Here is a 57,671-nt window from a genome sequence, read left to right as displayed (position 1 = left end):
CATACTGCGTGCTGTTCCAGCAACCATACTCATTGCAGATTCGATTGTAAATGCATTTAAATCAGGCATTTTATCTTCAGCAATAACTTTAATCTGGTCCCAGGTCACCGACCCAACTTTCTTACGGTTAGGCTCAGCAGAACCACTCTGTAATTTAGTAGCATCTTTTAACTGGATAGCTACCGGAGGGGTTTTGATGATGAAATCGAATGACTTATCAGCATAAACAGTAATTACAACTGGCAATACTTTACCTGCTTTATCTTGGGTACGAGCGTTGTACTGTTTGCAAAACTCCATAATGTTCACCCCTTTAGCACCTAATGCAGGTCCTACTGGTGGCGATGGATTTGCCGCTCCGCCTTTGATCTGTAATTTGATCATTGCACTGACTTCTTTTGCCATTTTGTGTTTTTTGTTTATTTAAAACTCAATGTTAAATATTGGAAGCATGTAACATTTAATTCCTTTATGTTCCTATAAAACTAAAAGGACTGCAAAGATATGGATAATCTTGCAGTCCTACAATATATTTTAAAAATAAATTCTTACTCTTTTTCTACCTGCATGTAGTTAAGCTCAAGCGGTGTTTTACGACCAAAGATTTTAACCATTACTTTCAGTTTCTTTTTCTCTTCGTTAACTTCTTCGATAATACCAGAGAATCCGTTGAAAGGACCGTCCATTACTTTAATGTTTTCACCTACGTAGTAAGGAACATTCATAGTTTCGCCTTGTTCACTCATTTCGTCGACCACGCCTAGGATGCGGTTTACTTCAGCCTGACGCATAGGGATCGGGTTACCGGCTTTATCACCTAAGAAACCAATAACACTATTGATGCCTTTGATAATATGCTCCAACTCCCCATCTAAGGTAGCTTCAATTAAAACATATCCAGGATAAAAGTTACGTTCTTTGGCGATTTTCTTACCATCTTTCATCTGGTAATATTTTTCCATAGGTATTAAAACCTGAGGAACCAGGTGAGAGAAACCTAAACGGCTGATTTCAGCATCAATGTACTGTTTTACTTTCTTTTCTTTACCGCTAACAGCTCTTACAACATACCACTTTAGATCGCTCATTAGTATATATTAATTAGAAAGTGATTTATAAAAAGTATCTAATACAAATGTAGAACCTTTGTCCATTGCAAAAATAACCAATGCAATAATCAAAGAAGCTACCAACACAAGAATTGCTGAACTTTGTAGTTCGCCCCAGGTTGGCCATGTAACCTTCTGGGTCATTTCATCGTACGATTCTTTTATAAACTCAACTACTTTAGCCATATCAAATTATTGAATGTGTGAATGAGTAAATGAGTGAATGATATTACTTGAAAGCGAGGTTTCAAATTCAATCATTCACTCATTCTGGAACTCAATCATTATGTTAAGCACGGGAACAAGGATTCGAACCCTGATCAAAGGTTTTGGAGACCTCTATTCTACCGTTGAACTATTCCCGTGTGTATAAAAAAGAGCTAGCCTAAACTAGCTCTTTTTATGTTATTGTTAGCTTAAATTAAGCTAAGATTTCAGTTACCTGACCAGCACCTACTGTTCTACCACCTTCACGGATAGCGAAACGTAGACCTTTTTCCATTGCAATCGCGTTAATTAATTTAACTGTGATTGTAACGTTATCACCTGGCATTACCATTTCAGTTCCTTCAGCTAGTGAGATCTCACCAGTTACGTCTGTGGTACGGAAATAGAATTGAGGACGATATTTGTTGAAGAATGGAGTGTGACGACCACCTTCAGCTTTTGATAATACATAGATCTCAGCTTTGAAATCAGTGTGAGGAGTTACTGAACCTGGTTTACAGATTACCATACCACGACGGATATCAGTTTTCTCAATACCACGTAATAATAAACCTACGTTATCACCAGCTTCACCGTAATCTAGAATTTTACGGAACATCTCAACACCAGTTACTGTAGATTTTAAGTTCTCAGCACCCATACCTAAGATCTCAACCGGATCTCCAGAGTTGATTACACCACGCTCGATACGGCCAGTTGCTACTGTACCACGACCAGTGATTGAGAATACGTCCTCAACTGGCATCAAGAATGGAAGATCAGTTAAACGTGGAGGAATTGGAATGTAGCTATCAACAGCATCCATTAATTCCATGATTTTACCAACCCATTTAGCATCACCATTTAATCCACCTAAAGCAGAACCCTGGATTACTGGAATATCATCACCTGGGAATTCGTAGAAAGATAATAATTCACGAACTTCCATTTCTACTAGTTCTAATAATTCTGGATCATCAACCATATCCACTTTGTTCATGAATACAACCAATGAAGGCACACCAACCTGACGAGCCAATAAGATGTGCTCACGTGTTTGTGGCATTGGACCATCAGTAGCAGCAACAACGATAATTGCACCGTCCATTTGAGCAGCACCAGTAACCATGTTTTTCACGTAATCCGCGTGACCTGGACAGTCAACGTGTGCATAGTGACGGTTAGCTGTTGAATACTCAACGTGAGCTGTATTGATAGTAATACCTCTTTCTTTTTCCTCTGGAGCAGAGTCAATTGAATCGAATGAACGTGCCTCAGTTAAACCAGCATCAGCTAAAACTTTTGTAATAGCCGCTGTTAAAGTTGTTTTACCGTGATCCACGTGACCAATTGTACCGATGTTTAAGTGCGGTTTACTGCGGTCAAATTTTTCTTTTGCCATTTTATTTATAACTAATTAGTAGGTTAACTTTTTATTATTTTATTTTTTGTTATTTCAACACAAAAAACTTTGTTTCTTCTGTATATCTAACAGATTTAACAAAGCTTTATTATACCTGAGCCAAAGATGGGACTTGAACCCACGACCTCTTCCTTACCAAGGAAGTGCTCTACCGCTGAGCTACTTCGGCTTTTGTTAAAGCTCATTAGTTCAGTTGTAATGAGTTCATCAGCTAAAAACCAATGAACAAATTCACTAATGAACCCACAATGAGCGGAAGACGAGGTTCGAACTCGCGACCTATAGCTTGGAAGGCTATCGCTCTACCAACTGAGCTACTTCCGCTTTTACCGAATGAAGAAGATTGATTATTGAATGAAGAATGCTAACACTCACTCATTTTCCTGCTCACTCATTCATTAGATTTAGTGGGGAGAGAAGGATTCGAACCTTCGAAATCTTGCGATAACAGAGTTACAGTCTGTCCCATTTGGCCGCTCTGGAATCTCCCCAACTTTATCTTAAAATGTTAACACTTTAACATAAAAAGAGCCTCCTATCGGAATCGAACCAATGACCTACTGATTACAAGTCAGTTGCTCTACCAGCTGAGCTAAGGAGGCTTTTAATTTCCTGCAATGATACGAAAAATCTTCATTTTTCATACAATTAACGTGTTTTTTTTAAAAGTTTATCTTTTTAAAGAACTACCCTTTTTCTTCGTGGCTTAACGCCCTTTCCGAAAGGGAATGCAAATATACACACTTATATTTCACTTCAAAATTATTTTGAAAAAAAATAGCGAACTTTTTTAGTTCGCTATCTCTGTTTTTAACGATTATCTGAATACTCACTTAATAATCAGACGCTTCGCTTTCGCTTAAAATTGCTTTATGTTCACTTAATTTTGCGCGTGTTTTATCTTTATGTTTAGTAATCTGCTTTCTTAACGACTCGATTGCAAGATCGGTAGCCTCTTCGAATGACTTACATTGTTCTTTAGCAAACAGTGTTCCACCCGGCACAATGAGTTTGATCTCACTAATTTTATTGGCCTCATCTTCTACGTTCTCTAATTTTAAATACACTTCACCGCTAATGATCTGGTCGAAAAACTGATCAAGCTTGTTGGCTTTCTTCTGAATAAAGTCTAACAACTTACTGTCTGCACTGAAGTGGATTGATTGAACTCCGATTTTCATTTTTCCTCCTTTTTTTACGCCTTTGGATGGGCTTGTTTATAAATTGTTTTTAATCTTTCAATCGAGTTATGCGTGTATATCTGAGTAGCAGCCAGGCTTGCATGCCCCAAAAGTTCTTTTATTGCATTTAAATCTGCTCCTGCATTCAATAAGCTGGTAGCATAACTATGCCTTAATACATGAGGGCTTTTCTTGTCATGGGTAGATATATGGTTTAGGTATGAGGTAACGATGCGGTATATTAATTTCGGGTATGCCGCTGCACCTGTATTGCTAACGATTAAGTTAAGCAAATTGTTATTAAAATTCTGCAACTTTTTTAAATCGATATAGTTATTAAGCTGATTTATAAGCTGTTTATTTACCGGAATAATTCTTTCCTTATTTCTTTTACCCAGTACTTTAATTGTTGCTGAATAACTATCGATATCCTGATCTTTCAACTGGATCAGTTCTGACAACCGCATTCCGGTTCCGAAAAGCAGCTCTAATACCAGGTGATCCCGTTTGGATTCAAAACTATCATTGAAAAAAACTTCAGAATCCAGGAGGATATCCATCTTTTGTGCCTCCAGAAAAACGGGCAAACGTTTAGGTATTTTAGGGGCTTTGATTAATGCGGCAGGATTCTGCTCAAGCTTCCCTTCCCTTAATAAAAATTTATAAAAGCTTCGAAGGGCAGAAATTTTTCTGTTGATGGTGCTTTCGGAAGAATCTTTTTCCATCAAATGCACCATATAGCTTCGCAAGTGAGTGTATTTGACTGCGAGAAACTCTAATTCAAATTCTGACTGAATATATTCACCAAACTGACTCAAATCCGTTTGATAAGAGGCAACGGTATGGGCGGAGTATCGCTTTTCGTGAATTAAATAGGTAAAAAAGCTTTTTAATAACATTCAGTATCTCCTGCTAGGTGTAATATGAAGTTACAAATAGTTTTGACATAAAGAAATCATTAGTTTATTGTTTACTGCATTTTAAAAAACAGCATAAAACAAAAAAGTCCTTCCGGTTACCAGAAGGACTTTAATGTATATATCTTGAACAAACTATGAAGTTGTATCTTGATTCATGTTCTGAATGTAAACAGCATGTTTAATTTCAGTACGACGAGTAACGGATTTCTTCTCGTATGCCTGACGGCTACGTAGTTCTCTCAATACACCTGTTTTTTCAAATTTCTTTTTGAAACGTTTTAGGGCTTTATCTAATGATTCGCCGTCTTTAATGTTGATAATGATCATAACGCTGAAATACCTCCTCTCGTGTTTTTTAAATTTCTACCGTGTTAACGGGCTGCAAATGTAAGCAAATAATTGAAAATGAGAAACATTTTTAAAAGAAAAAATCCGGAGGTAGTTAAACCATCCGGATTACTCATAATATATTTGGTTTGTTGTTTCCTGTATATCATACTGACTGGCTTAGAAGCCCCAGGGCAGATATTAACCTAGTATTTCCCGGGCAATTACAATCTTCTGAATTTCAGATGTACCTTCCCCTATTGTACAAAGTTTACTGTCGCGGTAAAATTTCTCTACCGGAAAGTCTTTGGTATAGCCATAACCGCCAAATATCTGAACGGCCTCAGTTGCTACCTTAACCGATACCTCCGAGGCAAAATATTTCGCCATCGCCGATTCTTTAGTCATGGGCAGGTGTCTGTTTTTCAAATCTGCGGCCTGACGGATGAGGAGTTCAGCGGCTTCAATTTCTGTAGCCATATCCGCAAGTTTGAAGCTGATGGCCTGAAAACCTGATATTGGTTTTCCAAACTGGTGCCGTGTTTTCGAATAATCTACAGCGGCATCAAAAGCTCCTTTGGCAATGCCAAGTGCCAGGGCGGCTATCGAAATTCTCCCACCATCCAAAACTTTCATTGCCTGTTTAAAACCTTCACCCAAGTTGCCCAGGAGATTTGTTTTAGGAACCCGGCAATTATCGAAAATCATTTCGGTAGTTTCAGATGCCCGCATCCCGAGTTTGTTTTCCTTTTTACCTGCCGAAAAACCCGGAGTACCCCGCTCTACTACAATGGCTGAAATTCCTTTAGCACTTCCCTGCTCTCCCGTCCTCACCATTACTACCGCGATATCGCCACTTTTGCCATGGGTGATCCAGTTTTTAGCGCCGTTGATAATATACTCATCACCATCCTCTACTGCGGTGGTCATCATCCTTAAAGCATCGGAACCTGTATTTGCTTCGGTTAAGCCCCATGCGCCAATCCATTCTGCTGAGGCCAATTTTGGCAGCCATCGCTGTTTCTGCTCTTCGTTTGCAAAAGCCAGGATGTGGCCGGTGCAAAGTGAATTATGGGCAGCAAGCGATAAGCCGATTGACCCACAAACCCGGGCCACTTCCACGATTACATCAACGTATTCCTGATAGCCCAAACCAGAGCCACCATATTCTTCAGGCACCAAAACGCCCATTAAACCCAATTCTCCCAATTGCTTAAACAACTCTATGGGAAAATGCTGTGCTTCATCCCATTCCATTATATTTGGACGGATATTTTTCGCAGCAAAATCGCGGACCATAGCCCTTACATTTTGCTGAGTTTCTGTTACAGAAAAATTAAAGCTAAGGCTCATCAGATTTATATTTATAAGTTAGTGGCAGCAATTATAAACATTTATTTCATAGTTAATTACCATAAAATATTTGTGTATTCGCAGAATGAAATGGTATTTGGTTCAATAAAACAGAACCATCAACCTCCAGCGCATAAGTGAATAAAAATTTCGAATGATTTTTTTTGAGGTAAAGTGAAGTTTAAGCTGTGAATCCATTGAGACAGATAATGAAATTTAGGGTCGATGATTACCGGGGGTGTTGTATGCACTCACGGGCTATGTATACTGTGGTACACAGGCATAGGTGGAGAAAAGGTGGCAATAATGCGGGTAAAAGGCGGGTTGGACCCGGGATATCAGGTAATTTTAGAGAGGTTGTTCAGAACGAAAGGTAAGGCGATATCCGATCAATCAATTCCTGATTCAAAATTACAATTTTTTTCAAATCTGCTGCTGTAACGTAATTTCCGTGTTGCTTACGATACTGTATGATGGCATTCATTTGTTTAAGGGTAAGATACGGGATACGCTTCATATCTTCAAACTGTGCTGTATTCAGGTTAACCGTTTTATAAACTGCTGGTCCCAGTTTAACCTGGTCTTTGATTTCATTATAACGGTTAGAATCAAGTCCGTATACGTCCAGAAGCTGTTCTTTTCTATAAAAGCCGCCAAGGCGATCCCTGTATCTTGATATGCGGCGTGCTAGAGCAGGCCCTATTCCTTTTATCTCCTCCAATTCAGCTGAATCTGCGTGATTGACATCAATTATTACTGCCGGCTTTTTAGCAACTTCCTTTTTTACGTAAGTAAAGTCATTCCGTGGATTACTGCTATACCGTGGGTCTATCACAACAAAGGGTAACAATTTCTGGTACAGATCTGGCGATATGGTGTACATTTTCCGTAAATCTTCTGCCTTACGGAATTTACCACCCTTAGATACGTAATTGATAACGGCTTGTGCCTGCTTTGGGGATAAACCCAGCATTTGCCATCGATCAGCATTCAATTGGTTTGGATCAAACTTAAAAAGTTTACTTTTCTTATTAAAGGTAGGCGCAAATCGTTTTGCTTTATGCACACGGAGTTCATTGTCTGTGATTTCAATTTTGGCTAATTGAGATAATAATGCTTCACTATCATTTTCTTCAACTTTAATAAAGCCGTAAAAAAAAGGCACAGCTTTTAATGCGGCGATGATTAAAACCAGCAGCAATAAGCCATTAAATTCACTCTTACTAAATCCAAAATATTTGTTGAGCCAAACCCTCATATTCGATATGACATGTTTATTATAAATTTAAATCTTATTTTTGGGATTGCAAAACTCATTCGGTTCTGCAATATCAACTACTAAGAATTTTATATGAAGATCATCACGACGTCTGAGTTTGCCAAGGCAACTAAGATCGATAAGCTAGGGGTACCGGGTTTAGCAGGCTTATTAATGGAGATTATGAAGCTTAACGACATCAATGATGTTTTCGCTCAGAATCAACACTTTAAAGGATTGGAATTTGTAGATAAGATTCTAGAAACCATCGGGGTTTCTATAGAGTTTGATGAGGACGATCTGAATAGTATTCCTAAAACCGGCCCTTTTATCGCCATTGCCAATCACCCTTACGGAGGGGTTGAAGGCCTGGCTTTGGTGAAGCTCTTATGTACAGTGAGGCCCGACGCAAAAGTGATGGTTAACTTCATTTTGAAAAAAATCCCGAATCTTGATGAGTTTTTTGTTGCCGTTAACCCTTTTGAAAACGTTCAGCATTCGTCGAGCATCAGCGGACTAAAAACAACATTCGATTTACTCAGAAACGGTACACCTATTGGAATTTTTCCCGCGGGTGAAGTTTCTACTTTTAAGCTCGATGCCCAGCAGGTTACTGACAGGATGTGGCATCCTGTTGTAGGGAAACTGATTGCTAAGGCAAAGGTTCCTGTTGTACCTATATATTTCCACGGAAATAACGGCGTACTGTTTAATATATTAAGTTTTATTCACCCTACTTTACGCACAGCAAAACTTCCTTCAGAATTTTTGAATAAACAGGGTCTCGCTATTAAAGTGAGGGTTGGAAAACCGATTGCCCCTGCAGAGGTATCGCACATGAATAGCAGCAACAAGTTAATGGATTTTCTCCGTGCGCGAACTTATGCTTTAGGGGTAGGCCTGGATCAGGAAAAGAAATTATTCAATCCGCTAAAGCTTTTCAAAATCAAGAAAAAACCAGTTGAAGTAATTGAGGAAACTTCGAGGATTTTAATTAAAGACGAGGTAAGCACACTCGAAGATTTCAGGGTATGGTCTGAAAAAAACTATGAGGTTTACATTGTCCCTACCCTAAAAATACCCAATATTTTAAGGGAAATTGGTCGCTTGCGTGAAATTACTTTCCGTGAAGTTGGAGAAGGGACAAATAAAAAAATCGACCTTGATAACTACGACATTTATTATAATCATTTATTTATCTGGGATAAGGACCTGGAGAATATTGTAGGTGCTTATCGCATTGGTAAAGGCGACGAGATTTTGGAAAGCATGGGTCGCCGTGGTTTTTATCTTTCCGAGCTGTTTAAAATGAAGGATCAGTTTTATCCGATGCTCAGACAGGGAATTGAATTGGGCAGATCTTGGATCAGAAAAGAATATCAGGGAAAACCACTACCGCTTTTTTTGTTGTGGAAAGGGATTTTAAAATACCTGATCGATAATCCACAATACCGCTTCATGTTTGGCCCGGTGAGCATTAGCAATAATTTTTCAAAATTCAGCAAAGCACTTATTGTAGATTACATTACCAAAAACCACTTCGATTACGAAATGGCAAAATATGTGAAGCCCAGAAATAAATTCAAAGCAGACCTTCTACCAATCTCTACAGATACATTGGTAGATAGTAGTGAATCGTTTAAGGATCTGGATAGCATTATTGGAGATATCGAAAATTCTCATATTAAAATTCCTGTATTGCTCAGACAATACATGAACCTGAATGCCAAAATCATTTCGTTCAACATCGACCCGAAATTTTCTGATTGTCTGGATGGATTTCTCGTGGTTGACACACACAATATTCCACCTGAGATGCTGGAAAAACTTGGAAAGAACTTATAGGCCTAAAATAAAAATACCCGGACATCCATCCGGGTATTTTTGTTATCAACTAACCTAAACTTTATAAATACTAACCAAATATTTATGGCACAAATATGAAAGTATTGTATTAAGAACAGGTTAAGCCAGGATTATAAATACTATCTTTTTTGGATGTTGCTGAGCAATTGATTTTGCGCAAGTGACAAAATAAAAAAAGGTTACAACAATCGCTGTTGTAACCTTTATCTAAATTAACGCTCTCAATCTTTATGATTGTGATGCAAGGCTCTCACCCCTTGCAGTTACAAAATTAGCACTTTCTTTTTAAGAAACAACAATTAAATATTTAAATTTTCTCTTTTTATTAAAATACTGAACTTCTTATTAATTCAAGGTAAAGTATCTGGCTGGTTGTTAACATAAAAAAATTGTTGCTTTTACGTTAAGTATATGTAAATTTAATATAACCAAATATTAAAGACATTGAAAATTGGATTAAACATATTTTTTGTCAAACGGAGTTTATTCATCTGCTTAGTAACGATGTGTATGAACGTCTCCGCACAGAAATATTCGTTTGATTTCTATGGCGGGACTTTCAATTTTGATGTACCTGAGGGAGTGAGTATCGCTATAAGTAGCGATGCATCAGAAAGCGGGGTGTTAAACTTTTACCAGAAAATATCAGCCGGCGATTATCTACAGGTGATCAATCAACTCAAAGGCTATCAAAAAGAGCACAAACTAAACGACTGGATTTATTATCAGCTCATCAGAAAAACTGCAGAGCAGATTAGTCCGAAGGCAGAGAATTATTTTCGATACACGTTATATAAGTGGTTCCTGTTGAGCAAATGCGGTTACGATGCCAGGTTAGCCGTAGGAAATAATCAGGTGATTTTTTATGTCAGAAATAATGAGGATATACGTGATATACCCTATTTCATTATAGACGATCATAAATATACCTGCCTAAATTATCATGATTACGGCAAGTTATTTAAACAGGCTGATAGCTATAAACCTATTAATATCGCAATCCCTGAAGCAAAAGCAGCCTTTTCTTATAAGGTAACGCGCATGCCCGATTTTAAACCTGAAAGTTACGGAGAAAAAGATCTTGCGTTCAACTTTAAACATAATACCTACCATTTCAAACTGAAAGTAAGCGATGATGTGGAAACCATTTTCAAAAATTACCCTGGTGTAGATTTTGAAAGTTATTTCAATATCCCTTTAAGCAGAGAAACTTACAGTTCGCTTGTTCCAATCCTGAAAGAAAACATGAAGGGCATGGATCAAAAAAAGGGTGTAGATTATTTAATGCGATTTACCAGGTATGCCTTTTTATACGAAAATGATGATCAAAACTTTGGAAAAGAAAAACGTTTATCGCCAGAGCAAACTTTAGGAAATACTTACAGCGACTGCGATGATCGTGCTGCACTATTCTTTTTTCTGGTTAAAGAAATCTACAACCTGCCTATGGTTGCCCTGCTCTATCCAACACACCTTACAATGGCGGTACAGTTCGATAAGCCAATAGGTGATTTCATTGTATACAACGGAAAAAAGTATTCTTATTGCGAACCTACCCCTCAAAAACAGGATTTAAAGATCGGTCAGCTATCCTCAAAACTTAAAAACATCAAGTTTGAGGTGGTTTATGCCTATGAGCCCAAGGCCAAACCTTAATGTCGATAATGTTAAATAATCATTATCAATAGGTAACTATATCGTTAAGCAAAAAATCGCAGCCATTTTTATGGTACTTTAGATGGCAATTTAATGTCAATCCTATGTCGGCGATAATCTATTCTATATTAAAAGAGTTTTATGTTGAAATTCACGGCCATTCAGTTAAGGCCAGAATAATGTCTCCTATCAATCATCCGGATACATTTGTATTTCAAACCAGCTTATTCTATAAAAGTAATGCAGAAGCAGATGCGTATGAGCCCGCCTCAATGTTTAATTCTTATGCTAACGCTGAACGTCACCTCTTGCAATACCTCGAAACTTTCCAAAATGCATTGGATTTGGGAGGTGAAGTTTCAAGTGGAACTGCCTTCTAAAGGTTTTCCTTTTCATCGTTCGCTGTAGGCGTTTCAGATTCAAGCACCTCTTCTTCAAAATCCGTTTTATCCTTTTCGTTCCTTTTGATCAGATAAATGAGTAAGGCAGCTACCAGTATGAGCACGGCAATAATTACAGGATAGTTCATATTCCGGTATTTTAGTTAAAGCATGAGTAAGTAATTTACGATAAATATCTTAGATGTTAACACCGCTTCAGGCAGTTAACATAATCATAATATTAATTTAATCTTGCGATCATTTACCTTTGCGTAAATCCTAAAAAAGTTAAATGAAAAAGCACAAAACTAAGTCGAAGAATATTTCGGCGAATAAGAAAGCACGTAAAGAATTAGAATCAAAATTAGCAGTAGCATTTAACGAAGTTCTTGCCCCGTTTGGTAAAGCAAAAAAAACAGATAAAGTGATTGAGAAATTTGCGAAACAACTTTCTAAGAAAATTTCGTTAAAGCCAATAGATGATTCGATTACTCCCTTTGTAAAAGAAGACACTGTGGAGGAAATTGCAGTAGTAGAAAGCCCGTTAGTAGTTGAAGCCCCTAAGGCTTCCGGAAAGAAAATCAAAACTGCCAAGACAGTTTCATAAATATTCTATATAACACAAAACGCCAGAATTGCTTCTGGCGTTTTGTGTTATAAAGGTTTTTATAGGATTATTTTACAACTCCTGCAGTAGTATATGCTAAAGTCTGAGCATCAACGTCAGCCCAACCAGCAGCCCAGTTATCAGTACCGAAAGCACCTCTGTAAGCTACTTGAGTGAAGAATGAGTTACCTGCCACTTTTGTATTAGTGAAAGCTGCACCTGTTGCTGCTGCCGAACCTGCTAACAATGTAAAGTCTGCTTTACCTGCTGCACCGCTGGCTGCAAAATCAGTACCATAGATATACGGATTTACAAATAATGAACTCGCATATTTACTTCCATCAAAAGTGCTGGTTAATTTCAAAAGGTCAGTTACTGCAGTAACAGCTGTTGCTGTACTTACACTGATATCTGTTTTGCTTCCGTAAACCAGGTTATTTGCAAATACAGCGCTACCTGAAGTAAAGTTGGTAGAAGTTGAACCTGCAGTTACAACTTTTGTATCATCAACATATACACCTATAGGGAAGCCAGAAATAACTGAGTTTAAGATGCTGATTGACGAATTACGACGGATTTGCGCACCATGATAATAGTTGGCATTGTATGCGCCTCCAGAAGCTTTGATTGGGCCCAGAACCGTCACATTTGAAAAAACAGCAGATGTTTTAGGCGTTTGATCAGTACCCGTTCCATTGTTATCTGATTCAAAACCATTTGACTGAGATTGATCAGCAACAGTAGCTACGCGTTGAGCTAAAGCAAACTGAACATTACCCGCATAACCGAAGTCAGTATCAAAATCATCATCCCATGTACCAATAGCCAATAGATGCTTTGCATTTACTGTACCACCAAACCATTCGAATGCATCATCACCAGAACGATATACCTGAATATAATCTAAAGTAGTGCCACTACCTACCCCACCCAGGGTTAAACCGTTGATTTCGTTATCAACAGAATAAGCAATACCTGCAAACTCGATACGAACATATTTCATTGTACCTGAATTATCAGCTGCAGTTGTTCCGCCATAGTAGATATAAGCTTTTTCATCTTTACCAGTTGGTTGAACTAAACCACCTTCGATTTTAACATCAGTACCCTGGTTAACCGGCGCTTTTCCTAACAGAATTACACCACCCCAGTCGCCCTGACTACGTGCACCAGCCGCCAAAGCAGAAGTGAACACAATTGGTTTATCTGCAGTACCAGTTGCATTAATTTGAGATCCGCGGGTAATAATCAAAGTAGCTTTTGTAGCCTTATCACCTTTGATAATTGTACCTGGCTCGATAGTGAGTGTTGCGCCGTTACTAACAAACACAAAACCTTTAAGTAAATAAATTTTACTTGCAGACCATGTAGTATTTGTAGTAATCTCGCCCGTTACTTCTACAACGTTAGTATTACTAGTGGGAGTTTCTGTAGAGGTCCCTTCAACAATAACGTTTTTCTTACATGCAGTTGAAAATAGAACTACCGACAAAGCGAATAGTAAAAATCTGTTTTTCATTTTTTTAGTTTTATTTTTTTACAAAGAGATACTTTTAATTTTTATTCAGGATTAACTACCTGTTAACATATTGTAAAGTCTAGAAAGAGTAGCTGAATGATAACGAAATATTTCTTCCTGTTTTGTAAGATGTAAATGTTTCATCACCTCCGTTACCTATGCTTCCATTATATTTTTTATCACCGTTATAATCGAAATAGATAATATTTCTCTGATTCAGGATATCGCCAACATTTAACTTCACTTCACCTTTAGATTTGATTACCTTATAGCTGGCCTGAAAATCAATTACATCTCTTGGATTTTCCCAGGTACTAGGGAAACGAATACCGCCCGCCTGAACAATTCTTCTTCCGATTTTATTGTAAAGGAGGTTGAAGTTTAATTTATTATCTAGGGCACTATGTTGCAAACCAGCGTTGATCAGGTATGGTGATTGGCCAACCATTGGGCGGGTTTTATCAATGTAATCCTGATCTGTTGGATTGGTCACCTTAGATTTGATCAACGATAAATTGATGTAAGCAGTAGTATTTTTAAAGAATCCCTCGTCATTAATGAAGTTTAAATTTTTTCTACCTTCAAACTCAAGGCCATAAACATAGGCTTTTGGTGTATTAAAGAAGGCAACATCAACAGTTGATAAAACATCGTAGCGATAGGTTTCTATAGCATTGGTAAAGTGTTTATAGAATGCTGAGACTGAGAAAAGCTGTCCTGCTTCCGGGTAAATTTCATAACGTAAGTCGAAGTTATCAATGATTGAGCGTTTTAAAGCTGGATTACCGATAATGTTACTCAGCTGCTCATAATCATAATATGAATTTAATGACAGCTCTCTAAACTCTGGTCTGGCAAGTGTACGATAGTACGAGGCACGCAGATTCGCTTTTTTTGTCAGGCTATAGGTTAAGTTAACTGACGGAAGTACATCAAGTTGCGTATCGTCAACATAGGTACTTAATGTGTTCATTAACTTTACGTTATAATTTTCTATTCTGGTACCATATACTGCCCTGAAATTTTCACCAAACTTCTGATCAAGCATCAAATAGCCGTAATTTGTAAATGAACTCGCATTGTAGTCATCCAACGGGCCTCCAACCTCTGCAAGTTTATATACACCGGATTCAATCAGCGACTGAGAATATATTTCAGTAATAGGTAATGACCTTATTTTTGTTTGCAAGTCAATATCGTTGGTTTCCAACTGTGCGCCAATAAATCGTGCGTTGAAAGTTCTTTCCCTATACTGTGAACCTAAACCAACTTTCATCGTCGTAGATGCATCAAACAATTTAAACGGTGTACTGTAGTTAACCTCACCAGAATATAAATTCTCATTTAAATCAGAAAACAATCTGGTGTTTTCTTTACCTAATGATGTAATATTTGCCTGATATGGTACCGAAGGATTATTTTGTGCTGATAGGGCTTTCTGATAATTAATCTTTAGCTGGTTAGGCTGGTTGTTCGTGATGTTGCTATAGGATGCAGTCCACTTTAGTTTGTTGTTACCTTCTCCAATCTGATGATCACCTTCTAATGTTGCTTTGTATAGTGACTTCTGCATAATATCATATGCATAAAACTGATTTAGGGTGTTACCGTCCCTTATACCTGTACGAACAGTATAATTATCATCGTAATTTTTATTATAAATATTTTTAAAACTTATTTTATTCTTGCCAAAGCTGTAAGCAAAATTTGCCAGAGCACCTAAGTTGGTAGAGAATTTATATTGATTATCGTTATAATTATAGATATAGAAATTACGCTCTATATTTTCATTAATAGTTTGTGAGTTTCTATATGTAGCAGAAATCATTGCTCCAAACTTATTCCCGTTTTCATAGTTCTTAACCCTGCCCAGGTTGAATTGATAGTTTTGAGTAGGCAAAGCACTTGTACTCTTAATAGAGTTATCTACTGGAAAGGATTTTAAAGCGGCGATATTTTTAGCACTTGATAATGTTCCGGCGGCAACTGCCTCGCGGGTTGGAAAGTTTTCAGCAAGTTGCTTACCTCCATCTTCATAACCTAAGTAAGCCAAGGCATTTTTCTTTGTTCCCAAGAAATCCTGAAAAGTTGACTGGCTATTGTATCCATAACCAACACCCAACGAAAGAAAGTTTTGTTCAGGTATATCCTTGGTTACAATCTGTACCGCACCACCAGCAAAATCTGCAGGTAAATCTGGCGTTGCAGTTTTACTGATGGTAATTTTATCTACCAAATTTGAAGGAACGATATCAAATGAGAATGCTTTTCTGTTCGCCTCTGTGCTTGGCAACGTTGAGTTATCAAGTGTAGCGGTATTGTATCGGTCACTTAAACCACGAACAATCACAAATTTATTATCTTGAATAGTCGCACCGCTTACACGTTTTAAAACATCAGATGTATTTCTATCAGGGGACTTTTTGATTTGTTCACTTGAAATACCGTCAGAAATTAATGCGCTGTTTTTCTGTTGAGCATATAAAGTGTTAATTGACTCCTGTTTGAAACTCGCTTTAACTACAACCTCTTGCAGATTTTGACCACCTGCTTCAGCAAGAGTAACACTTAAATTGGTAACTGCGGGAGCCTTTACTTCCACATCTGAAACCTCTTTGGTTTGATAACCTACATAAGAAAATTCTAGAGTATGCTTACCTGTAGCCATTGCCTGAAGCGTGTAATGGCCATCAACATCTGTAGAAACACCTTTTGTTGTTCCTTTGATTTTAACGGTAACACCAATCAGGGTTTCGCCTGTTTTTTTATCTGATACTGTACCAGAGATTTTTCCGGTTTGAGCGTAAGCAGTGATGCTTAGAAATAAAACCAGCATTGTAAATGCCGATTTTTTTAAAATTGTGATTAAGTCCAATTTGCCTGTGTTTTATTTTAGGCAAAGCTATTACCACAATGTTAGCTGTATGTTAGATGTTAATTAAGCTTTGTTTAGCTAAATGTTAATTTAATGTTAGCTGCTGCCGGTTTAGTATTTAATACCAGTCTTTTTGCAAATGAAGTGCAAAAGCCATATCGGACCAATTAACAGGAATTTAACATCATCCAGAAACGAGGGTTTCTTCCCTTCAATTTTATGACCTATGAACTGACCAGCCCATGCAGCAACGAAAATGACAGCATAAATAGCATAGGCAGTGCCACTTCCTAAACCTACAGCCTGTTCTATTTTTACAATGATGTAGCTCATCAATCCTACGACCCAGATCATGAAGAAAAACAAGACCGGCGAAAGGGTATAGTAGTAATAGAGACTAAATGCCAAAAGAAACGAGGCCCAGTTAAAATAGCCGTTGTAGCTTCCCAGAAATCCCAAATGCGGGAATGGAATTTGCCAAACCAGACCAAGTAAACTGAAAACAATAAGCGGAACGCAAATCCAGTGAACCAATTTGTTTGTGGGATTCTGGTGGCTTTCGGCATACTTATCAAAAAGTACATCTACCGGACGCTTTGGTTCAATCTGTATGGTCGATTTGCTCATAAGGCAAAATTATGAAAAAGCAAGCGAATCTGAGGCAAAAACAGCCCGAATCTTATTCCATAAAAAAGGCGTTGAGCAATGCTCAACGCCTGATACCATTTTTACTAAAATCTTATTTCGCAAAAGCTACTGAACGGGTTTCCCTGATTACAGTCACTTTAATCTGACCTGGATAAGTCATTTCCGTTTGAATACGGGTTGAAATATCTGCAGCAAGTAATTCAGCCTGTGCATCTGTAATTCTTTCACTCTCTACAATCACACGTAGTTCTCTACCTGCCTGTATCGCAAATGTTTTTTCAACACCAGGGTAAGAAAGTGCCAGTTCTTCCAGATCTTTCAAACGCTTGATATAACTTTCCACTACCTCTCTACGTGCACCAGGACGGGCACCAGAGATGGCATCACAAGCTTGTACAATCGGAGAAATCATTGAAGTCATTTCGATTTCATCATGGTGAGCTCCAATAGCGTTGCAAATTTCAGGATGCTCTTTATATTTCTCTGCCAACTGCATTCCTAAGATTGCGTGAGGCAGTTCCGGGTTGTCATCAGGCACTTTACCTATATCGTGTAGTAAACCGGCACGTTTAGCCATTTTAGCATTTAAGCCTAATTCTGCTGCCATTGTAGCACAGAAGTTGGCCACCTCGCGGGAGTGATGTAAAAGGTTTTGTCCGTAAGATGAACGGTAACGCATCCGTCCTACCATACGGATAAGCTCAGGGTGCAAACCGTGGATACCTAAATCAATTACAGTACGCTCACCAATTTCCACAATCTCGTCTTCAATCTGCTTTTTGGTTTTCGCAACAATCTCCTCAATACGAGCCGGGTGGATACGGCCATCTGTTACCAAACGGTGTAAGGCCAAACGGGCAATTTCCCTTCTTACCGGATCAAAGCCCGATAAAATGATCGCTTCAGGTGTATCATCAACAATGATTTCAATTCCGGTAGCAGCTTCAAGTGCACGAATATTTCTACCCTCTCTACCAATTACACGTCCTTTAATCTCGTCGCTCTCAATGTGGAATATAGAAACTGAGTTTTCAATTGCAGCCTCAGTTGCTGTACGTTGAATAGTCTGGATAACCACTTTCTTAGCCTCTTTACTTGCTGTTAGTTTAGCCTCATCAACAATGTCCTTCACCTGCATCATGGCCTGCGTACGGGCTTCTTGTTTCAGGTTTTCTACCAGTTGATCTTTCGCCTCTTCAGCCGAGAGTCCGGCAATGGTTTCCAGCTGTTTTAAGTGCTGGTTTTTGAGTACTTCAACTTCTTCCTGTTTTTTCACAGCCAGTTCAGTCTGCTTTTCCAGGTTTCCTTTTTGCTTATCCAGCTCCTGCTCTTTTCTATTGAAGTTTTCCATGCGCTGATTTACCGACTGCTCTTTCTGCTTAATGGTATTTTCACGCTGATTAATGGTATTGTTTTTCGTATTTACTTCCTGCTCATGCTCAGCTTTCAATTGTAGAAACTTTTCTTTTGCTTCCAAAAGTTTGTTCTTTTTTAAGATTTCTGCATTGTTTTCTGCATCTTTTAAAATCTTCTTCACTTTGTTTTGAGCTGCAACTTCCTGCTGTTTAAGCAAGTTGCGCAATAAGTATCTACCTATTGCTATACCGATACCTAAGCCTGCTATAAGGGCAAATATGTATCCCAGAATTTCCGTTATCTCCATTTTGTTTTTTAAGTAAAAAAAAACCGCACCTAATTTTTTAAGTCCCAATAATTTTAAACCTCAACTAAGCATAATTGGGATTTAAGCCATTTTCAGGTGCCTAAGCAGATGAAATACGCCCTCTTAACCCCATAGATATTGAAGTGTTAAGTTTTATAAATTTTGAAACTCAAAAACTAGCTGCGGCTATATTTTTGTGCTAATATATATTAAAGAAGTCGCTGTGGCTAAGGCCCGAAAACGATTACTTTAAAAGAACGAACCTTTTATTTTGTAAAGAAACCATTGAGTAAAACATCCAATTCTTCGACTTTATCGGCAACAGCAGTATCCTGGCTTTGTACTTTGTTTTCAGTTCTTAATACCGCAGTGGCGTAATGCAACACTGCCATAGAAAGAAGATCCTGCTTATCCCTAACCGCATAATTATCCTGATAATCTTTTATGCGCTCATTGATCATTTTGGCTGCCCGCCTCACAATTTCTTCCTCTTCAGTATTCACCTTTAAGGGATAAATACGGTCGGAAATGGTTATTTTAATCGAGATTTCTCCCATTTGTTAGCTTAGTTTCTGATTTCCACGCATCATTTTATTTCTTTAATAATGCGATACTTTTATCAATCTCCCGCACAAAATCGTTAATTTTTTGTTTAATGTCAAGCGATTTCTCACTTGTTCCTTCAATACTTTTGGCCAGTTTGGTAACCCTTAACTTTTCTTCAAGGTCTACATTTTTAACTCTGGCCGTATCGAGCGCAACTTTTAACGATTGATTTTCAAGCCTTAATAAATCACTTTCTTCCTGCAAAGCACCACATAACTCAATTAACTGAGCTGTTTTTTGTAATACTTTATCTAATTGATCTGCAACAGAAGCCATGGATTTATTTTCTAAAAATACGAATTTATATTTTATTTCCTAATTTCTGCACCAGCTTGCTGCGTTAAATTCGCAATTAGCTTCTGCATGGTATTGTCAATCTGCTTATCTGTAAGGGTTTGCTCTTCATCCTGCAAAATGAAGTTTAATGCATATGATTTTTTACCTTCAGGTAATTTATCGCCCACGTACACATCAAATACACCAACTTCTTTAATCAGTTTTTTATCCGTTTTGAAAGCTATGCCTTTCAGCGTATCAAAGGTTACCGCCTGATCAATCAGCAACGATAAATCCCTGCGTACCTGAGGGTACTTAGAAACCTCTTTATTCACGATTTTATTCTTCTTAACGATGTCAAGAATGGAAGCCCAATCAAAATCAGCATAAAAAACCTCTGCATTTACATCGGCAACTTTACGATCGGCTTTAGTAGCAGCGCCAAAATTAACGATCGATTTATCTCCGCGGAAATACCTGATCCCATAAGCGAAGTTCTCATCGTTTAAAGTGTCGGTTTGAAAACCTGAGATACCCAAACGTGATACAATGGCATCAACAGCCGATTTTAAATTATAAAAGGTAACAGATTTAGAATTCTGATTCCATTGTTCCCCTTGCTTAGCTCCTGAAATTAAAAGCATTAAACGCGGACGCTCCACATACTTTTCATTAATTAAATGATAGGTTTTGCCAAACTCATAAAACTTAACATCTGCATTTTTACGGTTCTGGTTGTAAGCTACACTCTCCAGCACAGGCATTAGCAGGTTTTGACGCATTACATTTAAATCACTGCTTAAGGGATTTAAGATGAAAACAGCCTCGTCAAGATTTTTCGAGTAAGCTGACCTGGTTAAGGAATTACACATAATTTCCGCGTAGCCATTAGCTGTCAGCATATCCGCAATTACATTGTGTGTATTTTCTTTCTCTGGCTTCACACTGTACGAGAGTGATGCATTTACCTTAGATGGAATCTCGATATTGTTGTAGCCGTAAATGCGTAAAACCTCTTCGGTGATATCACATTCACGTGTAACATCAACCTTAAAAGATGGAACCCTTAAGGCTAAAGTATCTTCAGAAGTACTGGTTGCAGTGATACCAAGTGCAGTAATTATATGTTTGATTTCCGTAGCAGGTATGTTTGCTCCGATTAACTTGTTGATATTGGTGTAGCTTACCTCGAACTCAAACGGACGAATATGATCTGGATAAATATCAGATATTGATGATGAAATTTCACCACCCGCAATTTCTTTAATTAAAAGTGCTGCATATTTAAGTGCCGTAACGGTAATTTCAGGATCTGTTCCACGCTCAAAACGGAAAGAAGCATCAGTCTTTAAACCATGTCTTTTTGCAGTTTTACGAACAGAAACCGAATTGAAGTAAGCGCTTTCCAGGAAAACATTTTTAGTACCTGTATCAACGCCCGAAGTTTTACCACCGAAAACACCTGCAATGCACATGGGTGCCTCGGCATTGCAAATCATTAAATCATCTGCACTTAGCTTGCGTTCCACATCATCCAAAGTAACGAAAGGCGTCCCTTCTGCTACTTTTTTAACCATAACCTTTCCACCAGCAATTTTATCTGCATCGAAGGCATGTAAGGGCTGACCTAAACCATGTAGTACATAGTTAGTAATGTCAACAACATTATTAATCGGACGAAGTCCAATGATTTTTAGTTTATCTTTTAACCACTCTGGCGATTCGCTTACGGTTACTCCCGAAATCGTTACACTACTGTAACGTGGGCAGGCCGCTGAATCTTCTACTTCCACAGGGATAACCAGATTCTCGTTATCTGTTTTGAAAGCCGAAAGATCCGGCATTTCATACTCACTTCTGAAATAAGCTGCCAAATCCCTTGCCACACCAAGATGTGAAGCCGCATCAGCACGGTTTGGAGTTAATCCAATCTCAAATACATAGTCATCCTCCATTTGAAAATGATCTTTTGCCCTGATGCCAACTTCGGTATCTTCTGCCAGAATCATAATGCCATCGTGAGATTTGCCTAAACCAATTTCATCTTCAGCACAAATCATTCCCTGAGACAATTCACCCCTGATTTTGGATTCTTTGATTTTAAAAGGCTCTCCCTCTAAAGGATAAACGGTTGTGCCCACTGTTGCTACCACAACTTTTTGTCCGGCTCCAACATTGGGTGCGCCGCAAACAATTTGAAGATTTTCTTTTCCGCCAACATTTACCGTAGTGATGCGCAAACGATCTGCGTTAGGGTGTTGTACGCAGGTTAAAACTTCGCCAATAACCAGGCCTTCCAAACCACCCACTACAGGCTGAACCTGATCTACACTTTCAACCTCTAAACCTACGTTGGTTAAAATTAACGAAAGTTCCTGTGGCGTTTTATCTATTTGAACGAATTGCTTTAACCAGTTGTATGATATTTTCATCTATTTAGATTTGAGATTCCGGATATTAGATTGGAGACTAAAAAGCGCCGCTAGTCTGTTTCCGGAATTATAAAACGCAAAGATATTATTTAAAGGTCAAAGCAGAAAGCCAAACCTCAAAAGTTGATACAATAAGGAGATCAAAATTTAATATATCAAAGCTGATTTTAGCTAAATGAGCCAGGCTACCGCTATTTAGCTATTAGCAAGCAGTACCGCGCAAGCCCCTCCACCAATCACCACCAGTATCACAGAGGCGATCAGCATCTGAACACCCGGTTTTGTAGGTCGGTTGTTCGAGGATTTCACAATAATGGTAATAATACCGCCAATAAATAAACCGATTATAGCCAGGCCATATAAGAATAACAGTATAATGAGCATATCAATTCATATTTAATTTTTCCCTGATGGCATCTATTTTATGATCGCGATAAAAAATATTCATCGTTTCAAAAGGTACCATCTTATACTTATCACTCACGATGTGGACACATGATTTTTTAACTGCTCTCACATCGAAATCAAGCGCATCCATGAAATTCATGATGATGATGCGAAACAGGTTATCGTAGCTTAAGTGATCTGACTTAACCCTGGGTAAACAACACATCAGTTCGCCGAAAGTTCCTTCTGCGCAATCTACAGAAACGCCAGTACTAAACAAGTTTAACATGTGATCTTTTAGCTTTTCATCGTGCTCAAAAACAATCGTATTCTTAGAGTTGTTGAGTAAGTCTTCAGGGTTAATCAAATGGGTCATTGGAATTACCTCATCTCCAATTTTTAAGGCATAGGCCATACACAATGCATCAGGATTGCATGGAACCGGAATTAAGTCCTGAGGGGTAAAAACCGGATATTGTTCATAAATTTTTCTACGAACCTCAGTTAAAGTAATCCTCCCCTTCTGATCGTTGTAATCATCATTGCGGCCGGCAACCTGTGTAGGCTGAAAAGTTACCCCGCGAACACATCGTTGCTTAAGTGCAAAATCCAGAATATCACCAATTTCATGATCGTTCAATCCCTTTTGCAAAGTAACCACCAAAGTGGTAGATACGTTAAATTGATTTAAATGTTCGATGGCTTTTTTTCTGACATCTGTTAAATCCTCGCCCCGTAATCTGGTTAGCACCTCCGGACTAAAACTATCGAACTGGAGGTAAATTTCGAAGTCGGGCATATAAGAGGCCAGCTTCTCAACAAACGATATGTCTTTTGCAATCCGGATACCATTTGTATTTACCATTAAATGTTTGATAGGCTTTGTTTTGGCCAGGTCTAATATCTTGAAAAAATCCGGATGAACAGTTGGTTCGCCTCCCGAAAGCTGAACCACGTCAGGTTCACCTTCATTAGCAACCACTACATCCATCATGCGTTCAATTTCTTCCAGGGTACGGTGCCGGCCATAATGCGGCGAGGACATGGCATAGCAGGTTGGACAAGCCAGATTACAACGATCAGTAACTTCAAGAACCGTTAAACAAGAGTGCTGCTCATGGTCGGTACATAAACCACAATCGTACGGACAGCCGTAATGTACCCTGGTATTGAACTTCAAGGGCATTTCCGATTGCTTGTTATAGTTTCTGATCTGTTTGTAATACTCCACATCATCGGCAATCATTACCTTGCTATCCCCATGCGTTTTACAATTCTTCAGCATAAAAACCTTTGCATCCTGAAAAACGATTTTAGCATCGCAGAGCATTAAACATTCCGGACAAAGACTCTTGGTATAATCGTAATAAATATAATCTCTAGTATTAGCCATGCTGCCTGTTTTTGATAAAAATAGAATCCACCATCCTGAAGATGAATTTATAATAATAAATAAAAATCACTATTGCCGACCAGTGAATACTACTTAAATGTAAGCATAATGGTTGATAAGGTTTAATAAACTCAATCAGAAACCTAAAAAGGAAATACATTACCATGAACAATTTAAAACGATCGCCATTGATAAGGCTTGCGTTTTTGATTAACCTAAATAAGAAAAACAATAAAACCAGGTAGAACATTTCATACAGCATGATGGGATGCCGCTTCAGCCCATCGCCTAAATCCATGCCCAAAAATGATGAGGTTTCGGTTCCATAAGTGGGCTCATCAATCCCCATAGAAAAACACCCTATCCTGCCCACAAATAATGCCACTAAAATAGGAACAACATAGATATCGCCCGAAGCTATGTTTACTCCGATAATCTTTTTAATAATTTCGACACCAAACAATCCTCCCATTAATCCCCCGACTATGGTTTTGCTTTGATATAAAACGGATAAAGTTAAGTGTGCTAAAGCCTGAGGGGTTTCTAAAACCGCTACCAAACGGGAGCCAATTAATGCCCCTAACATTGCCCCGAGCATAATCCATAACCGATTTTCATCAGATATAGGGTCGGCAAGACCCTTTTTCAGATAATAATACACACGAACACCAATAATAAATGCCAGGGTCTCAAACAAGTAATGGTAATGGTATAAATTACCAAACAATTCGAACTGAAAAGGAAAAACAGAATTGGCTTTCAATAGCATGCAGTTAAAACCATAGTCGTGCAAAAACAGGCAAGTGATCTGAAGGATACCTTTTATCTTTACTGTCAGATAATACGGCGAACTTTTGCACTTTAAATCCTTTATTTACAAATATATAATCAATCCGGTTTTTTAAATCGCTATTAAAATCAAAAGCATTAAACGTTCCATCCGGCCCATAGGCAGGTTCTTTACTCACCTCTTTGGCGTCGGTTAAAAATGATTTTATTGTTGAAATGGCTTCAGTTTCCGGTGTTACGTTTAAATCGCCGGTAAATATAACTGGCAACGTTGGTGCAATCTGCTGTATTTTTTGTTTTAATAACTTTGCCGATTCAATCCTTGCTTTCACTCCAATGTGATCATAGTGTGTATTAAAAACCAGAAATTCTTTTTTGTTGGCGTTGTCGTACAGTCTTGCCCAGCTACAAACGCGATTCAAAGCAGCATCCCAACCCTTTGATGGCACATCAGGGGTTTCTGAAAGCCAGAAAGTACCACCCTCTTTTTTGGTAAACCTTTCTTTATCAAAATACACGGCAGAAAATTCTCCTTTGCGCTTGCCATCATCCCTTCCAACGCCTACTACATCAAACCCCGAATCTTCAAGCAAAGCATCAAATTGTTCGGGCAAAGCTTCCTGTACACACAGAATATCGGCATCGTGAAATTTAACCAGCGCCTTTACCTGGTCTTTTCGGTTTGGCCAGGCATTCACACCATCTGACGCTACATTTAAACGAATATTATAGGTGATGATATTAATTGGCCTGGCAATTTTCTGGGCAAATGCAAAATGACAAATCAGTAGTAATGATAAGATGATTTTTAAAGCTTTCATGTTTTTTTTATTTTCCAATAATACTCATTTAGTATTAACTGTATTTTAAGTAGTCAAATTGTTATAAAACACTATCTGGCTGCTCATCGATTTGTTTAAATCACATCCTCATCCTTATAGCTGTAATAATGCTGACTGGCAAAAATGAGGTGATCAATTACATAAAGACCCAGCATCAGGCCGGAGGCAACCAAATCACGGGTGAGTTTGTTGTCGCTGTCGCTGGGCTTTAAATTACCCGAGGGATGGTTATGTGCTAACACGATATTGGCAGCGTTATTTTCAAGCGCAACCTTAAAGATGATTTTCGGATCTGCAACGGTACCCGCCTGCCCCCCTTTGCTGATAAGGTGCTTACCAATGATGTGATTGGAACGATTGAGCAATAAAATCCAGAACTCTTCATGGTTAAGATCCCTGAAAGTTTGATAGAGAAATTTATGCACATCGCCTGATGAGGTAACCTGAATGCGTTGTTCATCCTGGCTTTCCCTTCTTCTCAAGCCAAGCTCCAGCGCTGCGACTATTGAAATTGCCTTGGCTTCACCAATCCCTTTAAATTTAGAAAGCTCCTGAACTGATGCCTTTCCTAACTTACTGAGGTTATTGTCATAGAAAGCCAGGATCCGTTTGCTGAGGTCGACAGCGGTTTCATTTTTATTGCCTGAACCAATTAATATAGCAATCAACTCCGCATCAGTTAAATGCCTCCGTCCGTTAACCAGCAGTTTTTCACGTGGGCGGTCTTCCTCAGCCCAAAGTTTTATTCCGAGTTTTTGATCGTAATCTTCCATAAATTTTCAGACAAAAAAAAAGCATCCCAACTTTTGGCTGGGATGCTTTCACTAATATCGTAAAAAATAAATTATTTACCATACAAAAAAACGGCACCAATAAAATTAGTGCCGTTCCTTATATTGTAAAAGTAGACTATGCTAAACCGTTAACGAATTTCGTTAATTTCGATTTGTTGTTAGCTGCTTTGTTTTTGTGAATGATGTTCTTTTTAGCTAAACGATCTAACATAGAGATCACTTTAGGCAATAAATCTGATGCAGATTTTTTATCTTCTGCAGCACGTAATCTTTTGATGAAAGTACGTGTAGTTTTTGCCTGATATCTGTTACGTAAACGTTTTGTTGCGTTTGCTCTAATTCTTTTTAATGAAGATTTATGATTTGCCATTTCTATTTAGCCTTTTATTTTTCTTATTCGTTTCCTTTAATTCGGGTTGCAAATATAGAGTTAATCTTTTTAAAACACAAAACAATTTTGTTTTTTTATTAAATAAAATAACCCCCTCATTGCGAGGCACAAAAATACATTAAATTTCGTCATTCATACCACTTTAGCCCGGTAATAAAAAAGAACGTGCTGACATCAAAATTAAAGCCGAACCTTTTCAAATGATTGCCTGCAAAATTTCATCCGAACCTAAAGGCAATAAAAATCGGTTTCAATAACAAAAACATACCTAAAAATACTATTTTTGGAGAAAACGATTATCGAGTGAAAAAACGAATAGCCATCTTCGCTTCTGGTTCAGGGTCGAACGCCCAAAAACTGATGGAGCATTTTAAAAGGAGCAATGAAATAGAAATCGTATTGGTACTCACCAATAATCCCGATGCCTATGTTCTTCAAAGAGCCGATAATTTTGAAATTCCCAGCCACATATTCGACAGGCACGAATTCACCAAAACTGATGATGTGATCGATCTGCTTAAAAACCTGGACATCGACTTTATCGTCCTGGCAGGCTTTTTATGGCTCATTCCTAAAAACCTGATTGCCGCATACCCGGGCAGAATTGTAAATATCCACCCGGCCATTTTACCAAAATTCGGGGGCAAAGGCATGTATGGCGACAACGTACACAACGCAGTGATTGAAGCAGGCGAAAGTGAAGGCGGCATTACCATCCATTATGTTGATGAAAACTACGATGAAGGAGAATACATTTATCAGGCAAAATATAAAATAGAAAAGGGTGATAACCTGGAGATGGTCAAATTTAAAGGCCAGCAACTGGAGCACCTTCACTACCCAAGGGTAATTGAAACGCTGGTAAAAAAGGTAAAAAAATAAATAGCCAACGGCCTAAAAAACACATCAGCGTAATACACTAAAACACACACTTTTTTTACCGGCAAACATTATAAAAAAACAATACTGTTTTACTACCTTTGCGGCTCAAAATTTACAGTAGAATGAGTCAAACCATTAAAATCAAAAACGCTTTAATTTCAGTATATTATAAAGATGGTTTAGCACCATTGGTAAAATTATTGGCCGCCCAAGGTGTGCGGTTATTCTCTACCGGCGGTACAGAACAATTTATCAAAGATTTAGATTTACCAGTTACGGCTGTTGAAGATTTAACAGGTTATCCCTCTATTTTAGGTGGCCGCGTTAAAACATTACACCCAAAAGTTTTTGGCGGCATTTTAAACCGCAGAGGTTTAGCGGGCGATCAGGAGCAAATTGCAACTTATGAAATTCCTGAGATTGACTTGGTAATTGTTGACCTATATCCTTTCGAGGAAACCGTTAAGGCTGGCGGAACACCTGAAGAAATCATTGAAAAAATCGATATTGGTGGCATCTCGTTAATTCGTGCTGCTGCAAAAAACTTCAATGACGTGGTCATCCTTGCTTCTAAAAACGACTACCCTACTTTACAGGCGCAGCTGGAAGAGCAAAATGGCGAAACTACTTTGGCTCAACGTAAAGCTTATGCCAAAAAAGCATTCCATACCTCATCTCATTACGATACAGCCATCTTCAATTATTTTAACGAGGAAGAACCACTTGATGTTTTTAAACAAAGCGTTGCCGAAGCGAAAACCTTACGTTATGGCGAAAACCCTCATCAGGGGGCCGTATTCTATGGCGATTTAGATGCCATGTTTACTAAACTAAACGGAAAAGAACTTTCATATAACAATCTGGTTGATGTTGATGCGGCTGTAGCTTTAATTGATGAATTTGAAGATCCAACCTTCGCCATCTTAAAACATACAAATGCCTGCGGTATTGCTTCCCGTCCAACGGTTAAACAAGCGTGGATTGATGCATTAGCATGCGATCCTGTTTCAGCTTTCGGCGGTGTACTGATTACCAATGTTGAAGTTGATCTGGCAACTGCAGAAGAAATCAACAACCTGTTTTTCGAAGTATTGATTGCTCCATCCTATCAGCCAGAAGCTGTTGAGTTGTTCAGCAAAAAGAAAAACCGCGTGATTTTGCAACGTAATGATGTTGAGCTGAGCAAAAAACAATTCAAAACCTTACTAAACGGAGTGATTGAGCAGGATAAAGATCTAATTATCGAAGGCCCTGAGCAAATGACTACTGTTACAGAAAAAGCACCGACAGCTCAGGAACTAAAAGATTTACACTTCGCTAATAAAATTGTAAAGCATACCAAATCAAACACCATTGTGTTGGTTAAAGATGATGTGCTGATTGCAAGCGGTGTGGGTCAAACCTCACGCGTTGATGCCTTGAGACAAGCCATCGAAAAAGCAGCTTCATTTGGCTTTAGCGTTAAAGGAAGTGCTATGGCGTCTGATGCCTTCTTCCCTTTCCCTGATTGTGTGGAGATTGCTGCAGATGCAGGTATCACGGCCGTATTACAGCCAGGTGGTTCTATTAAAGATGCTGATTCAGTAGCGAAAGCAAATGAAAAAGGCATAGCAATGGTAACAACCGGAGTACGACACTTTAAGCACTAGTTTTGAGCTGAAGCAGAAAGACTAAAGCATTGACGCGCATTGTTGTCATCTTTAGTCTTTCTGACTGATCTTTTAGCTTATTCGCTAAAGAAAATAATACTTAAAGCAATAAAAAGCCTATTTTTACATTTAAGAATAGGTAGATATTTAACTATTTAAGAAATCATAACTCATACATGGGATTATTCAACTGGTTTACGCAAGAAGTGGCCATCGACTTAGGCACTGCGAATACCCTGATTATACATAACGACAAAGTAGTGGTGGATGAACCATCAATCGTTGCTTTCGATCGTACTACAAACAAAGTTATTGCCATCGGCCGTCAGGCCATGCAAATGGAGGGTAAAACCCACGATAATATTAAAACTGTTCGCCCACTGAAGGATGGGGTAATTGCCGATTTCAACGCTGCAGAAGCGATGATTAAAGGCATGATCCGGATGCTCAATGGCGGTAAAGGCTGGATGTTTCCATCTTTACGTATGGTCATCTGTATTCCTTCGGGTATCACTGAAGTAGAGAAACGTGCTGTGCGCGACTCTGCTGAAATTGCAGGCGCTAAAGAAGTTTACCTGATCCATGAGCCAATGGCAGCCGCTGTAGGTATCGGTATCGACGTAGAAGAGCCTATGGGTAACATGATTATCGATATCGGCGGTGGTACAACTGAAATTGCGGTTATCGCATTATCAGGTATTGTGTGCGACCAGTCTATCCGCGTGGCGGGAGACAACTTTGACTCTGATATCGTAAATTATATCCGTCGTCAGCATAACATTATGATTGGTGACCGTACCGCAGAGAAAATTAAAATTGAAGTAGGTGCTGCTTTACCTGAATTACAGGATGCTCCAGCAGATTTTGCTGTTCAGGGCCGTGATTTGATGACTGGTGTTCCAAAACAGATTACCGTATCCTATACAGAAATTGCCCACTGTCTGGATAAATCAATTTCCAAAATTGAAGAAGCAATCTTAAAAGCATTAGAGATTACTCCTCCGGAACTTTCAGCAGATATTTACCAAACCGGTATTTATTTAACTGGTGGTGGTGCACTATTAAGAGGTTTGGATAAACGTGTTGCTGCTAAAACCAAATTACCCGTTCACGTAGCCGAAGATCCACTTCGTGCGGTAGTTCGTGGTACCGGTATCGCCCTTAAAAACATTGGCGGTTATAAATTCTTAATGCAGTAAAACAGATGTGAGAGGTCAGATATGAGATTTGAGAAAAAATCCCGAATCTCATATCTCAACTCTCCTGTCTCAAATCTTAATCGCAATGCGTAACCTTTGGATTTTCATCAGCAGATACAACGCATTTTTCTTGTTTATCATCTTTTTTGTGATCGGGGTTTATCTGACCATCAAAAATAATGCATACCAGCGAAGTGTAACCCTGAATTCATCGAATGAGGTAGTAGGCAACGCTTATGAACGTTTAAATGTTTTTAAAAGATATTTAAACCTTGGGATGGTGAATGATAGTCTGGCGGCCGAAAATGCCCGTTTAAAAACCCAGCTACTGCGCATTACCACTGCTGATACCTCGAAAGATGTTAAAGTAATTGATACGATAACACATCAGCAGTATACCTATCTCGCGGCTAAAGTGGTAAAGAATTCCATAACACTGCGAAACAACGTCATGACTATCAATAAAGGAAGCATTGATGGGATTAAGAACGGTATGGCGGTAATCGCTCCTCAAAGAGGTGTAGTGGGTTTCATACGCGATGTTTCAGAACACCTTGCCACAATACAATCTTTACTGCATAAAGATACCCGCATCAGTGTAACCTTAAAAAAGAACAATGCATTAGGATCACTCGTTTGGGGAGACGCCAATTTCGACATCAGAAAAGCCTTCATCAAAGAAGTACCCAACCACATCAAAATGAATGTTGGCGACAGCATTGTAACGTCGGGTTTTGGCTCCTTTCCCGCAGGCATTCTGGTAGGTAAAATTTTAAAACCAAATGTAGCAACCAACGATAATTTCTTGTCGGGAGAAGTAAATTTATTTACCGATTTTGCAACTTTACAGTATGTATATGTGGTGAAAGATAAACATGCAGACGAACAGAAAGCTTTAGAAAGTTTAGTTAAACCAAATGAATAGTAGAATTATCATTGTAAATGTAATCAGGTGGGTCATCCTTCTTTTTGTGCAGATTTTCCTGCTCAAGAACATGGGTTTCTATGACCTGTCTACACCATTCATTTATGTGTTGTTTATCATGCTGCTGCCTTTCGAAATACCGAATATTTTATTGTATCTACTGGCGTTCGGAACTGGTTTAACCCTTGATGCTTTTTACGACACCATGGGCGTGCACGCCACCGCTTGTGTAGCGCTTGCATTTGTACGCATATCTTTTATTTCCATCAGTTTAAACCGTGATGCAATTGACGACCCTGAACCATCGTTAAGTTATATGGGTTTTCAATGGTTTTCTCTTTACGCACTCCTTTGTGTAATTACGCATCATTTAGTGCTGTTCTTTTTAGAAACATTTAGGCTAACTGAAATTGGTTACACCTTAATGAGATGCGGCTTAAGTTGTATCTTTACATTGATTATTATTTATTTAGTAGAATCAATTTTCTATAAAAGATCATCCCGCTAATGGATCAACTATTCAACCGAAAATATATCGTTCAAGGATTATTCATCGTCATTGCACTTATTTTATTAGGTAAACTTTTCTACATACAGATTATCAGCGACAAAGCTTTCGTTTCTGCCGAAAGTAATGTGCTTAAAAAGAAATTTAAATATCCTGCCCGGGGTGCCATATTAGATCGTAACGGCAAGGTAATCGTACAAAATGAGCCAGTTTATGATCTAATGGTTATTCCTAACGAAGTCAAAGCTTTCGATACGCTGACCCTGGCCAATGCGCTGGAAATTACCATGGCCGATGCACGTAAGTTTATGCGCCGTGCCAAGGCAAAATCCAACTACCAGGCTACCCCTTTCGTAAAGCAGATCTCAGTACAAAGCTATGCCCGCTTGCAGGAAATTATGTACCGTTTCCCTGGATTCTCTACTCAGGATCGGACCATCAGGCATTATCCTGATAGTGTGGGAGGTCAGCTTTTCGGATATGTGAAAGAAGTAGACAGTGCAGATATTGCACGATCAGAAGGCTTTTACAAGCCCGGCGATTATAAAGGAAAAAGTGGTTTGGAGAGATCATACGAAGAAACCTTAAGAGGCGAAAAAGGGGTTGTTAATACCATTTACGATGTACATAACACGCCACAGGGCAGCTATGCCGATGGAAAATATGATATCAATGCCGTATCTGGAGAACGTTTAATTTCCGGTATCGATATCCGCATCCAAAAACTGGGTGAGCAGCTGATGAACAATAAAGTTGGAGCTATTGTTGCCATTGAACCGGCAACAGGTGAAGTACTTGCTTTTGTGAGCAGCCCCGGCTACGACCCGAATTTACTGGTTGGCCGCAGTCAGGGAAATAACTACATGGGCCTGATCAGTAATCCATATAAGCCGTCGATCGTTCGTCCGATACAGGGTAAATACCCTCCGGGTTCATCATTTAAGCCAATTGATGCCTTACTGGCCCTACAAGAGGGCGTGGTGGATGAAAACATGACTTTTAATTGTCCAGGCTACTATATGGCCGGCAACCATAAAGTGAAGTGCGAGCACGTAGACGGAAACATCAGCATGCGCCGGGGTATTGCCCGCTCCTGCAACACCTATTTCTGCCATGTCTTTCAGAAACTCATCACCAGAAACGGGATGAAAGCGCAACGCCAAACTTATCAGGACTGGCGTGATAAAATTGCCAAATTTGGATTCGGGCAAAAACTGGATATCGACCTTCCTTTTGAAAAAGAGGGTTATTTTTATAATGCCGACCATTATGATAAAATCTATGGTAAAAGATGGGGTTATACTACCGTGATTTCGCAGGCCATCGGACAGGGTGAAATTACCGCTACTCCGCTTCAAATTGCCAATGCCATGGCCATTATTGCCAATAGGGGTTACTATATCAAACCGCATTTAATTAAAGCCATGGGCGATAGAATTAAAAAGGAATACGTAGAGAAAAACTATGTGGGTGTTGACGCCAAATACTTTACGCCTGTAATTGATGGTATGCAGGATTGTGTAAACAGTGGATGGGGAACCGCTACATTATCGCGTATTCCAGACATTTTATTGTGTGGCAAAACTGGAACGGTACAAAATCCACACGGTAAAAACCACTCGGTATTTATTGGCTTTGCCCCCCGGGATAATCCAAAAATCGCAATTGCAGTAATTGTGGAAAATGCAGGTTATGGAAGTACATATGCTGCACCAATTGCCAGTTATATGATTGAAAAATACATTAAAGGAAATGTAACCGGCGCAAGGTCGGCACAAGTGGAATGGATGAAAAAACAAAATCTCCTACCTGCCCTCATCGATAAATCTAAAAAACCGAAACTAACTAAAACTGACAGCCTATCCATCAAAAAGGCTGACTCGGCAAAACGGACAAATGATAGCCTGAGAATTAAAGCGGCCACACAAAAACGTCCGCTAACAGTACAACTTACAGATAAACAAATACAAAACAGCGGTAAAAAATAATGCAACAGCAGCAACAGACCAACCGGTTTTTCTTTAACGTAGATTGGATTACGGTATTAATCTATATTGCACTCTGCGCGATTGGTTTTGTAAATATCTATGCATCTATCTACAACCCTGATAAAGTTGGTTTCGATTTCAGTAGCAGTTATGGAAAACAGCTGATTTACATTATTAGTGGGCTGGTATTAGGTTTATCAATATTACTGTTTGACGGAAGGTTGTTTAACGTTTTTTCGCCTTTCATATATGGCGGAACCCTGATTTTATTACTTGCGGTACTGGTGATCGGTAATAAGGTAGCGGGAAACCAGGCCTGGATTGCCATAGGTTCATTCAAATTACAACCTGCCGAGTTTGCCAAGTTTGGTACGGCCTTGCTGCTAGCAAGATATGTAGGTGCTTTTAATCCGAAATTCCGCGATTTTAAATCAATTGCCATCGCAGCACTGATTGTGGGGGCACCTTTATTATTAATCATGCTTCAGCCCGATACAGGTTCTGCATTGGTGTTCCTGGCCTTTATGTTCCCACTTTACCGTGAAGGATTATCAGGCTACTTCCTGTTAATATTTCTGGGGATGATTGTGCTGTTTGTTGCCGATTTCCTGGTTCCTACCTACATCCTCATTACCATCATTACAATTATTGCCGGGCTGTTTATCTACAATAACAGGCGAAAACAAAAAATCATCTTTTCAACCATCATTGTTGCAGCCTTTGCAATCGGATACCTGTTTCTGATTAAAGTAGCCTACGAGAAAGTGTTGGCACCACACCAAAGAAGCCGTATTGAATTGATGCTGGGCCTGAAAACAGATAACAAAGGGGCAGGATATAATGTGATTCAATCGCAGATAGCCATAGGCTCAGGCCAGGCAACCGGGCGCGGATTTCTGGAAGGCACACAAACCAAATATGGCTACGTTCCCGAACAAAGTACCGACTTCATCTTTTCTACTATTGGTGAAGAGTGGGGCTTTGCAGGTTGTTCAGTCGTGATTGGGTTATATATTTTTCTGCTGCTGAGATTAATCAATCTGGCAGAAAGGCAACGATCTACTTTTTCCCGGGTTTATGGTTACAGTGTGGCCTGTATCCTGTTTTTCCATATTTTCATCAATATTGGAATGACCATCGGAATTATCCCGGTAATCGGGATACCGCTACCGCTGATCAGTTATGGCGGCTCCTCACTCTGGAGTTTCACCATTTTGTTATTTATTTTTCTTAAGCTCGATTCGAACCGGATGGGATTCTTTTAGGCCACTGGCTTAACGACTAAACCTTCTGTTCAATAATTCGTAGAACTGATCAACCGTAGCCTGTTTACTCGCCCAGTCATTCTTAACCGCGTAATTACTTTGCAGAAAGCTATCGGCAGCTTCGAAAGAATTCATTTTATTTACGATATCAATTGCTTCAGAATAGGCCAGGTTATAACCTTTGAAAAGTTCTCTGATGAAAAGTAACTTCTCATTTATACTGATGCCCTGTTTTAAATCCGCAATAGGTGATTTTACAGCTTCATTTTCTTTGGCGTTGGTTTTGGCCAGGAGGTCATTCAGACTTGGTGCAGGCGTGGATGAGATAGGTTGTGCTACAGGTTTCACCGGAATGGCTTCAGGTGTAAAAATAGGTTTTTCTGCCACCCGAGGAGAAATAATGGGTTCGTCCATTTCCACGTTGCGCAAAGCGGCAATAGGTTCGGTCTTAACACTGACCGGCTCTTCCACTGGTAAAACCGGTTCTGTTTTCACTTCTGCTTTTGGCAATTCAACCTCTGAAACTTCAACCTTTGGCACTTCAACCTTTGGCAGTTGCACTTCCGGTTGAATATCTTCTTCATGCGAAATCAGAAAAGGCTCCGGACCGATCTCATCGTCCTCCACATTACTCACCAAACCAGGAGCACTTGAAGCTATTTCATCTTGCTGATGAATTCTTTTCTTCTGTGCCAGAATCTCTTCTTCAGCCTTACTCAAAGGCCTGTCAAAAATCTCCTCCACAGATTTGGCTTCATAATCAAACTGGTCTTCCTCACTATGATTACCCAGAATAAATTCAAAGCTATGGTCTTCCTGATCAGGTTTAAAAAAATCCTTTTCAAGTACCTGCTCTGCCAGCTCTTCTTCTATGGTCTCATCATCAAACAGCTCTTGTGCAGGTGTTACGTCAACACGTTCTTCCTGCTCTTCGGCTGTGGCAATTTCCTCCAGCTCTTCCAGTTCAACAGGTTCCTTTTCCGGTATTGTTTGCACTGGACTTTGAGGAAGGACGATGGTGTTCTGTTCTTCAAGAAGTGCATGGGCCGGATGTGGCGCAGCTTTCTCTACCGCAGCATTTAGTTTTTGTACAATCCGGACATGATCTGCCAGGAAATCAGCATTCGCCAGGAATAATTCAAGTTCCAGATCATTTAACTGAGTTGGATTTTGAGCAAGAAACTGATATTGCTCGTTAAGTTCTCTTAAAATATTGCCGACTTTTTTGAAGATATCCTGTTGGTTCATCATATACTTTAAACGAAAAATTTGCTGATTTATGTTGGTAACTATGTCTTCAAAAATAACACATAATTCTCATATTTGTTCGGTTTAAAATTAATAGGACACACATCAGGCAGGGCATGTTATTCAGCGAACAAAATTTTAGGAGAAGGGGCGAGTTTTCAGGAAGTATTGAAGTTGTATGTGGTTCAATGTTTTCCGGAAAAACTGAAGAGCTGATCCGCAGATTAAAACGCGCCCAGATTGCTAAGTTAAATGTCGAAATCTTTAAACCCCGCACCGATACCCGCTATCATGAATCTGCGGTAGTTTCGCACGATTTAAACTCCATAAGCTCAACACCGGTAGAAAGTGCTTCAGCAATTTTGTTGTTGGGAGCCAATACACAGGTGGTAGGTATAGATGAGGCACAGTTCTTCGATAATGAATTGCCTGAGGTGTGTAATAAACTGGCACTTAAAGGCATCCGTGTCATTGTTGCCGGATTGGATATGGACTTCACCGGTAAGCCTTTCGGCCCGATGCCCGCTTTAATGGCCATCGCCGAGCATGTTACCAAAGTAAATGCGGTTTGTGTTTGTTGTGGCAATCCGGCGCTTTATAGCTACCGCACTGTAGCCGATGAAAATACGGTACTTTTAGGTGAGAAAGAGAGTTACGAACCACGGTGCAGGGCTTGCTATAACGTGGGGAAAGGATAACACAATTTTATTCGTCCAACATGAGTATAAAAAACATTTCTATTTTAGGCTGTGGCTGGTATGGTTTAGCACTGGCTAAAGAACTGATCATGCTGGGCTATCATGTAAAAGGATCTACCACAACACCCGAAAAGCTCAGCACACTCGAAGAAGAAAAGATCGAAGCCTTTCTGATTAACTTTACAGCAGATCAAATTGATGCTGATCCTGCATTTTTCAATAGTGATGTTTTGTTTATCTGTATCCCACCTAAACGAAATTCACCCGAACTTGCCGATTATCCTGATAAAATTGCAGCCATATTAAAGGGCATTAACCAACCGGCAACACAAGTCGTTCTCATCAGTTCTACCAGCGTTTATGGAGATGAGAACCGGACGGTAAATGAATTGAGTGAAACCACGCCTGATACTGATTCTGGAAAGATGGTGTTGGCTGCTGAACAAATTTTAAATGAAAAGCGTCCGGATCATTCTACAGTAATCCGCTTTTCGGGATTGATTGGCCCTAACCGAAATGCGGGAAGATTTTTTGCCGGCAAAAGCGATATCCCCAATGGTTTGGCTCCTGTGAACCTGATTCACCAGACTGATGCCGTAGGAATTGCGGTAAAGCTTCTGCAAACCCAGGCATTTGGAAAGATTTATAATGCATGCGCTCCTGCACACCCGAGCAGAACTGATTTCTATACCCATGCCGCACAGAAAGCGGGGCTGGCCATACCCGAATTCATTCAGGAAAAAAAGGAGTGGAAACTGGTGGAGAGTTTAAATGTTCCACAATATCTGGATTACCAGTTTCAAACCGATATCTCCGTTGCTTAGCTCAGTAAACCAAGCAGCTCGGCTTTATTCAGCTTTTTAATCCATTCACCATCCGTCTGTATCAGGTTACGAACCAGGTCTTTTTTGGTGGCCTGCAGTTTCATGATCTTCTCCTCAATTGTATCCGGACAGATTAACCTTACAGCCATTACATGATTACGCTGACCAATCCGGTAAGCCCTGTCGATAGCCTGATTTTCCACAGCAGGGTTCCACCACGGATCAACCAGATACACATAATCAGCGGCTGTTAAATTTAAACCGGTACCACCAGCTTTTAAACTGATCAGAAAAACCGAAACTGATTCATCTTCCTGAAATGAGTTAACAACCTCCTCCCTGTTTCTGGTTTGGCCTGTCAGGTAGGCATAACGAAGTCCTGCAAGTTCCAGTCGCTTTTTGATAAGGTCGAGCATGCTAACAAACTGTGAGAATACCAGTATCTTATGTCTGCCTGCTTTACTTTCAATCTGCTCCATCAGCACTTCAATCTTGGAAGAAGTCTGGAGATAGCTCTTTCCGTCGGCGAGCAGAGCTGCAGAATTGCAAAGCTGTCTCAATTGTGTAATGCTTTTGAGCACGTGCATGGCGCTTTTGGGAAGTTCATCTTCCGTCTTCTTCAGGATAAAATCCTGAATCTCTTTTTTATTTGCCTCATATACCTCACGCTGCTCCTCTCCCATTTCACAATACAGTACAATTTCTGTTTTATCCGGAAGCTCTTCCGCCACCTGTTCCTTCGTTCGTCGTAAAATGAAGGGCTTTATCTTTCTTTGCAGTTCTTCTGCGCGTCTTTTATCTTTAAACTGGTCTATTGGGGTCGAATATAAATCGGCGAACTGCTGTTTGCTTCCAAATAAACCGGGGCAGGCGAAAGAAAGCTGTCCATACAAATCAAATGTGCTGTTCTCAATGGGCGTACCGGTCATCACAATCTTATTCCTCGATTTCAACATCCGCAGGGCTTTGTAGCGCTGTGAATCAGGATTTTTGATGTTTTGAGACTCATCCAGGCAGATGTAGTTGAAACGGTAGTCCTTCAGGAACCTGACGTCGGACACCAATGTTCCATAAGAAGTCAAAACCACTTCATAATCATCGAAATGATCAGTTGTTTTTATCCGGCTGTTGCCGTAAATTACCATTAATTTTAGCGAGGGCGCAAACCTGGCTATTTCTGTTTGCCAGTTGAAAATTAACGATGCAGGAACCACGACCAAATTCGTATTATGCTGAACCTTTTTCCGCTGCGACAGAAAGAAGGCGATGACCTGAATGGTTTTCCCCAGGCCCATGTCATCGGCCAGGCAGGCACCAAAATTAAAGTCATCCAGAAAATTCAACCAGTTTAATCCAACCTGTTGATAATGGCGCAGTGTAGCGTTCAATCCTTCGGGTATGGCCACCTCGCTGATCTGGGTGGTGCCTTCGAATTTCCGTTTATAGTTTTGGAGCTCGTTTTTTACCTCGCCATCCAATAAAGCATCTTCATAAAGATCATTTAAAGTCGCAAATTTGATTTTGGGTGTTAGAATTGATTCATCTGTTACCTCGCCGGCATTAAAATATTCCGTAAATTTCTGCAGCCAGGTTTCGGGCAAAATGCCCTGCGTGCCATCATCAAGAGTTACAAACCTGCTTTTGTTTCTGATCGATTTATGCAGGTGTTTCAATGCCACCTGCTGCTTGCCGAATTTTAGTTTTACTTTGGTTTCAAACCAATCGGTACCACTTAATACTTCAATATTAATTTCCGGCTTATAACCGCTCAGTTTGTTTTGCTTTAAAGTATTGAATCCCAGGATATGGTAACCATAGTTGCGCCAGTTTTCAAATGCCTCTAGAAACCAGGCTTCCTCTAAAAACCTCTTTCGGTGCAGGTAAAAAGAATCGTTGGCATCCTGTTCATAAAAGAAAGGATGCTGTTTAATAATCCGCCCTATGAATTGTAATTCGGCTTCTTCATCACGGTAAACGGTAAATACATTTCCAAGCTTATCCTGTGCCTGGATTTTTCTTTTCGATAAAACCGGTATCTCCTGATCGCCATAGCGCATCACCGGAGTGATGAGTATAAAGTCTTCAGATTCTGAAAGGTAAATGAGCTGTTCATTTTCCAGATCGAAGCCTTTTTCCTGTATCTGGCTTTTGCTTGCAGGCTTCAGGTAGGAATAATCAACCTGAATATTTCCTTCCAGTTGGATCAGTATTAACTTCTGAAATTCTACATATTTGGAACGGTGTAAGATTAACCGGTTGCTCTGCTTTTGAAAAAAACCAATCACCTGAAGCATATCCAGTCTGGAAATCAGAAACAACTGATTCTTAAGTTTAATGAAATACCGGTGAATTAAAACAAGCTGATCAAGTTCATAGCTTTTCCCGTCGATAACCAGTCGGCCGGTAATTTCATAAAAGTCATCTTTCTGATTCACTGAAAGGCGTAAATCAATCCTGAGAAAACTTACCTCTACCGGATGGATGGTCGTAGCCTGAATACCCGCAGATTGCTTTTGATCCTGAAGGTAGAAGGCAAGATTTAAAGGATTTTTAACCACAGCCTTTAAAGCTTCAATTTCCAGCTCAGCCTGGTCGTTGTTGTAGTTCTGCTGAAAGGTATTGATACCGCCATAAAATTTAATCTCGTCCACATCAGCAGTTTTGAAAAGTAAATCGGACGGAATAACTTCCTTCAACGGGTTTTTGACCTTTCCGCTTTTAGTTGTAGCGGCATGAAAGAGGGATAAAGTAAGGTGGCTGTAATAACGGTGCTGGCCCAATACCACAATCAAATTTTCTTTCTGCCCGCTGCTATCAACCTTCACTTTTGCTTTAGGTAACAGCACATCTTCCAGATGCTGCCGGGCTTCTTTATTAAAAGGCTGTAACTGGCTTAACTTCGGCTTTATGACAAGCTCATTCTCAGCCATAGTTAAATTGAAAAATGAGTCCAGGTCCTGCTCCTGTTCCAGTCCGTAATCAAATGCAATTTTCAGTAATTTTTGCCTGCGCAGATTTTCATCAAAGAAAATTAAAAGTTCCTGACGCTGCAGAATATTATATAAAACCCTTGCCTGGTGGGCACAAAGCTTTGTTTTTGGGGTATTACACCTGCATACTAAACGAACCTGGTTATCATGCTGCTGCACCTGCACAACAGGAAACCATTCCGTATCGTGATGGTAAGTGAAAGCGGCAAAATCAACTTCGATTTGCTCAGGATGTAACTGATAAAATCCCTTCGAGGCAGTGTCGATGTGCTGGTTTAAATGTTTGAGAATAACAATAACATTGAGGTCCTTCAGGTTAAAATCCCTCAAAACATAATCATAAGGATTTATTTCCGGTTGGTGATCTGCTAGCTCTTCCCTCACTTCATTGAATTTTCCGTAAAAATAAGGTTTTAGTAGTGAGTATCAAGTAATGCGTATCAAGTATGATTCGGGTGGGTTTAAGTAGCGGGCATCAGGTACAAGGCAATCGATTAAATAAATCTGCGTCATCTGCGAAATCTGTGGGAAAAACAATCTGCATAGATTTGTGAAATCTGCAGGCTACAAAGACTTCCTCAAATTCAAGTAAAACGGCACTTCTATTTTTCCTGTTTTACCGCTTAACACAAATTCAGCCGCCTGCGATCCAAGCGCGGTGAAATCTGTAGAAATGGTGGTAATGCCATCCAGGATAATTCTCTTGAGCGGGGTTTCATTATAGGAAATTACACCAACATCCTTACCTATAGTAAGCTTCTGAACAATTAACCGCTCAATCAGGGTAACCAGGTCATCCTCCATTAAATTGATGTAAACTTCTCCAACACTTATCTCTTCCTCTTTTATATTGTGAATTACCTTGTGATTAAAAGCATATTGCTGGCAAAAACGATAAAAACCAGTTAATATCTCATGGGGGAAATAACTGTTTTTAGGGAAAATGATTTTAAGGGTATTATAATTTGATAAACGTTCCAGGGCCTGCTCCAGTGCAGCGTAAATATCCTGGGCAAAGTTTTCATAGGCTGCAGCAAAATCACCGGTTATGCCCGGTAAAATTTTATCCAGCATCACCAGCTTTTCTTTCGGTATGGTATTGATGATTTCATGTGCATTTTCACCCCCCTCCAGAAAGTGGGGAATGATCACAAAGTGGGTATACTCTTCCAGCTTGGTGGTGATCATCTTTTTAAAAAGCACGTAATCGTTGTTGTAGATGTAGAAATCTATCGCTGCGCGTTCGCCAATCGACTTGGTGAAGGCATCATAAATAATTTTCTTGTGGGTGCTGAGTTTATTAAAAAGAAGGCACACCTTTAATTTTCTGGAGAAATCGGTATTGACAATGAAGTAACCTTTCCCGGGAACAGAATCTACCACGCCGATTTTCCTCAGGTTCCTATAGCCTTTTTCCGCGGTATCTCTCGACATTTCCAAACTAAAGCTCAGCTCATTAATTGACGGCAACAAACTGCCCTGTTTCAACTTGCCGCTTTCAATAGCGCCCAGAATGGCGTTGGTAAGCTGCTTATATTTTGGCGTCGATGAATATTCATCGATCTGGATGCAGGAAATTAAGTCGTCGGGTTTCAAATCAATATCGCTTTTTCGAATATAGCAATAATCCTTTAAGGCTAATTAGAAATTTACAGTTCGTTCTATGGCAGAATAATATTTCAGGTTAATCATATCCGTTGGTGCGGGGTTTGAGTTCCATGCATCATTAATCGCCAGCGCCGTGCCAATGGCAGTTGCCTGTGAAACCGAAGAAGCATACACCTCGACATCGGGAATGGAAGTAGCCAGCAGGTGCATGTAAATCGCATTTTTACCAAAACCTCCATCAACAAACACCCTACGTACCCCCTCATTCAGCACGAGTTTTAAAGAATAGATCTGTTGTTTTACCAGATCGAATATCAGCTGATGGTAGGCCTCTTCAGCAGTCTGGAAAAGATTCAGGTCTCTGTCGCCAAAAGCAGATGTAGCTGAAAACTCATGTTGTGGCTGCTGGTTTTCAGGAATCTTGTTGGCCAGCTTTAAAATCAAGCCAGGATTAAACTTCAGGTGCTTAAACAAATAAGCTGCACGGTTAAAATGCTCTGCAATGCGCTTCAGCTGTACCTCATGTTCATAGCCTGCAAAAATACGGGAAGCTTTAATGGGTTTGCCCTGAAAGTGCATATAACACAAACAATCTTGTTCAAGCTCTTCCCTGCTTAACGGATTTTGATTAAAGGGGTTTAAACTGATACACCAGGTGCCTGTAGAGATTAATACAAAAGGGGTATTAAAATTGGCCAGGTAAGGAATCAGGGCAGCAGAGCTGTCGTGCAATCCTACACCGACATTGAAGCTGACACCTTCAAAACTGGTTTTGGCGGTTGAATCCGCCGGTGTAAACATCCCGAATTTCTCTTCAATCTGTTCAGCACTTACCCACTGGTGATAGGCACTTTTATTAAAATCCCAAAGCTGGGTATGGCAGCCTATACTGGTGATATCGGCTACAGCCTTACCGGTAATTAAATAGCTTAAATACTGCGGGAGGTGCAGCGCCCATTTTACCTTTCCAAAAATATCAGGCTGTTCATGTTTTAAACGGTAAATCTGCATACCCGAGTTCAAGCTGCCTAATATAGGCGAGGCCGTTTCTAATGAAATCTTCTCCTCGCCACCATATTTTGCATAGAATTCCTTTTTCAGGTCTTCAGGGTACTCTTTCAGGTAATTGTAAAGCGGTGTTAAAGGTTCTCCATTTTCATCGAGATAAACAAAGCTGGCCCCATAGGTAGAAAAGTTAACCGCTTTGATATCGAATTCTTTCATCTGTAAAACCTGATTCAATGAATCATAAACAGAAGATTTAAGGCTTTCCAGATTTTCACAGGGTTCCCCGTCTTCATCTACAGTTTCAACAAAACGGGCAGACCTTTCGAAGACGATCTGATAATTTTCATCAATGAGAAATAGTTTTTTGTTCGTTTTCCCAACGTCAAATATCGCAATAACAGGCTTTGGCATTTTTCTTTCCTCTTCGATTATAAACCTGTAGCAACAGTATTTCCGCGTTGATCAACTAAATTTTTTCTTACCGATAAATCACGGTATAAAGTAATTGGCGACAATGCCGCACCAGCTCTTAAACGTGCTTCGGCAACCAATGCCCTTAAATCGCTGCGGAAAGTATGTTGTAAAATTTCCTGTGCCTTAGCTACATCGTTATTGTCCTGCGCTTCATTTAAAGCTTTACGGTCTACCAGTAAAGCCTGTGCATAGGCAATCATGATGGCTTCTACAGATTGTAATAAATCTTCAAGAGGATCTTTCACATTGTGTGATGCATCAATCATCCATCCTAAATCTTTCGCATGGTTCATTCCTTTTGCATCCATCCCTTCAACCAGCTCGTTAAAGATGAGAAACAACTGGTAAGGTTTAATGCTTCCGGCCGTTAAATCGTCATCACCATATTTAGAATCATTAAAGTGGAAACCACCAAGTTTTCCTTCCATTAGCAACAAGGCCACAATTTGTTCAATGTTGGCGTTTGGTAAATGGTGACCTAAATCAACCAGCGTATAAGCTTTTTTACCCAGCTTGCTTGCGTATAGTAAAGATTGCCCCCAATCACCAACTGTAGTGGAATAAAAGTTGGGTTCAAAGGCTTTGTACTCAACAAAAATCTTCCAGTGCTCAGGAAGAGCTGCATAAATCTCGTGTAAACTTTCTAATGTATTTTCAAAAGCCTTGCGGAAATTCAGCTGACCAGGGAAACAAGATCCATCTGCCAGCCATACGGTTAAGGCATCAGAACCTAAATCTATACCGTGTTTAATCACTTCGATATTGTGCTCAATAGCTTGTTCACGTACAGCTTTGTTTACATTCTGTAATGAACCGAATTTATAGCTGTGCGCTGAACCAGCCTGGTCCTGAAAAGTATTTGAATTCATGGCATCGAATTTCAAACCATAACTCGAGGCCAGACTTTTTAAGCTTGTTGCATTTTGTGGGATATCCCACGGAATGTGAAGCGATATCGCACCACTTGCGCCGTTAAGGGCGTGTAATAAACCAACATCTTCAATTTTCTCTTCAATGGTACGCGGTTCGCCACCTGTAATTGCAAAACGTCCGAAACGTGTACCTCCGGTACCTAGTGCCCAGGAAGGAATAGCAATTTGAAAATCAACCAGTTTTTGGATTACGCTTTCCAGATCAACGTGCGACCAGTCTTCTTTTAAAAAATTTAATTTGCGCTGATGTGAACTTACTAAAGAGTCGTTATGTTTTTCAATTTGGATCTGCTCGATATTCATGAGGATATTTGGTTTTGTTTAGGTTAAAATTTCTGACGATAACGCCGCCATTCTGTGCCATCAAACTGATATGGTAATAAGCACATTACAAGCCATTTCCAGTCTGTGGCGAACCACAGACCAGGATAACAACTTACTAAAACTAATTTAAATTTATCGTACAAATGCCATGGCTACTCCGCCATCAACATTCAATACGTTTCCAGTTGATTTCTGCAGTAAGCCGCCTACAAAAGCGAAACATGCATTGGCAATGTCATCTGGTAAAATAATCTGATTCAACAAAGTACGTTTTGCGTAATAAGCAGGCAATTCTGCAACCGTGATACCATAAGCTTTTGCACGGCCTTCTGCCCATCCGCCAGCCCAGATATTACTATCGCTGATTACTGCATCAGGGTTTACCACGTTTACACGGATATTGTCTGCACCAAGCTCCGCAGCATTTAACCTGCTTAAGTGTAGCTGTGCTGCTTTCGCGCTGCCATAGCCAGCATTATTTGGTCCGCTTACCAGCGAGTTCTTACTTACAATATTAATGATATCTCCACCAATATCCTGTTTTTGCATCGTTTTTGTTGCAGCCTGAGTGATAAAAAACTGACCTTTAACTAAAACATCATATAACAAATCCCAGTCTTTCTCTGTATGGTCGCCAATAGTTTTGGAAATAGACAAGCCGGCATTGTTCACAATAATATCAACACCGCCAAAGGCCAGTGCCGCAGCATCGAACGCGCCGTCAATGTCTTCCTGACTAGTTACGTTTAATATGGCTGTACTGTAAGAATCTTTACCGAATTGTTTTGCGAACTCCGCGCCAGCTTCTTCCAAGCGCTCCGCATTCATATCGTTTAAAATCACTACACCACCTTCAGCTACAAACTTCTTTGCAATGGCTTTACCTATTCCGCCAGCACTTCCAGTAATTAAAGCAATTTTACCAGTAAGGGGTTTCGGTTTTGGCATACGCTGTAACTTCGCTTCCTCCAATAACCAGTATTCGATGTTGAAAGCTTCCTGGTGAGGCAAAGAAGTATATTCAGAAACCGCCTCAGCGCCTTTCATTACATTGATGGCATTGATATAAAATTCTGCAGCAACCCTTGCCGTTTGTTTATCTTTAGAGAAAGTAAACATTCCGATACCAGGGTATAAAATCACTACCGGATTGGTATCGCGGATAGCAGGGCTATTCGGATGTTTACAGGTTTCATAATAATCGGTATACATGGCACGGTAAGCCTCGAAAGCCGGCAATAACTTTTCCTTTATTGCTTTGGTATCCGAAAGATCTGCATCTGCACTAAGATCCAGTACCAGCGGACTGATTTTAGTTCTCAGGAAGTGATCGGGACAACTGGTACCCATTGGCGCCAAGCGGCCAAGATCATTGGAGTTAATGAATTCCAATACACGTGAATCATCAGTAAAGTGACCAATCATGTGTTGTTTTGATGAACATAGACCACGCAAAACCGGAGCTAATGTAGCCGCTTGTTTTTTACGTTGATCAGCTGCTGCGCTTTCGATTTTCTGACCACCGAAAACAGGTCCTTTTTTACCATAGTTTTGCTCCAGGTAATCCGAACAGATTTCGATAACTTCCAGCGTATTCAGGTAACTTTCGTATGCCGTATCGCCCCAGGTAAATAAACCATGAGAACCCAGCATAATACCACGAATTCCCGGGTTTTCATCCAGACATTGTTTCAATTGCAATCCCAGTTCAAAGCCTGGTTTTTTCCATTCTACCCAGCCAATGGTTCCTCCAAAAAGCTCCTGGGTGATTTTTTTACCGTCTTTTGCCGCCGCAATTGCAATGGCTGCATCCGGATGCAGGTGATCGATATGTGCAAATGGCAAAAAGCCGTGAAGCGGTGTATCGATTGATGGCGCCTTTGAGCTTAAATCGTAAATGCAGTGGTTAAACAATTCAACCATTTCATCTTCATGCTCTACACCCCGGTAAATATTTTTTAAACTACGCAAACGATCTACATAAAGTGCAGCTAAGCCACTTTTCTTTAAGGTACCTAAATCGCCACCTGAACCTTTTACCCACATTACTTCGGTTTCTAAACCTGTAAGCGGATCTTTCTCTGTTAATTTACATGATGTATTTCCACCGCCATAATTGGTTAAGCGCAAATCTGCACCCAATAAATTAGAGCGATAAATTAACAATGCAACTTCATCTCCAGCCAGTTTTGCGGCTTCTTCTTCGTTCCACAAATAGCTTACGTGCTTATAACTTTTTGTTTCGATTGACATTATATTCTGTTTATTTTTTTTTTATGATTTAACCTTTAATTGAATTACCGTAACCCACAATCAATACCGAGATAATGATGGTAATGATTCCTGTGATTACCGTGATTAATGTTTTCTTTGATACACCTTTCCATTCTTTCAAAACCAGGCCCCATACGTTGGCAATGAGGATAATGAAAGCCATGTGTAATATCCAGCTGCTGGCACCATTACCCATTTTGCTTTCGCCCATTCCGTAGAAAAAGAATTGCAGAAACCAGGTGGTACCTGCCAGCGCAGAGAATATATAATTTTTTAATAGTGGCGTTGTTTTGTTGGTATAATCGCCAAATGTCTTGTTTCTAGCATTCAGGATCATGCACCAGATAAAATTGGTGGTAAGTCCGCCCCATAGTACAATCACATAGGTCACGTTATTGGAGAAAAGGAAATTTCCGGTTTCGGAAGGGTTTGCGGCTTTCCAGATCGCATTCGCGGCATCGGCCATTGGCTTACCTGCCTCAATACCAAAATTGAAACAGGCACTCAGCACACCTGAAACAATCCCTACGAATAAACCCAGTCCGAATTTATATTCGGTTTTAACCGTAAGGCCATGCGGATCGGTTACATCTGCTTTGATTTCACGCTCCTTCAGCATACCTGCTCTTCCGCAGATGACGATTCCCAGTACGCATACCAACAGGCCCAGCATCACCATGCGGCCCCAATCGGTGTTCAAGAACATAGTAAAGGTGTCTTTACCTGCCTGAGGAAACACATCAAAATAGATGGATGGCAGAATGGAGCCCAGCACCATACACAAACCCAGGATGATGCTGCTTCCCAGTGAAACACCAAGGTAACGCACACCAAGTCCGTAGGTTAATCCTCCAATACCCCATAACACGCCAAAGAAATAGGCCAGCGCAAGGGTTTTCCCTTCTGCAGAGGCGATAATATCAGTAAAATTTGGAATCGTTAAGTAAGCGGCCAAAGGCGGAACGATAAGCCAGGAGAAAATGCCCCCAACAATCCAGTAACTTTCCCAGGCCCAACCTTTAACTTTTTTATATGGAATATAGAAACTACCCGACGCGAAACCGCCGATGAAATGGAAAAATACGCCTAAAATTGCTTGCATGCTCTCGTTTTGATATTTGGTTGGTCTAAAATATAAAATGAAGCAATGAGTACTGTTATGCACTGTTATGGAAGCGGAGGCGGTAGCTGAGATGGGAGAGGTTAGATATGGGATGGTAGATTCGTTAATCTCGGTAAATATTCTCCCGCAGATTTCGCTGATTCCCGCAGATCTCTTAAATTCATGAGCAAAAAAATAATCTGCGTCAATTCGCGTAATCTGCGGGAAACAACTAAACAAAAAAAAAGCCAGCAAATCTGCTGGCTTATGAAATATCCTGTTTGAAACTTATTAAATCAAATGCGATTTCAAATCTGCCGGCGAATAATTAACCGACTTCAATGTCTTATCATCTGCTTTTCTGAAAACCAGAAACAACCCATCTACTTCCTTGTAATAAGATTCAGTCTGGTCTTTATCAAAATAATGTTTAATCGTTTGCTCCGCTTCCTCAACAGTTTTGCAGGCTTTACTCATGTTAGAGCGGTGAACCTCATCAAATAAAGTTTTAAACTTTTCACCCAGGCCAAACTCATGAATAGCACCAGCAAGTACGTATTGCAAATCACATAAAGCATCTGCAACTTCTACCAGGTCGTCATTTTCAACCGCTTCCTGCAACTCTTTTAATTCTTCCGCTAGCAAGGCAATCCTTAAATTGGCACGTTGTCTGGATGGAATAACCGGCGATTCCAGAATAGGATGTTTGAAAGTAGTATGAAATTCAGCAACCTGATTTAAAGAATTTGTTTCCTGCATAATTTGTTCGATTTTTCTAGAGCACAAAAATAAAAAATTATTCCATCTATCTCATGACTCATATCTAACATCTCATGTCTCACATATCAGGTCTCGCATCTCTCCTACTTGCGCTCCCTGATTACTTTAAAAAACTCTTCTTTGTACGTCTCTCCAACCGGTATAGATTGGTCGCCGATGTAGAGCGTGTTGCCATCTACCATTTTAATCTTATCCAGGGAGATGATGTAAGATTTGTGTACGCGGTAAAACGGAGGTTTAGGCAAATCATTTTCCAGCTCGCGCAAAGACTGATAAGTAATAATCCGCTGTGACGCCGTATACACAGAAACATAATTCTTTAAGCCCTCAATGTACAGGATATCATCATAGTTGACTTTGATAAATTTATTTTTGGTTTCCCCTTTAATAAAGATAAAGTCGCTGGTAGCAGAAGCAACAGGCGCAACAATTACTTCATGCTGTGGCGGAGAAAGAATTTGTTGCGCTTTCAGCGCTGCCTTGTAAAAACGCTCATAAGAAATGGGTTTGAGTAGGTAGTCAACCACATCCAGTTCAAAACCCTCCAGGGCATATTCGGGATAAGCGGTAGTTAAAATGACCTTACACTTGCCGCCACAGATTTTCAGAAACTGAATGCCTGTTAGTTCGGGCATCTGTATATCCAGAAAAACAAGATCTACTTTCCCTTCCTGCACCATATTTAATGCTTCGAAAGCATTTGTGGTGGTGCCTACGAGCTCCAGGAATGGTGTTTTATTGATAAAGGCAGCAATGATATCTGAGGCGTAAGATTCATCATCAACAGCTAAGCAACGGATCATATTTATTTTAATTAAGGCGGGTAAATTTAAATATTTAGTACTAAAGTGGTTTTGTAGGTATTGCCGTTATTGGAAACCAGTAGCTCATGCTGCTCCGGATAAATCAAGTTTAACCTTCTCTGCAGGTTAACCAAACCTACCCCACTGGAATGGTCTTTTTGTGCACGGCTGATTTTATTGCTGACTTCAAAACTTAAGCGTTTCCCTACCACCCTTAATTTAATACGGACAGGAGATTTTTCATCATTTACCACACCATGTTTAAAAGCATTTTCCACAAAGGGAATCAGCATCAAAGCCGCAACCTTTTGGTCGGTTACCCCCTCAATAAGGAAGTCGACAAAAAAATGAGGTTCAAAGCGCATCTTGAATAAAGCTATATAGCTTTCCAGGTATTCCACCTCTTTGTCTAAGCTTACCTTTCCATCCGGGCTTTCGTGCAACGTATAACGCATCAGATCCGACAATTTCAAAACCGCGTTCGCCAGCTTGTCGGAAACCGGAATAGCCAGAGAGTACACATAATTCAGCGTGTTATACAAAAAGTGTGGATTAATCTGCGACTTTAAAAACATCAGTTCGGCCTTTACCACTTCATCTTTGAGTTTGAGGTTCATGCGTTCTGTTTTAAAGCTCATATCTATACCGTACACCGCAGCAGGAACAACCACAAAAGCAATACTCCAGTAAATATTATCTGAAATGTAAGCCCAGGCGGTAGTATCATCGCTGTAATTGTGGATGTTAAACCATTTTAAATACAGCACTTCCTCAATGGTGTACCTGATAGCTATAAAAGCTGCCATAGCGAATATGATTCCTGCAACCAGTTGTACCACTTTATCCCGTTTAAGAAATTTAGGGTATACCCACAAATAACAAATATAAAACTGAACTAATTGCGTAAAGTTCATGGATATGTTAAAGGCCGCCCGGTTAAAGCTAATGCCATTCAGGAGTGCGCCCCCATACAGGTAGCCCAGTACCAGCAACCAGCAAACAATATGTATCAGAATGGTTTTAATTTTTTTCATGTTTTAAAACTAAATAAAGCTTTTGGCTGGATAAATCTTCTTATTCCAAACCTAATAAAAATTATCCCAACACCCGGTTTCGGGGGATCAAACCATAAAAGTATAATGTTTTGGGTTGGGATAATATTTTGAGGCCTTGGTATCATTTTATTTTACTGCACAGGCAACGTTTGCACTTTTGAAGCGTCAATTAAACACAACCATATGAACATGTTCTCTAAAACATTCAGCACGCTTTTACTTTTCTTCATGTATTTTCAGGTAAGCGCTCAAACCTTTAAGGTAAACGGATTAATCACCGATCAAAATAAAAAGGCATTGGATTACGCCTCGGTTTCACTAATCAGGTTGCCCGATTCAGTGTCAATGGGCTTACAGTCGACCAACAAAGACGGCGTTTATGAATTCAGTACTGTAAAACCAGGAAAATATCTGATTAAGGCTTTGATGATTGGTTACCAGAAAAACCGTTCTGCTACCTTCGAAATCAATAAAGAAAATTTTCAGGTTCCTGCGATCAGTCTGGCTGATCAATCTACAAATCTGAAAGAAGTGAACATCGTTTCAAAAATGCCGGTAATCGATCAGAAGGCCGACCGTACCATTGTAAACGTGGAGCAAATGAATACTGCCGGAGACAATGCCCTGGAAGTCATCAGCAGGGCGCCGGGAATTAGGCTTGATAAAGATGAGAATATCATTATGAAAGGAAAAAGTGGCGTTAATGTAATGATTGATGGAAAGTTAAGCTACATGAGCGGCGCCGAACTGACTACCTACCTGAAGTCGCTTCCCGGATCTGTGCTTAGTAAAATCGAACTGATTTCAAACCCACCGGCCTCGTTCGATGCTGCAGGAACGGGCGGTTTCATCAACATTAAGCTGAAAAGAAATAAGATGGAAGGTACCAATGGTAACGCCAACCTTGGTGGCGGTTATGGGAAATATGAAAAAATCTATGGTGGGGTCAACCTGAACCATAATGCTGGAAAGCTGAGCAGCTATGTCCGGCTAAATGCAGGTCACTATAATTCTTTTAACCGCTTAACCTTGAACCGGACAATCGCAAATGAAACTTTTAATCAGGTGAATTTCTGGCACCCCATTACCAATAGCTTAAACTATTCAGCAGGGGCAGATTATTTCATTAATGAGCGACATACCATCGGCTTAATGTTTAAGGGTTACAGCTCCCCTGTTAAAACCAACGTTTACAGCAATTCTCCAAATTACAATGCCCAAGGCGTTAAACAGGGTGAGGTAAACATGGTTAACCCTCAGGATAACGGATCAGACAACCATGCCTTAAATTTCAACTACCGCTTCAAAATTGATACCACAGGTAAAGAACTTGGTTTTGACGCTGATTATGTGAACTACACGAACGACAGGGTTTCTTCTTTTACCAATACCTATCTGGATGGAAATGGCAATTTAACCGCCCCGCCTGTTCAGCTTCGCGATAATGGCATGGGTGAAGTTTCTATCTATGCACTGAAATTAGATTATACCCACCCCTTCACAAAAAACCTGAAGCTGGAAGCTGGTTTAAAAAGCAGCTGGGTAAAATCCATGAGCGACGTTCAGTTTGATTCGCTGAAAACTGCGGGGTGGATTAATGACCCGAGAAGAACCAATCTATTCAGCTATAATGAAAACATCAATGCAGGCTACGTTTCGCTTAATCAAAGTTTTAAGACGTTTGATTTTAAAATTGGGGCCCGTATAGAGCAAACGAGGGGAAATGGCTTCTCTTCGGGTTCCAAAACCAGCATTAAGCGAAACTACTGGAAGCTTTTTCCCAATGTTTCAGCACTGTATAAAATCAACAAAGACAATCAGCTTGCCGCATCCTACCGTAAAAGCATCAATCGCCCATCGTACAGCAGTTTAAATCCATTTGCCTTTTATTCCGATCCATATACGGCACTTCAGGGCAACCCACTTTTACAGCCTTCTTATGCAGATAACTTTGAAATGAATTACAACCTGAAAAATTTCAGGGTTTTAACCGTAAGCTATTCAACGGTAAACGGCTCACAATCTAATGTCATTTATCAGAACGATGCCAGCAAAGAAAGTATCAGTCGCCCTGAAAACCTGAATAAGGAAACGAGTTTATACTTTGCTACGGGCAGTCCGTTTGATGTGGTTAAATGGTGGAACAACAATACAGAATTGTCTGCCTCTTATAATAAAATTACCTCCCCTGTTCAGGGCTCAGGTTATAATGTTTCCAAATGGAGCTGGGGCGTAAGCAGCGACAATACTTTTACCTTGCCCAAAAACTATTCCTTAACACTGTATGGTTATTATGAAGCACCTTCAGTTTCTGGCCTGTACCGTAACCTGGAAAACTACGTTGTAAGTGTGGGCGCCAAAAAAACTTTCTGGAAAAAAAATGCAACCCTTTCGGTACGACTAAATGATGTATTTGCTACTGGTAAGTTCAGGGCTAACCTGGCTTACAATAACATTAATACTTACTGGCAAAATGAATGGGAAAACCGGAAAATCTCTGTAAATCTGAGCTATAAATTCGGCACTATGAAAATTAAAACTGCCCGCAGCAGGAGAACAGGAACTGGTGAAGAAGAAAACAGAGTTGGGGGATAAGGGTTAGATACTCCCCCCTTCCTAAAGCACCAGCAGCATCCATACATTACAGGCAAAGTGCCCTGAATTGCCTAGTGCTGCCGAAAGTCTTTTAAAACCTGCTTTCTCATACATGGAAATTGCCGTAGTAAGTTCGGGGAAAGATTCCAGGTAAACTTCATTATAGCCAAAGTGCTGGGCAGATTCGATGCTTTTTTGCATCAGGGTTTTGCCCACGCCTTTACCCCTGGCCTGTGCGGAGGTATAGAGCTTTACCAGCTCCACACAACCTTCCGGCAAACCTTCCGTGGGATATATGCCACAACCTCCAATAATCTCCCCATCCTCTTCAGCGATCCAATATGCAGAGGCGCTGGTTTCAAATACGGTTGATAAATGATCGGTCGTCGGGTCGGTATAAACTGTTCCCGGCTTGTCGATCTTAAATTCCCGGAGAATAGTCCTGATCAGTTCTGCGAGCTTGAAATTATCTTTTTCTTGTATTTCCCGGTAAGTAATGGCCATGATTTTATTTTCCTCAAAAATAGGATTAACTTGCAGAGATCTAAACAAAATGTTCCAAAAACGTTTGAAAAGTCCAAACGATGAATTAGTTTATTCGATTCAATTAACTTTCACCTTCCGTTCGACCACAGTAGTAGGTTCGTAGTACCACGGCAGATAACTCACTTGCATTTTCCTTGGACATTCCTTGCACATTCCTTGGGTCTTGTTTGGGTAAAATCAAGTAAAACCCAGCCCAAACCCATTTAAACCCGCTTTTTGGCGCAAGAATCCCCTTAAACCTGGCAAGAAGGCTGTTTTTTTATTATGAAGTTGTAATTACCTGTACGCTCAATAGCTGATTGCTACCCAACCATTCCACTAACTTATCCCTCATATACACCACATCATTCAGCTCCACACTAAAATCATCTTCATACCGAAAACCCAGATAGGAACTTTGCAGCAGCGCCAGGTATTGGAGCTCCTTTCTTTCTTTCTCATGAAAAATTTGTCGAACCTCCGGAAAATAAAAACTCACCGTTTTACGCAGGTCCGGCAACTGGTGGCTCCGGATTTCTTTGCCCCAGAATACCAAACCAACTAAGCGGTACAGTTGCTCACAACTTTGATGGAGCATAAAGGCAGCCAGCGTCAGTTTATTGGATTTAATGAGCTCCGTCGCTGTTTCCATGAAGTCATTGATTCTGGCAAAAATCATATTCAGATAGGCCTCGGTATTAAGCATTGCTTCTTCAATCAACTCTTCCGAAGTTTCCGGTAGTTGATGCGCTTCGGCTTTCAGGTAAATGCATTGACTACTGCCACATTCTCTGGAGAAAAATGCATGTCCCCGGGTTAAATGATCATTGAGCAATCCATAGGTCTGATAAAGGATTTCTACCTCAGGGTGATCAAGGGTGATAAAAGATAAAATCCGTTTGGTTTCATCTATCACCTGATATTTGAACTTATCCAACACCACAATTAAGCGTATGGTCTGTCCCGCTGGCCTGCATCTGAATATACAGGAGACCGGGATAACCGTTACCAAAAGCATTACAAACTTTTTAACAGCTGCTTCTTTCTGCCTGGCGGTAAGCGCTTTGACAGGGGCTGCTTTGATTGTCGAAAGGTTTTCCTCCACGTTACTACTCATTTTCGCCCTCCTTTTTTCTTTTCATGTTTTGAACCGCTTGAGGAACAACCAGGATAAAGCTAAGTTCAAGGATTTTTTCAAGTTCCTTCAGCAGAGGAAACCCGTATTTATTGTCGATCATCGCCAGACAATCGTCTTTAAATAAACCAAAATATAACCATTCCGTTAATCCATACCTCAGTTTGGTAATATTCCCAAGAGTAACGATTGGTGTGAGTGCTTTTAAAGGATTCTTCATTTCTTTCTTTTTAAGCCTCAGGAGTTGGTATTCTTTATATCCCTTATCTTTTTCCTTAATGTTTCGCGCCCACACCCTCATAATCCAATCGCCAAAAGTCGGTTCGCTATCGCTGTAACTTACTTCGGGAACATAAGGGAGCTGCTGCGTAGTGATTAAGTAACAGGCCTGCAGCAGCTGAGTAAGTTGCTGGTGAAGGTAAACCAGCGGTCCTGCCTTTTTGATTTTAAGTCCGTTCGCCATACACGCATTATGCCACTTACGCAGTTCAGTTCTATATGCATGCAAGCTTGCGCCGTGATAAAATTCCATGATCTGACGGTAGGGATTCATCTCCATATGTGGCTCCAGCAGTAAGGGGCAAGTATCTTCAAACCGGCTTTTACTTTTATTTTCCATTTTCCACCTCCTCTCTCTTCATTCCTTTAGTTTGAAGTACGACGAGCACAAAGCACAACTCCACCAGTTTTTCCAGCTTTTCAAAGAGCGGGAAACCAAAGGTATCATCGGCCAGTGCCAGCGGATCGCCGTCGGTTCCTGCATAATAAAGCCATTCCTTTAATCCATACCGCATCTCCTTAATACTTTCCAAATCTACCAAAGGGGCAAGCGCTTCAAGCGGATGCTGGATTTCCGCGGCAGTGAGTACGGTTAGCTCATATTCCTTAATCCCGGTATAATCTTCTTCCAATTGTCGTTCCCTCACCCCTTGAATCCAGTCGCCAAAAGTAAATTTGTTTGAACAATACTCCTTTTCCTGTCGGTAGGGAAGCTGATGTTCGACAATCAGGTGTGCCGCCTGTATCAACAGCGTTAGCCGCTCGAAACTATAGTTCATATCACCAGGCTTCAGGTGAACACCATCCGTCATACAGGCTTTCAGCCATTCGCGTAAGTCTCTGCGGGCGCCATGGAGGCTTGCTCCCTCAAAAAACGCAATGACCTGTAGGTAAGGATTGCGAAGCATATCTCCACTCAACAGATAGGGACAAGTATCTTTAAGAGTCATCCGGCGGGGATTCTGGTAAGCCGTCTCTGATAAACGTTCTTTAATCAAAAATGTAGCCTCAATCAGTTTGCGGATATTGTGGAGTAATGGAAACAGGAGTTCACCAAGTTCATTACATTCAGTAGCCAGTAAACTATATTTAAACCATTGGGCTAGTTTCGCTTTTAACAGTTTTAACTTTCCTTTGTCTTCAATAAACCCCAGACACAGCGAGGGATTTTGCCTTTCTTTTTCATTGAGATATCTGGTCTGGTAAGAGATACCATCATTTTCCAGGAAAAGCTCGTACCGGCTTAGGGTTGATAATGTCACCAGGCGCTGTTCTCCTTTTGCTACTGCTTTTTTAAAACGGTAAGCTGCATCAAACAGATCAACAAGGTTATCATAAAATAACATTGTTCGCGATAATTGCTCCGCTTCAGGTAGGTAATCAGGAACGATGAGCATTTGTAACCAATCGTCCAGGAAGTCGATTTCGCAGGCAACCCCATCCCAGCTGCTGAAGCTTACAAAAGTGTACAGGAATGGAAAATCATCCATTTTGATTTCATCATTGCGTTTCATAATCATTTGTTTATATCACATTTTAATTATCTTGCGGGATGATAGTTTAAACATACAAAGAATAATTAGATTATCTAATAATAATTAGAAAAAGTTATTAACATACTTATGCTTTCTGAAAATCAGCGTCTTAAAATCCTTATGGATAAGCTCGGCTTTAAAACTCAAAAGGATTTTGCTTCCGG

The 57,671-nt window shown here is 40.0% G+C and carries 52 protein-coding genes and 5 tRNA genes (2 of these 57 cut by a window edge); 15 read left to right on the top strand and 42 right to left on the bottom strand.

Annotation, left to right across the window (positions count from 1 at the left end; translation table 11 throughout):
• The 14 genes from rplK to R2Q80_RS01925 all read right to left on the bottom strand — a co-directional run.
• Positions 1-405: the 5' portion of a 50S ribosomal protein L11 gene (rplK, locus tag R2Q80_RS01990; protein ID WP_010601094.1), read on the bottom strand. Its footprint begins 39 nt before the window's first position; the window shows 405 of its 444 coding nt (coding positions 1-405); it begins with the start codon at positions 403-405; its stop codon lies off the left edge, out of view.
• 143 nt (positions 406-548) lie between these two features.
• Positions 549-1,088, bottom strand: coding sequence for a transcription termination/antitermination protein NusG (gene nusG, locus R2Q80_RS01985; protein ID WP_010601093.1), 540 nt, complete (start codon positions 1,086-1,088; stop codon positions 549-551).
• Between the two features lie 9 nt (positions 1,089-1,097).
• On the bottom strand, positions 1,098-1,295 hold the full coding sequence (gene secE / locus R2Q80_RS01980) for a preprotein translocase subunit SecE (RefSeq protein WP_029279332.1): 198 nt from the start codon (positions 1,293-1,295) through the stop codon (positions 1,098-1,100).
• Positions 1,296-1,403: 108 nt separating this feature from the next.
• Positions 1,404-1,474: transfer RNA gene (locus R2Q80_RS01975), tRNA-Trp, on the bottom strand.
• A gap of 56 nt (positions 1,475-1,530) precedes the next feature.
• Entirely contained in the window at positions 1,531-2,718 is a 1,188-nt protein-coding gene (tuf, locus tag R2Q80_RS01970; protein WP_010601091.1) for an elongation factor Tu, read from the bottom strand.
• Between the two features lie 118 nt (positions 2,719-2,836).
• Positions 2,837-2,908: transfer RNA gene (locus R2Q80_RS01965), tRNA-Thr, on the bottom strand.
• An 82-nt stretch (positions 2,909-2,990) separates the two neighbouring features.
• Positions 2,991-3,063, bottom strand: a tRNA-Gly gene (locus R2Q80_RS01960).
• Positions 3,064-3,147: 84 nt separating this feature from the next.
• A tRNA-Tyr gene (locus tag R2Q80_RS01955) sits at positions 3,148-3,230 on the bottom strand.
• Between the two features lie 38 nt (positions 3,231-3,268).
• A tRNA-Thr gene (locus R2Q80_RS01950) sits at positions 3,269-3,341 on the bottom strand.
• Positions 3,342-3,572: 231 nt separating this feature from the next.
• The gene (gene hpf, locus R2Q80_RS01945; RefSeq protein ID WP_047798117.1) at positions 3,573-3,920 is read right to left on the bottom strand and encodes a ribosome hibernation-promoting factor, HPF/YfiA family; all 348 of its coding nucleotides are present in this window, start codon (positions 3,918-3,920) and stop codon (positions 3,573-3,575) included.
• A 14-nt stretch (positions 3,921-3,934) separates the two neighbouring features.
• Positions 3,935-4,819 carry a tyrosine-type recombinase/integrase gene (locus tag R2Q80_RS01940; protein WP_316797971.1) on the bottom strand — a complete coding sequence of 295 codons (885 nt, stop codon included), beginning with the start codon at positions 4,817-4,819 and terminating at the stop codon, positions 3,935-3,937.
• A 153-nt stretch (positions 4,820-4,972) separates the two neighbouring features.
• Positions 4,973-5,167 carry a 30S ribosomal protein S21 gene (gene rpsU / locus R2Q80_RS01935; RefSeq protein WP_039481995.1) on the bottom strand — a complete coding sequence of 65 codons (195 nt, stop codon included), beginning with the start codon at positions 5,165-5,167 and terminating at the stop codon, positions 4,973-4,975.
• A 201-nt stretch (positions 5,168-5,368) separates the two neighbouring features.
• Positions 5,369-6,520 carry an acyl-CoA dehydrogenase family protein gene (locus R2Q80_RS01930; RefSeq protein ID WP_316797970.1) on the bottom strand — a complete coding sequence of 384 codons (1,152 nt, stop codon included), beginning with the start codon at positions 6,518-6,520 and terminating at the stop codon, positions 5,369-5,371.
• Between the two features lie 361 nt (positions 6,521-6,881).
• Positions 6,882-7,778 carry a ComEA family DNA-binding protein gene (locus tag R2Q80_RS01925; protein ID WP_316797969.1) on the bottom strand — a complete coding sequence of 299 codons (897 nt, stop codon included), beginning with the start codon at positions 7,776-7,778 and terminating at the stop codon, positions 6,882-6,884.
• A gap of 93 nt (positions 7,779-7,871) precedes the next feature.
• Here R2Q80_RS01925 and R2Q80_RS01920 point away from each other — a divergent pair, with 93 nt between their 5' ends.
• From R2Q80_RS01920 to R2Q80_RS01910, 3 genes are all read left to right on the top strand, one after another.
• Positions 7,872-9,623, top strand: a complete 1,752-nt coding sequence (locus R2Q80_RS01920; protein ID WP_316797968.1) for a lysophospholipid acyltransferase family protein — start codon at positions 7,872-7,874, stop codon at positions 9,621-9,623.
• A gap of 531 nt (positions 9,624-10,154) precedes the next feature.
• Positions 10,155-11,300 carry a hypothetical protein gene (locus R2Q80_RS01915; RefSeq protein WP_316797967.1) on the top strand — a complete coding sequence of 382 codons (1,146 nt, stop codon included), beginning with the start codon at positions 10,155-10,157 and terminating at the stop codon, positions 11,298-11,300.
• Positions 11,301-11,404: 104 nt separating this feature from the next.
• Positions 11,405-11,680 (top strand): hypothetical protein, encoded by a 276-nt coding sequence (locus tag R2Q80_RS01910; protein WP_316797966.1) that lies wholly within the window; start codon positions 11,405-11,407, stop codon positions 11,678-11,680.
• Here the strand turns inward: R2Q80_RS01910 and R2Q80_RS01905 are convergent.
• A complete protein-coding gene (locus R2Q80_RS01905) occupies positions 11,677-11,829 on the bottom strand; it encodes a hypothetical protein (protein ID WP_316797965.1) in 153 nt (50 codons plus the stop codon). The genes R2Q80_RS01910 and R2Q80_RS01905 overlap by 4 nt on opposite strands.
• 143 nt (positions 11,830-11,972) lie before the next feature.
• On the opposite strand from R2Q80_RS01905, the gene R2Q80_RS01900 reads away from it, so the two are divergent.
• Positions 11,973-12,287 carry a hypothetical protein gene (locus R2Q80_RS01900; protein WP_316797964.1) on the top strand — a complete coding sequence of 105 codons (315 nt, stop codon included), beginning with the start codon at positions 11,973-11,975 and terminating at the stop codon, positions 12,285-12,287.
• A gap of 67 nt (positions 12,288-12,354) precedes the next feature.
• On the opposite strand, the gene R2Q80_RS01895 is transcribed toward R2Q80_RS01900, so the two are convergent.
• From R2Q80_RS01895 to rpsT, 13 genes are all read right to left on the bottom strand, one after another.
• Complete coding sequence (locus R2Q80_RS01895; protein ID WP_316797963.1) at positions 12,355-13,806, bottom strand: hypothetical protein; 1,452 nt, start codon at positions 13,804-13,806, stop codon at positions 12,355-12,357.
• A 79-nt stretch (positions 13,807-13,885) separates the two neighbouring features.
• Complete coding sequence (locus R2Q80_RS01890; protein WP_316797962.1) at positions 13,886-16,681, bottom strand: TonB-dependent receptor; 2,796 nt, start codon at positions 16,679-16,681, stop codon at positions 13,886-13,888.
• A 111-nt stretch (positions 16,682-16,792) separates the two neighbouring features.
• Complete coding sequence (locus tag R2Q80_RS01885; protein ID WP_316797961.1) at positions 16,793-17,308, bottom strand: DUF962 domain-containing protein; 516 nt, start codon at positions 17,306-17,308, stop codon at positions 16,793-16,795.
• A 112-nt stretch (positions 17,309-17,420) separates the two neighbouring features.
• Positions 17,421-18,992 (bottom strand): ribonuclease Y, encoded by a 1,572-nt coding sequence (gene rny, locus R2Q80_RS01880; RefSeq protein WP_316797960.1) that lies wholly within the window; start codon positions 18,990-18,992, stop codon positions 17,421-17,423.
• A gap of 266 nt (positions 18,993-19,258) precedes the next feature.
• Entirely contained in the window at positions 19,259-19,549 is a 291-nt protein-coding gene (locus R2Q80_RS01875) for a cell division protein ZapA (RefSeq protein ID WP_231425028.1), read from the bottom strand.
• Positions 19,550-19,583: 34 nt separating this feature from the next.
• On the bottom strand, positions 19,584-19,874 hold the full coding sequence (locus R2Q80_RS01870; protein ID WP_316797959.1) for a hypothetical protein: 291 nt from the start codon (positions 19,872-19,874) through the stop codon (positions 19,584-19,586).
• Between the two features lie 32 nt (positions 19,875-19,906).
• Positions 19,907-22,306, bottom strand: a complete 2,400-nt coding sequence (pheT, locus tag R2Q80_RS01865; protein ID WP_316797958.1) for a phenylalanine--tRNA ligase subunit beta — start codon at positions 22,304-22,306, stop codon at positions 19,907-19,909.
• A 195-nt stretch (positions 22,307-22,501) separates the two neighbouring features.
• Complete coding sequence (locus tag R2Q80_RS01860) at positions 22,502-22,690, bottom strand: hypothetical protein (protein WP_316797957.1); 189 nt, start codon at positions 22,688-22,690, stop codon at positions 22,502-22,504.
• A gap of 1 nt (position 22,691) precedes the next feature.
• Positions 22,692-24,086: a radical SAM protein gene (locus R2Q80_RS01855; RefSeq protein WP_316797956.1), complete on the bottom strand. Its 1,395-nt coding sequence runs from the start codon at positions 24,084-24,086 to the stop codon at positions 22,692-22,694.
• Positions 24,079-24,849: a prolipoprotein diacylglyceryl transferase gene (locus tag R2Q80_RS01850; RefSeq protein WP_316797955.1), complete on the bottom strand. Its 771-nt coding sequence runs from the start codon at positions 24,847-24,849 to the stop codon at positions 24,079-24,081. The genes R2Q80_RS01855 and R2Q80_RS01850 overlap by 8 nt, the downstream gene beginning before the upstream one ends.
• Before the next feature lie 10 nt (positions 24,850-24,859).
• Positions 24,860-25,696, bottom strand: coding sequence for an endonuclease/exonuclease/phosphatase family protein (locus R2Q80_RS01845; RefSeq protein ID WP_316797954.1), 837 nt, complete (start codon positions 25,694-25,696; stop codon positions 24,860-24,862).
• A 95-nt stretch (positions 25,697-25,791) separates the two neighbouring features.
• Positions 25,792-26,490 (bottom strand): RadC family protein, encoded by a 699-nt coding sequence (gene radC / locus R2Q80_RS01840; protein WP_316797953.1) that lies wholly within the window; start codon positions 26,488-26,490, stop codon positions 25,792-25,794.
• Positions 26,491-26,626: 136 nt separating this feature from the next.
• A complete protein-coding gene (gene rpsT, locus R2Q80_RS01835) occupies positions 26,627-26,881 on the bottom strand; it encodes a 30S ribosomal protein S20 (RefSeq protein ID WP_010603296.1) in 255 nt (84 codons plus the stop codon).
• A 324-nt stretch (positions 26,882-27,205) separates the two neighbouring features.
• Here rpsT and purN point away from each other — a divergent pair, with 324 nt between their 5' ends.
• The 7 genes from purN (at position 27,206) to rodA (ending at position 35,318) form a co-directional block, all read left to right on the top strand.
• Positions 27,206-27,784, top strand: a complete 579-nt coding sequence (gene purN / locus R2Q80_RS01830) for a phosphoribosylglycinamide formyltransferase (RefSeq protein ID WP_316797952.1) — start codon at positions 27,206-27,208, stop codon at positions 27,782-27,784.
• A gap of 122 nt (positions 27,785-27,906) precedes the next feature.
• Positions 27,907-29,433 (top strand): bifunctional phosphoribosylaminoimidazolecarboxamide formyltransferase/IMP cyclohydrolase, encoded by a 1,527-nt coding sequence (gene purH / locus R2Q80_RS01825; RefSeq protein ID WP_316797951.1) that lies wholly within the window; start codon positions 27,907-27,909, stop codon positions 29,431-29,433.
• A 176-nt stretch (positions 29,434-29,609) separates the two neighbouring features.
• On the top strand, positions 29,610-30,632 hold the full coding sequence (locus R2Q80_RS01820) for a rod shape-determining protein (RefSeq protein WP_010601761.1): 1,023 nt from the start codon (positions 29,610-29,612) through the stop codon (positions 30,630-30,632).
• 85 nt (positions 30,633-30,717) lie between these two features.
• Entirely contained in the window at positions 30,718-31,557 is an 840-nt protein-coding gene (mreC, locus tag R2Q80_RS01815) for a rod shape-determining protein MreC (RefSeq protein ID WP_047798152.1), read from the top strand.
• Positions 31,550-32,065, top strand: a complete 516-nt coding sequence (locus R2Q80_RS01810; protein ID WP_047798153.1) for a hypothetical protein — start codon at positions 31,550-31,552, stop codon at positions 32,063-32,065. The genes mreC and R2Q80_RS01810 overlap by 8 nt, the downstream gene beginning before the upstream one ends.
• Complete coding sequence (mrdA, locus tag R2Q80_RS01805) at positions 32,065-34,053, top strand: penicillin-binding protein 2 (RefSeq protein ID WP_316797950.1); 1,989 nt, start codon at positions 32,065-32,067, stop codon at positions 34,051-34,053. The genes R2Q80_RS01810 and mrdA overlap by 1 nt, the downstream gene beginning before the upstream one ends.
• A complete protein-coding gene (gene rodA, locus R2Q80_RS01800) occupies positions 34,053-35,318 on the top strand; it encodes a rod shape-determining protein RodA (RefSeq protein WP_316797949.1) in 1,266 nt (421 codons plus the stop codon). The genes mrdA and rodA overlap by 1 nt, the downstream gene beginning before the upstream one ends.
• A 9-nt stretch (positions 35,319-35,327) precedes the next feature.
• On the opposite strand, the gene R2Q80_RS01795 is transcribed toward rodA, so the two are convergent.
• The gene (locus R2Q80_RS01795; protein ID WP_316797948.1) at positions 35,328-36,569 is read right to left on the bottom strand and encodes a hypothetical protein; all 1,242 of its coding nucleotides are present in this window, start codon (positions 36,567-36,569) and stop codon (positions 35,328-35,330) included.
• A 113-nt stretch (positions 36,570-36,682) separates the two neighbouring features.
• On the opposite strand from R2Q80_RS01795, the gene R2Q80_RS01790 reads away from it, so the two are divergent.
• Together R2Q80_RS01790 and R2Q80_RS01785 are read left to right on the top strand one after the other, a co-directional pair.
• Positions 36,683-37,264: a thymidine kinase gene (locus tag R2Q80_RS01790; RefSeq protein WP_047798157.1), complete on the top strand. Its 582-nt coding sequence runs from the start codon at positions 36,683-36,685 to the stop codon at positions 37,262-37,264.
• Positions 37,265-37,284: 20 nt separating this feature from the next.
• Positions 37,285-38,088 (top strand): SDR family oxidoreductase, encoded by an 804-nt coding sequence (locus R2Q80_RS01785; RefSeq protein WP_316797947.1) that lies wholly within the window; start codon positions 37,285-37,287, stop codon positions 38,086-38,088.
• On the opposite strand, the gene R2Q80_RS01780 is transcribed toward R2Q80_RS01785, so the two are convergent.
• From R2Q80_RS01780 to R2Q80_RS01740, 9 genes are all read right to left on the bottom strand, one after another.
• A complete protein-coding gene (locus tag R2Q80_RS01780; RefSeq protein WP_316797946.1) occupies positions 38,085-41,462 on the bottom strand; it encodes a DEAD/DEAH box helicase in 3,378 nt (1,125 codons plus the stop codon). The genes R2Q80_RS01785 and R2Q80_RS01780 overlap by 4 nt on opposite strands.
• A gap of 180 nt (positions 41,463-41,642) precedes the next feature.
• Positions 41,643-42,674 carry a GntR family transcriptional regulator gene (locus R2Q80_RS01775; RefSeq protein ID WP_316797945.1) on the bottom strand — a complete coding sequence of 344 codons (1,032 nt, stop codon included), beginning with the start codon at positions 42,672-42,674 and terminating at the stop codon, positions 41,643-41,645.
• A 45-nt stretch (positions 42,675-42,719) separates the two neighbouring features.
• Complete coding sequence (locus tag R2Q80_RS01770) at positions 42,720-44,105, bottom strand: FGGY-family carbohydrate kinase (RefSeq protein ID WP_316797944.1); 1,386 nt, start codon at positions 44,103-44,105, stop codon at positions 42,720-42,722.
• Positions 44,106-44,122: 17 nt separating this feature from the next.
• Positions 44,123-45,403: a TIM barrel protein gene (locus R2Q80_RS01765; protein ID WP_316797943.1), complete on the bottom strand. Its 1,281-nt coding sequence runs from the start codon at positions 45,401-45,403 to the stop codon at positions 44,123-44,125.
• A 153-nt stretch (positions 45,404-45,556) separates the two neighbouring features.
• On the bottom strand, positions 45,557-47,677 hold the full coding sequence (locus R2Q80_RS01760) for a bifunctional aldolase/short-chain dehydrogenase (protein WP_316797942.1): 2,121 nt from the start codon (positions 47,675-47,677) through the stop codon (positions 45,557-45,559).
• Positions 47,678-47,705: 28 nt separating this feature from the next.
• The gene (gene rhaT, locus R2Q80_RS01755; protein WP_316797941.1) at positions 47,706-48,800 is read right to left on the bottom strand and encodes an L-rhamnose/proton symporter RhaT; all 1,095 of its coding nucleotides are present in this window, start codon (positions 48,798-48,800) and stop codon (positions 47,706-47,708) included.
• 291 nt (positions 48,801-49,091) lie between these two features.
• Positions 49,092-49,559 carry a nucleoside triphosphate pyrophosphohydrolase family protein gene (locus tag R2Q80_RS01750; RefSeq protein WP_316797940.1) on the bottom strand — a complete coding sequence of 156 codons (468 nt, stop codon included), beginning with the start codon at positions 49,557-49,559 and terminating at the stop codon, positions 49,092-49,094.
• 104 nt (positions 49,560-49,663) lie between these two features.
• Positions 49,664-50,383, bottom strand: coding sequence for a LytTR family DNA-binding domain-containing protein (locus R2Q80_RS01745; protein ID WP_316797939.1), 720 nt, complete (start codon positions 50,381-50,383; stop codon positions 49,664-49,666).
• 26 nt (positions 50,384-50,409) lie between these two features.
• Positions 50,410-51,417: a sensor histidine kinase gene (locus tag R2Q80_RS01740; protein WP_316797938.1), complete on the bottom strand. Its 1,008-nt coding sequence runs from the start codon at positions 51,415-51,417 to the stop codon at positions 50,410-50,412.
• Positions 51,418-51,627: 210 nt separating this feature from the next.
• Here R2Q80_RS01740 and R2Q80_RS01735 point away from each other — a divergent pair, with 210 nt between their 5' ends.
• Positions 51,628-54,033, top strand: coding sequence for an outer membrane beta-barrel family protein (locus R2Q80_RS01735; RefSeq protein WP_316797937.1), 2,406 nt, complete (start codon positions 51,628-51,630; stop codon positions 54,031-54,033).
• 21 nt (positions 54,034-54,054) lie between these two features.
• Here the strand turns inward: R2Q80_RS01735 and R2Q80_RS01730 are convergent, their stop codons facing one another.
• From R2Q80_RS01730 to R2Q80_RS01715, 4 genes are all read right to left on the bottom strand, one after another.
• Positions 54,055-54,537, bottom strand: coding sequence for a GNAT family N-acetyltransferase (locus R2Q80_RS01730; protein ID WP_316797936.1), 483 nt, complete (start codon positions 54,535-54,537; stop codon positions 54,055-54,057).
• A gap of 304 nt (positions 54,538-54,841) precedes the next feature.
• Positions 54,842-55,675 carry a hypothetical protein gene (locus R2Q80_RS01725; RefSeq protein WP_316797935.1) on the bottom strand — a complete coding sequence of 278 codons (834 nt, stop codon included), beginning with the start codon at positions 55,673-55,675 and terminating at the stop codon, positions 54,842-54,844.
• Positions 55,668-56,225 carry a hypothetical protein gene (locus R2Q80_RS01720; RefSeq protein WP_316797934.1) on the bottom strand — a complete coding sequence of 186 codons (558 nt, stop codon included), beginning with the start codon at positions 56,223-56,225 and terminating at the stop codon, positions 55,668-55,670. The genes R2Q80_RS01725 and R2Q80_RS01720 overlap by 8 nt, the downstream gene beginning before the upstream one ends.
• 76 nt (positions 56,226-56,301) lie before the next feature.
• Positions 56,302-57,486 (bottom strand): hypothetical protein, encoded by a 1,185-nt coding sequence (locus R2Q80_RS01715; protein ID WP_316797933.1) that lies wholly within the window; start codon positions 57,484-57,486, stop codon positions 56,302-56,304.
• A 141-nt stretch (positions 57,487-57,627) separates the two neighbouring features.
• Between R2Q80_RS01715 and R2Q80_RS01710 the strand changes: the two genes are divergently transcribed.
• Positions 57,628-57,671, top strand: the beginning of a protein-coding gene (locus R2Q80_RS01710; RefSeq protein ID WP_316797932.1) for a S24 family peptidase. It continues 574 nt past the right edge of the window; the window shows 44 of its 618 coding nt (coding positions 1-44); its start codon is at positions 57,628-57,630; its stop codon lies beyond the right edge, outside the window.

Origin of the sequence: Pedobacter frigidisoli (assembly GCF_032678525.1) — a bacterium.
In the GTDB taxonomy this organism is placed as follows: Bacteria; Bacteroidota; Bacteroidia; order Sphingobacteriales; family Sphingobacteriaceae; genus Pedobacter; species Pedobacter frigidisoli_A.
This window is presented reverse-complemented; position numbering and strand designations above follow the sequence as displayed.

What these genes read in the sequence shown, in the direction of transcription:
- R2Q80_RS01845 (WP_316797954.1), bottom strand. Translation starts at nt 25,696, where the DNA reads ATGAAAGCTTTAAAAATCATCTTATCATTACTACTGATTTGTCATTTT.
- R2Q80_RS01720 (WP_316797934.1), bottom strand. Translation starts at nt 56,225, where the DNA reads ATGGAATTTTATCACGGCGCAAGCTTGCATGCATATAGAACTGAACTG.
- R2Q80_RS01765 (WP_316797943.1), bottom strand. Translation starts at nt 45,403, where the DNA reads ATGAATATCGAGCAGATCCAAATTGAAAAACATAACGACTCTTTAGTA.
- hpf (WP_047798117.1), bottom strand. Translation starts at nt 3,920, where the DNA reads ATGAAAATCGGAGTTCAATCAATCCACTTCAGTGCAGACAGTAAGTTG.
- R2Q80_RS01730 (WP_316797936.1), bottom strand. Translation starts at nt 54,537, where the DNA reads ATGGCCATTACTTACCGGGAAATACAAGAAAAAGATAATTTCAAGCTC.
- nusG (WP_010601093.1), bottom strand. Translation starts at nt 1,088, where the DNA reads ATGAGCGATCTAAAGTGGTATGTTGTAAGAGCTGTTAGCGGTAAAGAA.
- rhaT (WP_316797941.1), bottom strand. Translation starts at nt 48,800, where the DNA reads ATGCAAGCAATTTTAGGCGTATTTTTCCATTTCATCGGCGGTTTCGCG.
- mreC (WP_047798152.1), top strand. Translation starts at nt 30,718, where the DNA reads ATGCGTAACCTTTGGATTTTCATCAGCAGATACAACGCATTTTTCTTG.
- purH (WP_316797951.1), top strand. Translation starts at nt 27,907, where the DNA reads ATGAGTCAAACCATTAAAATCAAAAACGCTTTAATTTCAGTATATTAT.
- R2Q80_RS01900 (WP_316797964.1), top strand. Translation starts at nt 11,973, where the DNA reads ATGAAAAAGCACAAAACTAAGTCGAAGAATATTTCGGCGAATAAGAAA.
- pheT (WP_316797958.1), bottom strand. Translation starts at nt 22,306, where the DNA reads ATGAAAATATCATACAACTGGTTAAAGCAATTCGTTCAAATAGATAAA.
- R2Q80_RS01760 (WP_316797942.1), bottom strand. Translation starts at nt 47,677, where the DNA reads ATGTCAATCGAAACAAAAAGTTATAAGCACGTAAGCTATTTGTGGAAC.
- rpsT (WP_010603296.1), bottom strand. Translation starts at nt 26,881, where the DNA reads ATGGCAAATCATAAATCTTCATTAAAAAGAATTAGAGCAAACGCAACA.
- R2Q80_RS01910 (WP_316797966.1), top strand. Translation starts at nt 11,405, where the DNA reads ATGTCGGCGATAATCTATTCTATATTAAAAGAGTTTTATGTTGAAATT.
- R2Q80_RS01920 (WP_316797968.1), top strand. Translation starts at nt 7,872, where the DNA reads ATGAAGATCATCACGACGTCTGAGTTTGCCAAGGCAACTAAGATCGAT.
- R2Q80_RS01790 (WP_047798157.1), top strand. Translation starts at nt 36,683, where the DNA reads ATGTTATTCAGCGAACAAAATTTTAGGAGAAGGGGCGAGTTTTCAGGA.
- R2Q80_RS01940 (WP_316797971.1), bottom strand. Translation starts at nt 4,819, where the DNA reads ATGTTATTAAAAAGCTTTTTTACCTATTTAATTCACGAAAAGCGATAC.
- rny (WP_316797960.1), bottom strand. Translation starts at nt 18,992, where the DNA reads ATGGAGATAACGGAAATTCTGGGATACATATTTGCCCTTATAGCAGGC.
- R2Q80_RS01745 (WP_316797939.1), bottom strand. Translation starts at nt 50,383, where the DNA reads ATGATCCGTTGCTTAGCTGTTGATGATGAATCTTACGCCTCAGATATC.
- tuf (WP_010601091.1), bottom strand. Translation starts at nt 2,718, where the DNA reads ATGGCAAAAGAAAAATTTGACCGCAGTAAACCGCACTTAAACATCGGT.
- rodA (WP_316797949.1), top strand. Translation starts at nt 34,053, where the DNA reads ATGCAACAGCAGCAACAGACCAACCGGTTTTTCTTTAACGTAGATTGG.
- R2Q80_RS01925 (WP_316797969.1), bottom strand. Translation starts at nt 7,778, where the DNA reads ATGAGGGTTTGGCTCAACAAATATTTTGGATTTAGTAAGAGTGAATTT.
- radC (WP_316797953.1), bottom strand. Translation starts at nt 26,490, where the DNA reads ATGGAAGATTACGATCAAAAACTCGGAATAAAACTTTGGGCTGAGGAA.
- R2Q80_RS01795 (WP_316797948.1), bottom strand. Translation starts at nt 36,569, where the DNA reads ATGATGAACCAACAGGATATCTTCAAAAAAGTCGGCAATATTTTAAGA.
- R2Q80_RS01855 (WP_316797956.1), bottom strand. Translation starts at nt 24,086, where the DNA reads ATGGCTAATACTAGAGATTATATTTATTACGATTATACCAAGAGTCTT.
- R2Q80_RS01870 (WP_316797959.1), bottom strand. Translation starts at nt 19,874, where the DNA reads ATGGCTTCTGTTGCAGATCAATTAGATAAAGTATTACAAAAAACAGCT.
- R2Q80_RS01860 (WP_316797957.1), bottom strand. Translation starts at nt 22,690, where the DNA reads ATGCTCATTATACTGTTATTCTTATATGGCCTGGCTATAATCGGTTTA.
- R2Q80_RS01715 (WP_316797933.1), bottom strand. Translation starts at nt 57,486, where the DNA reads ATGAAACGCAATGATGAAATCAAAATGGATGATTTTCCATTCCTGTAC.
- R2Q80_RS01750 (WP_316797940.1), bottom strand. Translation starts at nt 49,559, where the DNA reads ATGCAGGAAACAAATTCTTTAAATCAGGTTGCTGAATTTCATACTACT.
- mrdA (WP_316797950.1), top strand. Translation starts at nt 32,065, where the DNA reads ATGGATCAACTATTCAACCGAAAATATATCGTTCAAGGATTATTCATC.
- secE (WP_029279332.1), bottom strand. Translation starts at nt 1,295, where the DNA reads ATGGCTAAAGTAGTTGAGTTTATAAAAGAATCGTACGATGAAATGACC.
- R2Q80_RS01885 (WP_316797961.1), bottom strand. Translation starts at nt 17,308, where the DNA reads ATGAGCAAATCGACCATACAGATTGAACCAAAGCGTCCGGTAGATGTA.
- R2Q80_RS01915 (WP_316797967.1), top strand. Translation starts at nt 10,155, where the DNA reads ATGAACGTCTCCGCACAGAAATATTCGTTTGATTTCTATGGCGGGACT.
- rpsU (WP_039481995.1), bottom strand. Translation starts at nt 5,167, where the DNA reads ATGATCATTATCAACATTAAAGACGGCGAATCATTAGATAAAGCCCTA.
- R2Q80_RS01770 (WP_316797944.1), bottom strand. Translation starts at nt 44,105, where the DNA reads ATGCCAAAGCCTGTTATTGCGATATTTGACGTTGGGAAAACGAACAAA.
- R2Q80_RS01930 (WP_316797970.1), bottom strand. Translation starts at nt 6,520, where the DNA reads ATGAGCCTTAGCTTTAATTTTTCTGTAACAGAAACTCAGCAAAATGTA.
- R2Q80_RS01725 (WP_316797935.1), bottom strand. Translation starts at nt 55,675, where the DNA reads ATGAGTAGTAACGTGGAGGAAAACCTTTCGACAATCAAAGCAGCCCCT.
- R2Q80_RS01735 (WP_316797937.1), top strand. Translation starts at nt 51,628, where the DNA reads ATGTTCTCTAAAACATTCAGCACGCTTTTACTTTTCTTCATGTATTTT.
- R2Q80_RS01740 (WP_316797938.1), bottom strand. Translation starts at nt 51,417, where the DNA reads ATGAAAAAAATTAAAACCATTCTGATACATATTGTTTGCTGGTTGCTG.
- R2Q80_RS01895 (WP_316797963.1), bottom strand. Translation starts at nt 13,806, where the DNA reads ATGAAAAACAGATTTTTACTATTCGCTTTGTCGGTAGTTCTATTTTCA.
- R2Q80_RS01785 (WP_316797947.1), top strand. Translation starts at nt 37,285, where the DNA reads ATGAGTATAAAAAACATTTCTATTTTAGGCTGTGGCTGGTATGGTTTA.
- R2Q80_RS01875 (WP_231425028.1), bottom strand. Translation starts at nt 19,549, where the DNA reads ATGGGAGAAATCTCGATTAAAATAACCATTTCCGACCGTATTTATCCC.
- R2Q80_RS01905 (WP_316797965.1), bottom strand. Translation starts at nt 11,829, where the DNA reads ATGAACTATCCTGTAATTATTGCCGTGCTCATACTGGTAGCTGCCTTA.
- R2Q80_RS01820 (WP_010601761.1), top strand. Translation starts at nt 29,610, where the DNA reads ATGGGATTATTCAACTGGTTTACGCAAGAAGTGGCCATCGACTTAGGC.
- R2Q80_RS01810 (WP_047798153.1), top strand. Translation starts at nt 31,550, where the DNA reads ATGAATAGTAGAATTATCATTGTAAATGTAATCAGGTGGGTCATCCTT.